Raw genomic sequence first — 57,671 nt, 5'->3', positions numbered from 1 at the left:
GATGTTTAGCTTGGTCAATGATGTTGCTCGTTATCCTGAGTTTTTGCCAGGGTGTTCTGGTTCTCGTGTGATCGAATCTTCAGATTCCGCTATGGTGGCTTCGGTTGATGTTTCTAAAGCCGGTATCAGCAAAACATTTACAACGTCTAACCGCTTAGCGGATGGCGCTGAGATCTTGATGGAGCTGGTGGACGGCCCGTTCAAGAAACTGCAAGGCGGTTGGTATTTTACCCCGTTGGATGATCAGGCCTGTAAGGTCGAGCTTAAGTTAGAGTTTGAATTCTCTAGCCGAATGATTGAAATGGCATTTGGTAAGATTTTCAATGAGCTAACGACCAACATGGTGAGCGCATTTACTCAACGAGCGAAACAGGTTTACTAAACCATGACTATTGAATCAGATATGATCCACGTAGAAGTTGTGTTTGCACTTCCGCATGAACAGCGTGTGTTTACTTTGGTTGTGAACAAGAACGCGACCGTTGAAGAGATTATTGCGCAGTCTGGTGTTTTGGAACTGTACCCAGAGATCGACTTAGCGAAAAACAAGGTTGGCGTGTTCAGTCGCAACGTTAAGCTAGATGCAACGGTTCGTGATAAAGACCGAATTGAAATTTATCGAGCACTGCTGGCTGATCCAAAAGAGATTCGCCGTAAACGTGCCGAACAAGCAAAAGCCGCTGCTGCTAAGTAGCATGGCAAAACGGATTAAATTCACAGAGAGCTCGCCAAATCGGCGAGCTTTTTTGTGTCCGTGAGTGAGATTCGGCAGGTTAATTTGTAAGCAAATATTAAAAAGCCTGCTCACTGAGCAGGCTTTTGAGATTCTTGCTTTGTCTACGGGTAGCTTTATCAGCTGAGAGCTTGTCTATTGAAAGCTAGCGAAGGCTTTCGAAGAACTCATCACTGGCTTCAAAATCACCGTTGATCGTAACTAGGGTGCCAGTAGCATCAAAGTTCACGACGAGGTTTTTCTGAATCGGGTCTTCATGACCTTTTTGGTGGTGGTAAATGTAGTACCACGTATCTGGGTAGCCATTTTCGATAAGCATAGGTGAGCCCATAACGTAACGAACTTGTGTTTTTGTCATGCCAAACTTAAGCTGGTCGACAGCTTCTTGTTCAACATAGTTACCCTGATTGATGTCAATTCGATAAACCAACTTCTCTAGTAGAGAGCAACCGGTCAACATTGTTAGTGCAAGTGGAACTGCAACTAACCACTTTTTAATTCGCATAGTTTGAGATCTTTCTTCGCTAAAATACTGCCTGATAATAAACAAGCTCCAGCAAGAAGTAAAAAGCTCCTTGCGCTTTGAGCTTGTTATGACTGGCAATTTTGAATTTAGTTGCAAAATTGCCAATATTTTTCGTTAAATTATCAGAAAGTTGCTGAATATTTAATCTAAGCGGCGACTAATAACTCTTTTGCGTTGGCAAGGGTCGACTCGGTGATTTGGCTGCCACCAAGCAGTCGAGCCAGCTCTGAAACGCGTTGTTGCTCATCAAGTGTGTGCATTTGAGTTTCGGTTTTACCTGATTTCGTGTTCTTTGCCACAAACAGCTGTTGGTGACCGCAACCGGCAACTTGAGGTAGGTGAGTCACACACATTACCTGTGTAGATTCGCCCAGCTTACGCAGCATCTTGCCGACTACAGCAGCGGTTGGGCCACTGATACCCACATCCACTTCATCGAAAATCAGGCTTGGTGTATCGACTTTTTGCGCGGTGATCACCTGAATCGCTAATGAAATACGTGATAGCTCACCACCAGACGCCACTTTAGCGATTGGTTGCATCGGCTGGCCTGGGTTGGTAGACACAATAAAGGTCACGTTATCCATACCCAATGGTGATGGGTGAGTGTTGGTGTTGTTTACTTCAATCGCAAACTGCGCTTTTTCCATGCTCAGTTCATGCATGCTTTGCGTGATCAGCTTGTTTAGCTCTTTCGCGTAACGAACGCGAGATTTATGCAGCTTCTCAGATTTTGCTACGAATGATTGGTATTGGTTTTCAACGTCATTCGCTAGCTCTTCAAGCTTTTCATCAGAGCAATCCAGCGCTTCAACTTGTTGTAGCAAGTCTTGGTGGTGTTTGTACAGCTCTTCAGGCAATACGTGGTGTTTACGCGCCATCGACATCACTTTAGAGAAACGCTCTTCAACGTAAGCCATGCGAGCAGGGTCTACGTCGATGCTATCAAGGTAGTATCTTAGCTCGCTGTTGGTCTCTTCAATCTGAATAATGGCTTCAGAAAGTAGGTTTGGTAATTCAGCAAGTCGCTCATCTAATTCTGCTAGTTGAATTAGGGAGTGATTGGCCGATTGCAGAATACCAAGCGCATTAACTTCTTCACCTTCGTAAATAAGCTCGATAGCTTGCTGGCAGGTTGAGGCCAATTCTCCGCTATTGGCGAGGCGCTTATGCTCTTGTTCGAGCTCTTCATATTCTTCCTCCCCAATAGATAACTCGTTTAACTCTTTGATTTGGTATTCAAGAAGCTGTTTTTGAGCTTGGTTTTGTTGGCTGTTTTCACGTAACTCTTTTAGGTGGTTGTCTGCTTGGCGCCAAGTTTGATAAGCGTTACGTGTCGATTTCAATAGGTTTAAATGGCCCGCGTATTGGTCAAGCATTGCCATTTGGTAGTCGCTTTTCATCAGCTGGTGATGCGCGTGCTGGCCATGAATGTTGATCAGCAGTTGTCCTAGTGATTTCAATTGTGAAAGAGGAACTGGACTACCGTTAATGAATGCACGAGAGCGACCTTCTTTAGAGATGGTTCTGCGCAGGATGCATTCCGTGCCGTCTAGAAGTTCGTTATCTTCTAACCAGCGAGTTGCGTGCAGATTGTTCTCAAGTAAAAAAGCAGCACTGACTTCGGTTTTTTCTTCACCTTGTCTAACCATTCCTGCATCGGATCTCCCTCCAAGACACAAACCCAAAGCATCGATTGCAATAGATTTACCCGCACCAGTTTCCCCGGTGATTGTTGTCATGCCTTTAGAAAGTTCTAGCTGTAAAGACTTAACAATAGCGAAATTATTAACACTTAAATGAGCCAGCATTTTTATTTACCTGTATAACTGAACAATACTGTATATAAGCTCAGTATATACTGTTTCTTTATACAGTAAAGTCGACAGGTGAAAATTTTTTGTGAGTTCGATCAAATCAAACTTCGTTTGTAGGTGCCTGATATTGATGTCTATTTGCGAAAAGAGATTCCAGACACCTCGTCCCTCGGTTCTGGAATGACGGTTGGGGTGAGGTTTACTGTTCGTAGTTGTCATTCCCTATCGCGATGGAGGAGTGTAGTAGGGAATCTGTTTTTTTATTTTTTCGGTAGATGAGATTCCAGACATCTCGTCCCTCGATTCTGGAATGACGGTTCGGGTGAGGCTTATTGTTCGTAGTCGTCATTCCCTAGAGCGACGAAGGAGCGTGGTAGGGAATCTGTTTTTTTGATTTTTCTGTCGATGAGATTCCAGACACCTCGTTCCTCGGTTCTGGAATGACAGTTAGGTTGAGGTTTATTGTTCGTAGTTGTCATTCTCTAAAGCGACGAAGGAGCGTGGTAGGGAATCTGTTTTTTTATTTGTTTCGATAGATGAGGTTCCTGGCATCTCGTTCCTCGGTTCTGGAATGATGGTTCGGGTGAGGCTTATTGTTCGTAGTCGTCATTCCCTAGAGCGACGAAGGAGCGTGGTAGGGAATCTGTTTTTTTATTTGTTTCGATAGATGAGGTTCCTGGTATCTCGTTCCTCGGTTCTGGAATGACAGTTAGGTTGAGGTTTATTGTTCGTAGTCGTCATTCCCTAGAGCGACGAAGGAGCGTGGTAGGGAATCTGTTTAAGGTTGCTTAATACTTATCTCGCACTCTTGAGAATCAAATGTTTGCTAGCTTCAGGAAAAACGAACAAGAATGTCTATGAAACAACCTGCCGTTTATATCATGACTAATCGCGCTAATTCAGTTCTTTATGTCGGTGTTACTGGCAACCTCAAGCGAAGGATCTGGTTACATAAAACAGGAGAAGTTGATGGATTTACTAAGAAGTACAATGTCCATAAGTTAGTTTATTTTGAGGTTTTTGAAGACTTCAGAGCTGCAATTGAAAGAGAAAAGCAGTTAAAGAGGTGGAATCGAACTTGGAAAGATAATTTGATCAATAAGCGGAATCCAAGTCGACGTGACCTCTACGATGAACTGTCATGAGATTCCAGACACCTCGTCCCTCAGTTCTGGAATGACGGAGCAGTTGAGAGTAATTGTTCATTGCCGTCATTCCCTATAGCGACGAAGGAGCGTAGTAGGGAATCTCTTTGGTAATAAAAAAGCTGACGAATATCGTCAGCCTTTGAAATTTTCGGTTGTTACTAGTGCCGTTGAGTTAGAACAGCTTACTCGACCAGCCTAGCTTGTTACGTAGAACATGGTAGTAGTTGTAGTCTTTCGGGTGGATCAGCTTGAGCACATTTGGGCTTTGGTAAATGTGGATCTCGTCGCCAGGTGAAACAGGTAGCGAGATTTGCCCATCGCAGCTGACTTCTTGAGTGCCGCGGTTATCAGGCGATACGATCAATTTAATATGACGTTTTCCATCGACCACAAGTGGGCGGCTTGAAAGCGTGTGTGGGAACATAGGTACCAAAGAGATGGCATTCAAGCTTGATGACAAAATTGGGCCGCCGCCAGAAAGCGAGTAGGCGGTAGAACCGGTTGGTGTCGACACGATCAAACCATCAGAACGCTGCGAGAAAGCGAAGCTGTCGTCGATGTACACTTCAAACTCGATCATGTGCGCGACTTGACCAGGGTGAAGTACCGCTTCGTTGAGCGCTGCGTTATGGCTTTTGATTTGGCCATGGCGGTGGATCTCTGTTTCAAGTAGGAAGCGTTCTTCTTCCATGAACTCGCCTTTGAGAACATCGGTCAGTGCACTCTGGAAGTTTTCTGGGTTGAGATCGGTCAGGAAGCCAAGGTTTCCTCGGTTCACACCGATTACTGAAATATCGAAACGAGACAAGATTCGAGCGGCGCCGAGCATGTTTCCGTCACCACCGACTACAATGGCGAGATCGGCACGTTTACCTAAGTCGACCAGGCTAGAAAAATGTTCTTTTGGGATATCGTCTAAAATACTGGCGAGTCTGTCATCAACAAACACTTGATAACCCTCAGCACTCAACCACTGATAGAGTTCTCTATGAGTCTGAATTGCTTGCTGATCTCGAGGTTTACCAATAATGGCGATCACTTCAAATGGCTTTTTCATAAGGTTTCCAAACGAATTAGGCTTGAATCAAAATTCTTCATCCCCATAATAAAGGCAAGTTGAACGTCTATGCGAGTGTTTTATATCAATTTGAGGCGCAAACCCGCCTGTCACTTGCATTGGAAACGAATTCTGGAGATATCATGAGCAACGAAGAAAACAAAGTAACCGAAGAAGAACTAGATCAGATCATTGCTGAAGCAGAAAAAGTTGAAGAAGCTGAACTGAACGCAGACGCTGCTGATGAGCAGGAAGCAAAGATTGCTCAACTAGAAGCGGCATTGCTAGCTAGCGAAACTAAAGTGAAAGATCAGCAAGACTCTGTTCTTCGCGCTAAAGCTGAAGTTGAAAATATGCGTCGCCGTAGCGAGCAAGAAATTGATAAAGCGCGTAAATTCGCTTTGAACAAGTTTGCTGAAGGCCTACTGCCTGTTATCGACAACCTTGAGCGTGCAATGCAAGCTGCAGACGCTGAAAACGAAGTGGTTAAGCCACTATACGAAGGTGTTGAGCTAACGCACAAAACATTCGTAGACACAGTTGCTAAGTTTGGTCTTAAAGAGATCAACCCTGAAGGTGAAGTGTTCAACCCTGAATTCCACCAAGCGATGTCTATCCAAGAGAGCCCAGATCACGAATCAAACACGGTTATGTTCGTGATGCAAAAAGGCTACGAGCTAAACGGTCGTGTAGTTCGTCCTGCAATGGTAATGGTTGCTAAGTAATTGAGTGGTGCTTGCATAGTGAAAGGTTCGACTTTTTACTGATCAAGCGAGCTACAGTTACAACATAATTCACTAGTTGATGTGAAATAAGAAGAGAGGTTTATGCCTCTCTTTTTTTGTGCCTGTCATTTGAGAATCCGTGTAAATAGTCCCTCAAAGTGCATTAAGGATGTCGTTCTTTTTATTTCATACAGAACAGCGGTTTAGAGTTTTGTGTTATGAAACTGGTTGTTAATGAGAAAATGTTTTGATGTCACACTTGTGATATTTTTGTAAACAAATGCTTTTAATTGTTATCTTTGTATGTAAAATCCACTGCCATATAGCGATATTACTCGCATATACAACTATAAAAGTACAAATTTTAAACACAACAGACTGGAGAAGAACGATGGATAAATCGCTCTCAAGTAAGATTTTTGTAGGCCTGTTTGTCGGCCTGATTATTGGTACTGCTATTCAGTACCTATTCAGCGGAATCGCTATTTTTGACACTTACCTACTTGGTGCTGCAGAAGGCGCTGGTGGTATGTTCGTATCACTTATCAAGTTGCTAGTAGTGCCTCTTGTATATGTTTCTATTGTTTGCGGTATCGTTGAACTAAAAGATATCCGTTCATTTGGTCGTCTTGGTGGTAAAACCTTTGGTCTTTACATTATTAACACCATCATCGCGATCTCTGCTGCTCTAACGATTGGTCTTATCTTCCAACCTGGTGCGGGTGCAAACCTAGCAGGTACGGTTTCTGAGACGATTGCACTTACAACAACAGAAACACCAGACATCTTCTCTCTTGTTGTGAACATTGTTCCTAGCAACCCAGTACAAGCATTCGCAAGCGGCGACATGCTACAAATCATCTTCATGGCGATTCTGACTGGTCTTGCTATTCAAGCGCTTGATTCTCGTGGTGGCCCAGCTATCAAGACGTTCAAGATGGCTAACGAAATCATGATGAAGCTTATCGGCCTAGTAATGAGCCTAGCGCCATACGGTGTATTCGCTCTTATGATTCAACTAGGTGCGACACTAGATGCAAACACGCTAATGTCAGTAGCTGGCTACGTAGCGCTTGTTGTTGCAATGCTTGTGTTCTGGATCTTCTTCTTCTACCCAATGATGGTGGGTTCATTCACTGGTATTTCTCCAAAGCAGTTCCTACGTGCAACTCGTGAGCAAGTTCTATTCTCACTATCTACTGCAAGTTCGAATGCAACAATCCCAGTAACAATGCGCACTCTTACTGACAAGCTAAACGTATCTAAGTCAGTAGCGGGCTTCGGTGTACCACTAGGTGCAACAATGAACATGTCTGGTGTATCTATCTACATCGCACTAGCAACTATGTTCGTAGCAAACGCATTTGGTCAGCCAATCAACACTGCTGATATCTTTACTCTAGGTCTAACTATCCTGCTACTGTCTATCGGTGCTGGTGGTGTTCCTGGTGGCGGTGTTGTGATGGTCGGTGTTCTATTGCACCAACTAGGTTTACCGCCAGAAGGTCTAGCGATTGTTGCTGCTGTTGACCGTATCTGTGACATGTTCTGTACTTCTTCAAACGTAGTGGGTGACACAGCGGTAAACACTATCGTTGCTAAATCTGAAAACGAAATTGGCGTTGAAGCTAACGAAGAAGCTGAGCTACAAAAAGCAGAAGCTTAATTCTTAATTAAGACTTGATAAGTAGGGGCTGTTGACCTTTCGTGGTTAAGTTTTGTTCGAGATGAAATCGTTTTAGGCGCGGCGAAGAGTATGTAGCCTAGTCATTCTAAGCAAATATTCTTTAACAAAGCATAAAACGATTTTAGCCGAACCCTTCGGGCAGCCCTTGTGGTTCATTTCTACTGCGTTATCGGCTTTTCATGTAGGCCAGCTACACGTTAAAGCCTCTTCCTTGTATAAATTTCCCACAAGATGCTGCAAAACCCAGCTCGAAAGGTCAACAGTCCCTGAAGCCCCGCTCAACCAGAGCGGGGCTTTTTTATTTCTGCTGATCGGTGCTTTGGGCCATCTGATGGTGGGTCAAAAAAGGGGGCTGTGTTGGTGCGAAGTCTCATTTTTTCTTTTTACTCGCGCTGAATGGGTCATCAGTTTTCAATATTTAATATAGATCACATATAATAATACAATATTATTATATTGTTCTGGCAACCTACATTATGACGACATAAAGGAAATCAAATAATGAAGTTGTCTTACCTTAGCCTACTAACTGCTAGCCTCTTAGCGGCTCCCGCTCTTGCTTCTAATCACGATATTGGTCAGCAGTTCAATCTTGATCCAGCAAAAGCGCCAGCACAAAACTTCGATTTATCTAAATGGAAAATTAACCTACCTGAGCTAACAACAGAAGGCTCTAGAAAAGGCAAAACATTGGAGATCGGTAAGCAGGAATTGTCGAATGTAGACACGCCTTACGTTCATCCTAAATGGTTCTACACTGATGCAGAATCTGGCGCGATGGTATTTGTGGCTCCGAATACAGCACCAACGACACCAAACAGTAAGAATACGCGTAGTGAGCTAAGAGCGATGCTGGCAGACAGCTACTCGGCGCCGAGCAACAACTTCGCGATTTCAAGCCATAAGAACGCAGAAGAGTTTGGTTCTATCGGTGGCCAAATGACGGCAACACTTTCTGTTGATCAGGTGAGTACCAGCGGTAGCTACAAAAAAACAGGTGCATTCTCGGTAGTGATTGGCCAAATCCATGGTTCAGACAATGAGCCCCTGAAAATTGTTTACCGCAAATTGCCAGAGCATGAGCATGGTTCGTTAACGTGGAACTATGAACTCAATCCGCCGAAAGAGATGAAAGATGCGAAGGATGAAAACGGAAATAAACTTCGTAAAGACATTCGCCATGATGTATTTGGTCAATACAATCTGAAAAAAGGCAGCTCTGATCCTACTGATGGTATCAAGCTAGGTGAGGTGTTCTCATACGATGTGAATATCAAAGATAACATCATGCACTTAACCTTTACTAAGAATCCAAACTCAGCCGATCCTATTGTGAAGACATATGATGTTGATTTGGCAAAGGGTAAATATCAGGGGCATGATATCGACCTTGGTTATGGACAAGACTGGATGTACTTCAAGGCGGGCGCATACAATCAATGCAACACTAAGAAATCGAGTTCTGCCTGTGAATGGCGTGGTATGGAAGCGGGAGATTACACTCAAGCGAGCTTCTACCAGTTAGTGCTCAACCAATAACATGGCTGAATCAGAAATCATTTGAACAATATTTAACTGATTAATATCTATTTGAAAAAGACCTTCTACATGAAGGTCTTTTTTTATGGCATTTGGAATAGGGTTGAGGTTTCAATATGGTGGCAAATGCGAGAGTTTCTCAACACCGGAGCCTTAATTGGCAAGGGATCGGTCACTTTTTACCTTTATGTAAAAAGATACGGGAAAAAATAGATTTTTTTTACTTATTCCCTTGAAAACCAGTTTGCAGCCCTTATCTATGGTGCATACGAAAGCAAATTGTATTTGCACTTTAATTTTGTGTATTAGGGTTGAATCTCTAATTACCACCCCCACATCAGTGGGTATAGCAAAAACTTAATAGAATATATTTCGGAGATAGCCTGATGGGTAAAATCATTGGTATTGATTTAGGTACTACTAACTCTTGTGTTGCTGTTCTTGACGGCGACAAACCACGCGTAATCGAAAATGCTGAAGGCGAACGCACAACAGCATCAGTAATCGCATACACTGAAGGCGAAACGCTAGTTGGTCAACCTGCAAAACGTCAAGCTGTTACTAACCCTCAAAACACACTGTTCGCTATCAAGCGTCTAATCGGTCGTCGTTTTGAAGATGAAGAAGTTCAACGCGATATCGAAATCATGCCTTTCAACATTGTTAAGGCTGACAACGGTGATGCATGGGTAGAAGCGCAAGGCCAAAAAATGGCTGCTCCTCAAGTATCTGCTGAAGTTCTTAAGAAAATGAAGAAAACAGCTGAAGACTTCCTAGGCGAAGAAGTAACTGGCGCAGTTGTAACTGTTCCTGCTTACTTCAACGATGCTCAACGTCAAGCAACTAAAGATGCTGGCCGTATCGCTGGTCTAGATGTTAAACGTATCATCAACGAACCAACTGCTGCTGCTCTAGCTTACGGTCTAGACAAGCAAGGTGGTGATCGCACTATCGCTGTATACGACCTTGGTGGTGGTACATTCGATATCTCTATCATCGAAATCGATGAAGTAGAAGGCGAGAAGACTTTCGAAGTTCTTTCAACTAACGGTGACACTCACCTTGGTGGTGAAGATTTCGATAACCGCATGATCAACTACCTAGTAGATGAGTTCAAGAAAGAGCAAGGTATCGACCTTAAAGCTGACCCACTAGCAATGCAGCGTGTTAAAGAAGCAGCAGAAAAAGCGAAAATCGAGCTTTCTTCTACTACTCAAACTGACGTAAACCTACCTTACGTTACTGCTGATGCGACTGGTCCTAAGCACATGAACATCAAAGTGACTCGTGCGAAGCTTGAGTCTCTAGTTGAAGACCTAGTACAACGTTCTCTTGAGCCTCTAAAAGTTGCTCTAGCGGATGCTGACCTATCTGTAGGCGAAATCACTGACGTTATCCTAGTTGGTGGTCAAACTCGTATGCCTATGGTTCAAGCTAAAGTATCTGAGTTCTTCGGTAAAGAGCCACGTAAAGACGTGAACCCTGACGAAGCAGTAGCAATGGGTGCTGCAGTTCAAGGTGGTGTACTAGCTGGTGACGTTAAAGACGTACTACTTCTAGACGTTACTCCTCTATCTTTCGGTATCGAAACGATGGGCGGCGTAATGACTAAGCTAATCGAGAAAAACACAACTATCCCAACAAAAGCGGATCAAGTGTTCTCTACAGCTGAAGACAACCAAAGCGCGGTAACTATCCACGTACTACAAGGTGAGCGTAAGCAAGCGACTTACAACAAGTCTCTTGGTCAGTTCAACCTAGAAGGTATCCAACCAGCACCACGTGGCATGCCACAAATCGAAGTAACTTTCGACCTAGATGCTGACGGTATCCTAAACGTATCTGCGAAAGATAAAGCGACGGGTAAAGAGCAGAAGATCACTATCCAAGCATCAGGCGGTCTGTCTGAGGAAGAGATCGAAGCAATGGTACAAGAAGCAGAAGCTAACAAAGAAGCGGACAAGAAGTTCGAAGAGCTAGTAACTGCACGTAACCAAGCTGACCAAATGATTCACGGTACTAAGAAGCAAGTAGAAGAAGCTGGTGAAGCTCTACCTGCAGACGAGAAAGAGAAGATCGAAGCAGCTATCGCGGCACTAGAAGAAGTTAAGTCTGGTAACGACAAAGAAGCTATCGACGCTAAAGTTCAAGAACTTATGCAAGCAGCTCAGAAGCTAATGGAAATCGCTCAACAACAAGCTCAAGCACAGCAAGCTGGCGCTGAAGCGGGTGAGCAACCTAAGCAAGACGACGACGTGGTAGACGCTGAGTTCGAAGAAGTTAAAGACGACAAAAAATAATTTCGTCGCAGATAGCCTGATTTCGTTGTCGGAAGTGCTCACCTACTAGCGTAGGCTGCGCGCTTCCTTCTAGAACTCAAGCTATCTGCTTAGAAATTTGTCTCGAAGACTTATTAATACGGGCGTCAGAGGTAACTCTCACGCCCGTAAATTTGTATTTAGACTTGTCGATCTAGATAATAGCTTTATTCGGTGATTCAGCCGGCAGAACTTTTATCTAGATTGATACACAGACTACTGAAGTTACTTTTCGGTAGTAGCAATTATTTTGGTGACCTAGAACATGTCAAAACGTGATTTTTACGAAGTATTAGGCGTAAGCCGCGATGCATCAGAGCGCGATATTAAAAAAGCGTACAAGCGCTTAGCTATGAAATTCCACCCGGACCGTAACCAGGGTGATGAGAGCGCAGCGGACAAATTTAAAGAAGTAAAAGTAGCGTACGAGATCCTAACCGATCCTCAAAAGAAAGCAGCTTATGACCAATATGGTCACGCAGCTTTTGAACAAGGCGGCATGGGTGGCGGCGGCGGTTTCGGCGGCGGTCAAGGTGACTTCGGTGATATCTTCGGTGACGTATTTGGCGACATCTTCGGCGGTGGTCGTCGTGGTGGTGGTCAACAACGTGCACAACGTGGTTCAGACCTACGTTACAACATGGAACTGACTCTTGAAGAAGCGGTTCGTGGTGTATCAAAAGAGATTGAAGTACCAACACTGGTTGAATGTGACACTTGTGATGGTAGCGGCGCGAAGAAAGGCTCTTCTGCGCAAACTTGTGGCACTTGTCATGGCCACGGCCAAGTACAAATGCGTCAAGGTTTCTTCGCGGTTCAACAGACTTGTCCTACTTGTAACGGTAAAGGCAAGATCATCAAAGACCCATGTAACTCTTGTCACGGTCAAGGCCGTAAGCAGAAGACGAAAACACTTAATGTTAAGATCCCTGCTGGTGTTGATACTGGCGACCGTATTCGTTTATCTGGCGAAGGTGAAGCGGGAGAGCAAGGTGCTCCAGCTGGCGACTTATACGTACAAGTTCACGTAAAAGAGCACAACATCTTCGAACGTGACGGTAACAACCTTTACTGCGAAGTACCAGTAAGCTTCTCTATGGCTGCTCTAGGCGGTGAAGTTGAAGTTCCAACACTGGATGGTCGTGTAAACCTTAAGGTGCCAGAAGAGACACAAACGGGCCGTATGTTCCGTATGCGTGGCAAAGGCGTGAAAGGCGTTCGTGGCGGCGGTGTGGGTGACCTAATCGTTAAGCTAGTGGTTGAGACTCCAGTTAAGCTAAGCTCTCGTCAGAAAGAACTTCTACGTGAGTTTGAAGAGACATGTGGCGGCGAAGCGGCAAGCAAGCACAAGCCTAAGTCTGAAGGTTTCTTCAGCGGCGTTAAAAACTTCTTCGATGACCTAACTAAGTAATTAGGTTATTGAACTCTTAAGTTATTGATACTTTAACTTAAGGACGAAAATAGAAAGCCTGCTCATGTAGCAGGCTTTTTTGTGTCTGTAGAAAACAGAAAAAAATAACAGGTAATGCATGAGATTAATTGGCTTATCTCATTACTTCCAACATGCTTCTGGTTCCGAGATCCCAGAGTGGTGTAACTCTAAAATATCAGTCGTTGAGTCTAAGCAGTCATCGTTTGTCTGTGGTGCGTGCGGCTCAGCTTGAATGATATAGGTCGCGCTGCTTGCTGAGATAGCGAGTGTGTATCGGCTTGTATCGGTATCGCAAAAGCTGCATGTCCCGGCGGAGATAATCCCCTGCGCTGCGGATGTATAGTCACCTGTATATAGGGTTTCCAGCTCTAATTGTATTTTGGTCATGTCGGCCAACGCTTTGACACGATGCGCCTTCATGACATGGTTGGTATAACTCGGGTAAGCGATTGCCCCAAGTATTCCCACGATGACGACAGCCAGCAATAACTCGATCAATGTCATCCCTCTCATGCTTATGTTGTTGCTGTTGCATATATTTTTTCGAATCATCGCGAGTAGTTTCCTTTCATAACCCAGTACATTCTTCTCCGGTGGTAGCATCGCTGCAAGATTAAATACGGTTACGCACTGAATTACATAGGAATTTGGGAAATGACTCGCGGGTTTACTTTATTAGAGCTGTTAATAACGGTATCGGTACTGTCGATACTGATAGCGACGGCTGCCCCGAGTTTTAGTTATCTATTAGCGTCCTCCAAAATTCAAAGACTCGCCCCTGAGGTTCATGGTTTCTTGGTTACTGCGCGATCCGAAGCCATTGCCCGAAATCAAGAACTACACCTTCTATTTTTGGTTTCGAATACGTTAGGTGCGATTGAGGATACAGAAGGTGAGTGGGATTTGGTTCTCAGCACTACCGCTTCTTATGTGCCAGGTAATGTGGTGATGCATCTTGATGGTTCAGCCTATCAAGATATCACAGTCTCGTTCAGCTTTTTAAATCAGAACTCAATCTCTATTGATGGAGTAAGAGGTCGCTTTATTAATGGTAACGTCACCATAGCTTCAGTGAGTACCCCGTCTGAAGAACTTTCTATTAAGGCATCAAATACAACAGGGCGTATTCGGATTTGCAGCAGCGACCCTAATAGCGATGGGCGCAACAGCATTGGTCATTATGGTTATGAGATCTGCAACTAAGCTTGCTCAAGGCAGTACCTTGGTAGAAATGATGGTGGCCTCTGCTATAGGCGTGATTGTTATAGGGACGATTGGTAGTGTGTTCATCACTAACCAACGTCTAAGCTCAGAGAAAAGCCTGGAGGTGCTCCTTTCACAAAACTTGTTCTCCACTGCACAAATGATGAAAGAAGAGATTTTGCGTGCCGGATATAACGCCAATGCCGGACAGTCGGTAAAGTTATCAGGTGCACCAAATACGATTTATGCCCAGCAAATCAGTGCTGATGAAGCTTATCTTGGTTTTGTTTATCTGCAAAATAGTACTTCATCTGCTTATCGAAATATTGTTTATCAGTTCAAAGACAATAAGCTCAACTACTGCCTTGGAGAATCGACCGATCTTTTGGCTATCGATGAAAAGCCATTTAGCAATGCAAGCGGTGATGTGACGATGACGTGTCAAAGTTTGTTCTTCGAACGACAAATTCAGATAGATGCGTTCTCTGTTTCTGTGGAAGACATATCGAGCAGTCAGGCGAGTTCTCAAAGGATCAACATGACGCTTGAGGCGTCGTTAGTGAATGCGGATTTGAGCCAAAAAGTGATGACATCCGTTGTGCAAAGGAACTGGCAATGAAGAGTGATAAGCAACAAGGAGCGATAACGCTGATGTTAGTCAGTATTCTCTTGATTGGTGTACTGATCGTTTCTCTTGGTTCATTTAAGGTCACGTTCTATCAAATCAAGCGGGCGCAAAATGAGGTCCAAGCGCGCAAAGAACACTGGCAAGCGGAAGGTGGTTTAGAGTGTACTTACGCTTATCTACTTGAATTAGATAAAAGTGTTGCCGACATTCAAGATGCCAGTACTCGTCCAGCAGACTTTGAAGATTGGTGTTCTCCTTATCAAAATCAGCCTCAAATCGATGTATCGAGCAGTGCTAGTTCTAGTGCTTATTTGGTGACGTCTTCTTCGAACACCAACTCCCTTTATAAGACGATAAGAGAACAGTCTCAGTTAGGAACGGGAGCAATTCAGTCGACAGGGCCAATAGAGATAATTGGGACACTAAGTCTCAAGCCAACAGCGAAAGAAGAGCCAATCACTGGTAATGAATATGAGTGTGTCAGTGTCTCCTTTGCTGATCTGTTTACTTATCAATATGATGCTACTCATGGTGATTCAACGCAGGTTTTGGGGTTAGAAGTGCATAATCCTACTGCTGATGGGCCCTTTTCTGGTTTCGACGGCGTTTGTCATAGCGACTACAAAACGGAGATCCCGAAAGGCACTTCCGGTAGTACCTATTCGATCTATGCCCCTGACTATTATCAAGGAACCAACCCACCTCCGTTCAAGAAAGACTTTAATCCAGATCCTAATATGAATCCGTTTTATACCTTCTTTGGTATGGCTAGAACGGAACAAAACATTCTCGATCTGTCGCAAGATACGGACTTGTTTAAGCATGTTCAGCTATTGAACGCGACGGAGTGTGGCCCTGAAATCATGGACCACTTTACGATAGGCCAAACCAAAGGGCTATGGATTGAAGGTAATTGTCACATCAATGCAGCGGTAGCAGCTGCAAATAACCCATCTCAACTTCTCGTGATTCAAGATGGTGTGCTCGCGCTGAATGGAGCCATGACTTACAACGGGGTGATTTATCACTTGGTTGATTATCAAAAGAGCCATGTGAAAACGAGAGTCGATAATTTCTGGAACTCGCTTGTAGCTAACAACGTGTTTGCGCCTTTTATCAAAGACATCGATGAGGCTAGCGTGATTAAAAAGAGTGTCGGGATTCAATTTGCTTCTGGTTTGCCTTCTGGTGGTCTTATCTTTGATTCTCCCTCGGGAGTGACGACCATAGTGGGGGATATGGACATGGATTTTCGTGCGGATTCGAACCCAAGTGACCCGCCTTCAACGTATCAATGGCAGCGAGGTTCATGGAATGATTTCTAAGAGTTCTGGGTTCAGTTTACTCGAGGTACTTATCTCTTTTCTGCTGATTGGCGTTGCGTCGTTAGGGCTGGTTAAATTGCAGGTGTATGCGGAACAAAAATCGGATCATGCGCTCCAGAGTATCGAAGCTTTGCATTTTGCAGAAAGGCAGATGGAGTTTTATCGAACTCGCGCGCTCAATGTTAGTGGGGCGGTAGGGCTTATTCCTTTTGAGGAACTAAATCAATCGAGCTACTGTCTCAACATTGCGAGTTCAGATCCCTTATCCGGTTTATCGGGTTCTGCATATTCGATGACATGTGAAGTCACCAATGCGAGCGGAGCCTTATCTGGCGCGCTCAAAAACATTACTGTCACAATTGCATGGCAAGATCGTATGAACCGTACGCAAAGTATTTACCTCGAAACTATGCTCTCCAAATACAGTGAGTTTGACTGAGCCCTAAGCAAACGTTTACTGCATGCCAAGGCTTACGCCACTCCTTTTACGGACAATTTTCACTCCTCGGACATTGTTTAATTACTGGTTAAATTCATGTATATGGAATGGTGTTTTTTGTGTTTTTATATTGTTGTAGTTGTATGGTATTTTTGCAAAATATGTCTCCATTTATGGAATTTAAGGTGGAATCTTGTGCTTTTTATGGGGGCTTTTAATAGAATATGTGTTGTACCAATAGGCCGTGGTAAAAACTTATATTAGGCCTAAACAAACAACATCACATATGGAGTTACAATGAGTAACCAAGCCGTAAAAAAAGCACCATCGACTGACAAGATCAGTGGAATGGATCGCTTTCTAAACTTCATTGAACGCGCCGGCAACAAAATTCCAGATCCAGCAATCCTGTTCTTCTGGGCTCTAGTTATCGTATGGGTAGCATCTGCACTTTTGTCGAATCTTTCATTCGATCTAATCAACCCTCAAACGGGTGCTGCTCTAGAAGTAAATAACCTACTGACTGGTGAAGCGCTTGCTAGCTTCCTAGCGAATATGGTTACCACGTTCACAGGCTTCGCACCTCTAGGCATCGTACTTGTTGCTATGCTAGGTGTTGGCGTTGCTGACTCTTCAGGCTTCATTACTACTGGCCTTAAGAAGATGCTGAACTTCACGCCAGCGAAGCTACTTACGCCAATGCTAATCTTGGTTGCTATCGTGTCTCACACAGCAGCTGATGCAGGTTACGTTCTAGTAATCCCTCTTGGCGGTATCATCTTCCACGCTGCGGGTCGTCACCCTCTAGCGGGTATTGCAGCAGCATTTGCTGGTGTATCTGGTGGTTTCTCTGCGAACTTCATCCCTTCAGGTATCGACCCGCTACTAGCTGGCTTCACGCAAACAGCGGCAAACGTTCTTGACCCTGAATACGTGATTAACCCTCTAGCGAACATCTTCTTTACTGGCCTATCTTCAGTTCTTATTGTTGCTATCGGTTGGTACGTAACTGAGAAGATCATCGAACCTCGCCTAGCGAACACGCCAGTTGATGAAGATGCTGAAGAAGCACCTGATCTAGGTACGTTCACTGCAATCGAATCAAAAGCATTCAAATACGCAGGTTGGGCAATGGTTGCTGGTATTGGTCTGCTTGTTGCGGCTCTAATCCCTGAGAACTCGGCACTGCGTTCTCCTGAAGGTGAGCTAACAGCATTCTCTGCACCAGTTATGAAGTCTATCGTTCCTCTGATCTTCATCCTGTTCATCATCCCAGGTATCGTTTACGGCCGTGTAGCGGGTACTTTCAAGAACAGCAATGACGTAATCAAGGCGATGTCTGAGACAATGGCTACGATGGGCGCGTACATTGTAATGTCGTTCTTCTGTGCACAGTTCCTATCGGCATTCGGTCAATCAAACATTGGTACTATGCTGGCACTTTACGGTGCTGAAGGCCTGAAAGCGATGGACCTTCCTGGTGAAGCGACAATCGTTGGTATGATTCTACTAACGGCTTCAGTTAACCTTCTTGTTGGTTCAGCATCGGCTAAGTGGGCACTTATCGGTCCAATCTTAGTTCCAATGCTAATGGTTGTAGGTATCTCTCCTGAGCTATCTCAAGCGGCTTACCGTGTTGGTGACTCAGTGTCTAACATCATCTCTCCACTAATGGTGTTCTTCCCACTGGTTGTTGTTTACTGCCAACGCTACGTTAAGTCTACAGGTATCGGTACTCTAGCTTCTCTAATGATGCCATTCTCGATTGCAATGCTAATCGGTTGGTCTATCTTCCTGCTAGCTTACTGGGCTCTTGGTATTCCACTAGGTATCCAAGCACCTTACACTTACACAATGTAAGATTTAACTAAGCAAAATTAAGCTTTATTCATTGCTAAGCCCGCACCGAAATGTGCGGGCTTTTGTGTGCTATTTTTTCGCTCTATTTTTATATCCAAAAATTTTTATATCAAAAAGAAAGGTACTCAGCTTATACTCCGGATTACGGCTAATTGTTGGCCGGTAAAATTAGGAAATCCAAAACATCATGAAAATTCTGCTTCTGGTAGGGTTAATTGTTTTAAATGGTCTGTTTGCCATGTCTGAGATTGCATTGGTAGCAGCAAAAAATAGTCGGCTGAAACGCTTGGCCGAAAAGCACCGTTCTGCTCAGATCGCACTTGAGCTCAAAGAAAATCCAACTCGCTTCCTCTCAACCATTCAAATCGGTATTACCGTCATAGGCCTGCTCAGCGGCATCGTGGGTGAGGCGACGTTATCTGCACCACTAGCCGTTCAACTAGAACTGTGGGGTATGGATGCAACGCAAGCGAATGTTCTGTCTACCGCGGTCGTCGTTGTCGGTATTACTTACTTTGCGATTGTAGTTGGTGAACTCGTACCAAAACGCTTTGCTCAATCTCAAGCGGAAACCATCGCTGTGTTGGTCGCTATGCCAATCTATTGGTTGTCTAAAATCGCAACGCCGTTTGTTTTTGCTTTGTCTGCTTCAACGGAAGGTATTCTTAAGTTGATGGGCCGAGGTGGCGAAGAAGACAGTGTGACGGAAGACGATATTCATGCGCTTGTTAAAGAGGGCTCAGACTCAGGTGTGATTGAACGTGGTGAGCAAGAGATGATTCGCAATATCTTGCAGCTTGATGATCGCTTAGTGAGCTCATTGATGACGCCGCGTCGAGACATCGATTTTCTGGATGTCGACCAACCTGTTGAGAACATCTTGAAGCAGCTCCGCTCATCAAAGCACAGCGTATTCCCTCTATGCCAAGACCATCTAAATAAGGTGGTAGGCACAGTGTCTGCCAAGGCTTTATTGAATCAGGCGGGTAATCTAAGTATTCAAGTGATCATGGGGCTGTCTAAATCTCCAATCTATGTACCGGAATCGATGAAGGCGCTACGCCTCCTTGGTTATTTTAAAGAGTCGGGCACTGAGATGGCATTCATTGTTGATGAGTATGGCGATGTTCAAGGCCTCGTGACTCATTACGACATTCTAGAGGCGATTGCGGGAGAGTTATCAAACAACCCGAACGACCTTTGGACTGAGTCTCTGCCAGATGGCTTGCTGGTGGATGGATTAATCCCGATCAGCGAACTGAAAAACCGCTTGGAGCTTTCAGAGTTAGAGGGTGAAAGCGAGGGCTTCCAAACTCTAAACGGACTCATCACATGGCTGCTAGGTCGCTTGCCTGAGACGGGAGAGATCGTTGAGTGTCAGCAGTGGCAGTTTGAGATTATCTCGGTTGAGAATAATCGTATTGTGAGCGTCAAAGCGACGCAAATCGTTAATGATTTGCTTGAAGCCGAAAGCTAGACTGACAGTTAATCATCCAGTCCATGGCTATTGGTGGGCATCTCTTTGTTGTCCATCATCACTAACATTAGGTATGCTTCACCGCATACCTTTTTTGTTTCTATTGTTTGTTTTTGGAGTCCCCTTTGTCAGACCATCAATTCACCCCTCAAGATGAAATCTTTATGCGACGTGCCATCGAAGTGGCAAAAAAAGCGGAGAGTGAGGGAGAGGTACCTGTTGGTGCCGTACTGGTAAAAGATGGTGAGATTATCTCTGAAGGGTGGAACCGTTCGATTGGCAGCCATGACGCAACAGCGCACGCTGAAGTAGAAACCTTGCGTAAAGCGGGGCAGGTTCTGGAAAATTATCGACTGCTTGATACCACATTGTATGTCACGCTTGAGCCATGCCCTATGTGTGCGGGTGCCTTGTTACACAGCCGAGTGAAGCGCATTGTTTTTGGCGCGCCAGACCTAAAAGCGGGTGCGGCAGGGACTGTGCTGAACTTGTTTGAAAGCCAAGCCTCTTACCACTATGCCGATGTTGAGCACGGGCTATTAGAGGATGAGTGTCGCGAGCAACTACAAGCGTTTTTCAAGCGTCGTCGAAAAGAGATAAAAGAGAAGCGAAAGCAAGAGCGTTTGCTAGAAGAGCAGCAGTTAGAAGCAGACAAGGCGCTTAAAAAGAAATAGCAGCAAGTTTAAGGCACTCTCATAGTAAGAGTGCCAAACCAGCTTACTTGGTTATAGAGTTTACTCGGCAATCATCTGCATGAAAGCACGGTTGCGCCAAATGATCTTCTTCTTATTATTTGAAAGCATACGCTTACGACGGTTTGCTGCAACTGTCTTATCCAAGCGCTTCGATTTCAGTTTCTTCATCATTTCAATGATTTCCTATTGGTCGTCTGACTGTGTCGTTTGGACTAACGACTTAATTATAGTGTGATTCGTCTGTTTATCCTGTCGCGCAGAGGCAGACATAGAAGAGCAATCCTAGTCTCAAGCCTTTAACTTCGGCCAATGGCCAATAGCCAATAACCAAGTGCAACAGAACGATAATCTTGATTGTGGTGTGTCGTTATAAGGTGCGATTGTTACTGTAATATGACACTGCCTTTATCACGGTCTTTTATCCGCATCTCTCCTTTGTGTAAGCGATAGAAAGCGCAATAAAAAAGAGCAATGCTGGAAGGCATTGCTCTTTTGGTTTTATTTCGAAGGCTCAGAACCACTTACTGTTGATTCTGCAGCGCTGATGCTGGATTCAGCCCCAGAAGTCTCTAAAGGTGGAATAACGATCAACCCTTCAAGACTCTCTTCTTGTTCTTTATTACGTTTATTAACATGGCCGATGATGCTCTGGTAATAACGGCGAATGTTTTCTACGTAGTTTCTAGCTTCATCACCACGGGCATAACCATAGCGAGTTTGGCTGTAGTATTTCTTCTGCCTTAGTAGAGGAAGTCTGTCTTTTACATCACCCCAAGCATCAGGATCTCCGCCTTGCGCCTTAGTGAGGCGACGTGCGTCCATCATGTGTCCGTAACCGACATTGTATGAAGCAAGCGCAAACCAGATCTTTTCATGTTGTGTGATTGAATCTGGTACACGGTTCACGATACGACGTAGGTATTCAACACCACCTTGTACTGACTGTTTAGGGTCAAGACGGTTGGTCACCCCAACACTCTTCGCGGTCGGTAGTGTCAGCATCATCATGCCACGAACACCCGTTGGTGAACGCGCGACCGGGTTCCAGTGAGATTCTTGATAAGCAAGTGCTGCAATCAAGCGCCAGTCAAACTCTTGCGAGTACTTTTGAAACAGTGGCGACCATTTTGGTAGCTTGCTGTCGAGCGCGCGGATAAAGGCACGAGTATCAACGTAATCAAAAGTGCCGATATGACCGATGTACTTTTCTTCTAGCGAAGCAAGTTCACCGGATTGTTTTAGATTACCGAAGAACTCAATTAACAAAGCGTACAGGCTCTCGTCTTCAGACTTCTCTAAGTACCAAGAGATAGGTTGGTCTTCCGTTAGTTCAAACGCCAATGCTACGTCAGGGTATAAACGTTGTGCTAGTGATAGTTCGATAGAATCGGCCACCGTAAATAGGCGCTCGCCCGTTGATACTTCTTTTAGCAGATCATTGATGTCGGCATTGCCTATCGCATCGTAGATGAAGTCATCGTGCGTGTTCTGTAATTGCTTAAGTGTGGGCTCGAAGTGTGAGTCTTTCACCACTACTAAAGAGGGCGTCAGCGTCTCGTTAGGTGACGCGTCTTCTGATTCAGCTTGCGCTTTGATGAATTCAGCCTGGCGTTCGTTCTCAAATTTGATCAGTTGATCTAGGTTTCTTGGACGCCATTGGCCTTTTTTGTACACCACTTGTTGGCTTACGTAGTAATAAGCAGGCGCTGCACGATAAGCTCGCGTCAGTTTGTTGTTTTGCGTTAACCCTGTAGCAATTAGGTCGATCTCGCCTTTCTTTAGGGCGGGGAATAGGCCGGATAGACGGTAAGCCGGTTTAACCTCAAGCTTCACCCCCAGCTCTTGTGCAAACTCACGAGCTAATTCGTAATCGAGACCAGCTGGGCCATCAGGACCAATGTAATAAGAGAGTTGGTTATTTAGAGTTCCGACACGAAGCACACCGCGCTCTCGTATCTGCTCAAGAACACTTTTAGGTTCAGATTCAATCTGGCATGCCGTTAGCCCAAACAGAGCGATAACGAGCAGAAGGAACTTCGACGAAAAGATGAGAGAAAATTTAGGCATCAAAATGAAATCTCGAAAAGTGGAAGCCCCTTTATACCAAACCCCGCAAGGCTGGCAAAGCAGGTTTGATTAAACAGAGGTAAAAGTGGTGATAAATGCAGCAAAACTGGCATTTACGCAGAAACATGAAAAAAATCACGCAAACGGTTGCTTTTGGTGTTACGTCACAAAAAAAAATGCTTTATAATGCGCTCGCATTGAAGAGGTGGGATCGGCATAGGTTTTTAAACCTTCGGGAATAGCTTCGAAGAAAACAGTTAGGTTTTTCCTTTAACCCACTGAATTTATTCCAATATCACCTTAATCAACTGCATAAGAGACCTAAGCACATGAGAATTTTGCGTGGCTCCCCAGCTCTATCTGAGTTTCGTGTTAACAAGCTTTTAGAGCTTTGTCGTGAATTAAGCTTACCTGTAACAGGTATTTACGCTGAGTTTGCCCACTTCGCTGATTTAACAGCAGACCTAGACGCGTCTGAAGTTGAGAAGCTAGAAAAGCTACTGACTTACGGTCCAACGATTGAAGAGCATGAACCTGAAGGTTTACTGCTGCTTGCTACACCTCGTCCAGGTACTATTTCTCCTTGGTCTTCAAAATCTACAGATATCGCACATAACTGTGGCCTAGCGAAAGTATCTCGCCTAGAGCGCGGTACGGCTTTCTACATTGAAACGTCTTCTGAACTTTCTGAGCTTCAACTTGTTGAGCTGAAAGCGATTCTTCACGATCGTATGATGGAAGTGGTTTTCACTGACTTCGAATCAGCAGCAGCATTGTTCACCGTTGCTGAACCAGCACCTTATGCGGAAGTTGATCTTCTTACAGGCAGCCGTAAAGCGCTTGAAGAAGCAAACGTTACCCTAGGTCTTGCTCTTGCAGAAGATGAGATTGATTACCTACTTGAAAGCTTTGTCACTAAGCTTGAACGTAACCCGACTGACATCGAGCTAATGATGTTTGCACAAGCGAACTCAGAGCATTGTCGTCATAAGATCTTCAACGCTGATTGGACTATCGACGGCGTTAAGCAAGAAAAATCATTGTTCAAGATGATTAAGAATACGTTTGAAGTAACTCCTGATAACGTTCTGTCTGCTTATAAAGATAACGCGGCAGTAATGACTGGCTCTGAAGTGGGTCGTTTCTTCCCAGATCCAGAAACTCGTCAGTACAACTACCACCAAGAGAAAACACACATCTTGATGAAAGTTGAAACGCACAACCACCCAACGGCTATTTCTCCATGGCCGGGCGCATCTACAGGTTCAGGCGGTGAAATCCGTGATGAAGGCGCGACAGGTATTGGTGGTAAGCCAAAAGCAGGTCTAGTGGCGTTCTCTGTATCTAACCTTAAGATCCCGAACTTTGTTCAACCTTGGGAAACAGATTTTGGTAAGCCAAGCCGTATCGTTACTGCATTGGATATCATGCTTGAAGGTCCTCTTGGTGGCGCGGCATTCAACAACGAATTTGGTCGTCCAAACCTACTAGGTTACTTCCGTACTTACGAAGAGAAAGTAAATTCTCACGCAGGTGAAGAAGTACGTGGTTACCACAAGCCAATCATGCTGGCTGGTGGTCTTGGTAACATCCGTGACGAGCACGTTCAGAAGAAAGAGATCCCAGTAGGTGCAAGCCTGATCGTTCTAGGTGGTCCTGCGATGAACATCGGCCTTGGTGGCGGTGCAGCATCTTCAATGGATTCTGGTTCTTCTTCAGAGGATCTAGATTTCGCTTCTGTACAACGTGAAAATCCAGAAATGGAGCGTCGTTGTCAGGAAGTTATCGACCGTTGTTGGCAGCTAGGTGATGCGAACCCTATCGCATTCATTCATGATGTGGGCGCGGGCGGTATCTCAAATGCACTTCCTGAGCTAGTAGACGATGGTGAACGTGGCGGTATCTTCAACCTACGTGACGTGCCAAACGATGAGCCGGGCATGAGCCCACTTGAGATCTGGTGTAACGAATCTCAAGAGCGTTACGTAATGGCGGTTGCAGACAAAGACATGGCAACGTTCGACGCTATTTGTAAGCGTGAACGTGCACCATACGCTGTGGTTGGTAAAGCTACTGAAGAGCGTGAACTTAAACTTGAAGATTCACACTTCGACAACACGCCAATCGACATGCCGATGGACATCCTATTAGGTAAAACACCTAAGATGCACCGTGACGCGAAAACGCTAAAAGCGAACAACCCTGCGATTGACCGTTCTGGTATCGAGATGAACGAAGCGGTTGACCGTGTTCTTCGCTTGCCAACAGTCGCTGAGAAAACATTCCTAATCACTATCGGTGACCGCTCGGTAACTGGCCTTGTTGCTCGTGACCAAATGGTTGGCCCATGGCAGGTTCCTGTTGCTAACTGTGCGGTAACAGCTGTTAGTTACGACTCTTACCACGGTGAAGCGATGTCTCTTGGTGAGCGCACACCAGTGGCATTACTAGACTTCGGTGCATCGGCTCGCCTAGCGGTTGGTGAAGCAATCACAAACATCGCAGCGACTAACATCGGCGATATCAAACACATTAAACTGTCGGCTAACTGGATGTCTCCAGCGGGTCACCCAGGTGAAGATGCAGGTCTTTACGAAGCGGTGAAAGCGGTTGGTGAAGAGCTGTGTCCAGCACTGGGTCTAACTATCCCAGTGGGTAAAGACTCAATGTCGATGAAGACTAAGTGGGAAGAGAACGGCGAGCAGAAAGAAGTAACGTCTCCGCTATCTCTTGTTATCACTGCATTTGCTCGTGTTGAAGATGTTCGTAAGACAATTACGCCTCAACTTCGTACTGACAAAGGTGACACTTCACTGGTTCTTATCGACCTAGGTAACGGCAAAAACCGTCTAGGTGCAACGGCACTGGCGCAAGTTTACAAGCAGCTTGGTGACAAGCCAGCAGACGTAGACAACGCAGCACAGCTAAAAGGTTTCTACGAAGGCGTTCAAGCACTGGTTGCTAACGACCAAGTTGTGGCTTACCACGATAAAGGCGATGGTGGTCTGTTCGTAACACTGGCTGAGATGGCGTTCGCTGGTCACTGTGGTGTTAATGCAAACATTGAAGCTCTAGGTGAAGACACGCTAGCAGCACTATTCAACGAAGAGCTAGGTGCGGTAATCCAAGTTCGCAACGATGACCTAGACGCGGTTCTTTCAACTCTTGCGGCAAGCGGCCTAGAAGCGTGCTCACACGTAATTGGTTCTGTTGAAGCATCTGATGAGCTAGTGATTAAGTCTGGCGAGTCTGTTGTGGTTGAACGTAACCGTACTGAACTACGTACTATCTGGGCTGAGACAACGCACAAGATGCAAGGTCTACGTGACAACCCAGCATGTGCAGACCAAGAGCATGAAGCGAAGAAAGACAACTCAGATCCAGGTCTAAACGTGAAACTGAGCTTCGATGTTAACGAAGATATCGCTGCACCGTTCATTAACACGGGCGCTAAGCCTAAGATGGCGATTCTACGTGAGCAGGGTGTTAACTCTCACGTTGAAATGGCAGCAGCATTCGACCGTGCAGGCTTCGAAGCAACTGATATTCACATGAGCGACATCCTAACGGGTCAAGCGGTTCTAGAAGAGTACAACGGCCTTGTAGCTTGTGGTGGCTTCTCTTACGGTGACGTACTAGGCGCTGGTGAAGGTTGGGCTAAGTCGGTTCTGTTTAACGACTCTACTCGTGAGCAATTTGAAAACTTCTTCAAGCGTGAAGATACCTTCTCTCTAGGTGTGTGTAACGGTTGTCAGATGTTGTCTAACCTACGTGAACTTATCCCTGGAGCAGAGTACTGGCCACGTTTCGTTCGCAACGAATCTGAACGTTTTGAAGCGCGTTTCAGCCTAGTAGAAGTTCAGAAATCTGATTCTGTATTCTTCAATGGCATGGAAGGTTCTCGTATGCCAATCGCTGTTTCTCACGGTGAAGGCCGCGTAGAAGTACGTGACAACGACCACCTAAACGCGATTGAAAACTCAGGTACAGTTGCTCTACGTTACGTTGATAACCACGGTAATCCAACGCAGCAATACCCTAATAACCCGAACGGTTCGCCAAACGCTATTACAGGTTTAACAACGACGGATGGCCGCGTGACAATCATGATGCCTCACCCAGAGCGTGTATTCCGCACGGTGGCTAACTCTTGGTCTCCTGAAGGCTGGGGCGAGAATGGCGCTTGGATGCGTATGTTCCAAAACGCACGTAAGAATGTGGGTTAATCACTGTCTTACTCGCTGCATTAATCTAGGCTAGGTTATGCAAAAATGAAAAGCGCAGATCGAAAGGTCTGCGCTTTTTTATTTCTCGAAATTTAGGAACCAGAGCGAAGAAATTAACGTTTGCAGTTTGCTGTTCTAAAAATCTCCACTACGCTAAATGTTATGGAATCAATTTGTTAGGCCATGAATTTCTGTATGTGTGCAGGTTTGGCTATGCAAAAACTGAATCAATCATCGTGGCATAAGAGGGAACTATGAAAACAACAATCACAAAAGCAGTTGCAGTGGCAGCGATTGTCATGTCGTTAGCTGGGTGTGTCGGTAGTAACGCCGTTACTGGTAAATTAATGAAGTTCAACGTTGAGGTTGTAGATAACCGTTACGCTCGTGCAGGGGTTAACTTCTTGCTTGCTCCGGTTTATGCACTAACAACCGCAGCCGATTACATCGTATTTAACTCGATCGAATTCTGGGCGGGTAAAAACCCACTGACTGGTGCGCCTCACATCTTCGATAGTAAAGTCGATACCATGATCGATGTGAACGACAGCCTTGATGATTCACTAAAAGAAGCACCACTTGGCTTCAATAATCGCCAGATTGAATGGGGTGAAATGCAGCAAATCGATGAAAACACGATTCGTATGGATATCACTTACAACGATGGTCAGAAAGCAGTACTACTGGGTGTTCGTGATGGCGACAAGGTCAGCTACTACATGGATGGCACACTGGTATCTGAAACCTCTATCCAGGCTCTAGAGCAATTAGCCGCAGAGAAGGTGTAACGACTTTCATTATCTATAGATAAAAGAAAAGCCGCTGGATTTAACCCCCAGCGGCTTCGTATTTTCTAGCATCTAGCATCTAGCATCTAGCATCTAGCATCTAGCGCTTAGATTAGTTGTTGCTGTGTAGCTCGCTGTTCAGCTCAACAGCAGACTTGTTCGCTAGACACTCAATTTGACCAGTGATCGAGTTGCGACGGAACAGCAGATCAGAAACGCCAGCTAGGTCGCGAGCTTTAATGATTTCTACTTCGTTGCCTTCTTTATCTAGCATGCGAACTTTCGTACCAGCTGTTACATATAGACCAGACTCAACAGTACAGCGGTCGCCCATTGGGAAGCCAAGACCTGCGTTTGCGCCTAGTAGGCAGTTTTCGCCGATAGAGATAACCATAGTACCGCCACCAGACAGAGTACCCATGATAGAAGCGCCGCCACCGATGTCTGAACCGTTACCTACAACAACACCTGCAGAGATACGACCTTCAACCATGCTTACGCCTGTTGTACCCGCGTTGAAGTTGATGAAACCTTCGTGCATTACCGTTGTACCTTCACCCACATGTGCGCCAAGACGAACACGAGAAGTATCAGCAATACGAATACCTGTTGGTACCACGTAATCCACCATTTTAGGGAACTTGTCTACGCAATCTACAGATAGAGCGCGACCAGCAAGGCGAGCTTCGATTTGACGCTCAGCCAGCTCAGGTAGGTCGATTGGGCCTTCGTTTGTCCATGCGATGTTGTGCAGTAGACCGAAGATGCCGTCTAGTACCGTACCGTGTGGTTGAACTAGGCGGTTAGAGATAAGTTGTAGCTTTAGGAAGCCTTCAGCAACAGATGCTGGCTTCTCGTCAGTCGCAAGAACAACAAGAACCAATGGTTGCTCAGATGCTGCTGCTTTTTCTGCGAAAGATGCGTTTGCTGCATCGTCGTTTGCTGCGAATGCTTTCGCTAGTTCTGCGCTTTGTGCAGCAGAGATTTCGATAGCTTGGTTGCCTTCAGTGTAACCTGCTACTTCACCAACAGCCGCTACTAGAGCGTCGCTTGGGTTTAGAAGTGGGCTAGGGAAGAACGCTTCAATGATTTTATTGTCGCGGTTTTTGGTTGCCGTACCGAAGGCTAGTGAAAAGAAAGCCATGTTGAATCTCCATGTGTTGAGTCTTGATTTTGCTATTTCATAACAGCGGCTCGAATAACCAGCGCCGTCGTTAGCAAAGTTAATTTAATTGCGTTCATCATAAAGAGAGCGCCCTCGTTATGAAAGGGCGCATCGGGATAAAGTCTGTAAAATGATATTGCTTGTCTTTTTAGCGATAGTTTTCATTATCCGGATATCACACCACGTTCTCAATGTTGCAGTGTTTAATTAAACTATGCAGCATAATTTGATTTCCATATTCGCTACTCGTATCTAACCCACCTTGTTGTTAGCTGTATCAATAGGATGAGTCACACTTTCTTTATAAATCTATGTTTATTATCAGAATTATTCGACTTCTGTTGATTAATCGCTTGTGCCTACAGTCCGAGTAAATACTCAAGTTTTCAGCTGCGTAATTAAGATGAAGATCACTATAACCCTATATTAATTAAGTATATTTCCAGCCATAACGACATTAAAACGATTAATAAAGGATCTTCTATGAATTTTACTAAGTCTTTACTGGTGCTCTCTATCGGCGTAGCGATGGTTGGCTGTGGCTCGGACAGTGATGATATCGCAGTGACATGTGACACAGCTGCTTCTTGTACTAAGTTTACTGTTTTACATACTAATGATAACCACGGTCGTTTTTGGGAGAACAGTAAGGGTGAGTACGGAATGGCTGCTCGCAAGACTTTGATCGATAGCATTCGTGTTGAAGTCACCCAAAACGGTGGTGAAACCATTCTATTGTCTGGTGGTGATATTAATACAGGTGTGCCTGAGTCTGACATGCAGGACGCAGTACCGGATTTTGTTGGTATGAACCTTCTTGGTTACGACGCAATGGCATTAGGTAATCATGAGTTCGACAATAGCTTAGATGTGCTAGAGATGCAGGCTGAACTGGCTGATTTCCCAATGCTAGCGGCGAATATTTATATCAAAGATGGAGACACAGTTACTGATGAACGCCTTTTCTCTCCATACAAAGTATTCACTATTAATGGGTTAAAAATAGCTGTTATTGGCCTGACAACCAAAGATACAGCGAAATTGGTTAACCCTGATAATGTCGCGACGATTCATTTTGCGGACCCGCAAGTAGAAATCAAAAAAGCCATAAAAGAAATCGAGGCCAATGAAACGGTTGACCTGATTTTTGCTACCACGCATATGGGGCACTACGCCGATGGTCAACATGGCAGTGAAGCTCCTGGTGATGTATTACTTGCTCGTTCACTGGAGGAAGGGCAATTGGATGCCATTATTGGCGGGCACTCCCAAAACCCAGTTTGTATGGAAGGTAATGAATACGCAGACTTTAATCCGGGAGATGATTGTAAGCCAGATCAGCAGAATGGGACTTACATCATGCAAGCACATGAATGGGGCAAGTATGTAGGTCGAGCTGACTTTGAGTTTTATGAAGGCAAACTGCATTTAGCGAAGTACGATCTGGTTCCTGTGAACTTGAAAGAGAAAGACGAAAATGGTGATTATCAGTTTATCCAAACTGAGATTGAACCAGACTCAACAGTGATTGCGACGCTTTCTGCGTATCAGCAACAAGGCCAAGAGTTGCTTGATGAAGTGATCTCAAATACAGATGCGAAGCTTGAAGGTGATCGTAATGTGGTTCGCTCTGAGCAGACTAACCTTGGTCACTTATTAGGCCACGCTTACCGAACTTACGACTTAGTGAATGCTGATTTCGGCGTGATGAATTCTGGTGGTGTACGTGATTCGATTCAAGTGGGGGATGTGACGTATCGTGATGTGTTGACGGTTCAACCTTTTGGTAATTTCGTAACCAAAGCTACGATGACAGGAGCTGAAGTAAAAGAGTATTTAGGCGTTGTTGCTACGATGACGGCAGGTTCTGGCGCTTATGCTCAACTGGATAATATTAGCTTGACTGTAAATTGCGACTCGAGTGATGTGACCATACGTGACATTAACAATAAAGGTTTCAGCTTAACTGATACTTATACCTTCTCTGTGATCAGCTTTAGTGCAGCTGGTGGTGATGATTATCCGGTAATCGATGTTGAATCGACGCAGCTGGCGGATGCCTTTGTACTTCGTGAATTCTTTGTGAAGCATCCTAATATAACAGCTGCAGATTATGCGCCAGAAGCTGGTAAGTTAATCTATATGAGTAATGGCTTGGAAGTGAAAGGTTGTCCTGCTAGCTAATTTATAACTCATAAACAAAAACGACAAAGAAAATAGCCAGCGAATCGCTGGCTATTTTTGTATCAGAAATTCGTTGTTCTGAGCTTAAACAAACAGCGCTTTATGAGCTTGCTCGATCCCTTCAATCAACATCTGCATACCGATAACAGCCAGTATCAAACCCATCATTCGAGTAATCACGTTCAGTGCGCTTGGCCCTACCGCTTTCACGAAGCGTTCGCCAAACACAAACAATACGTAAGTTAAGGTACACAACAGACCAAACGCGATGATGGTGATGACGGTTTCATAGATGCCTTCGGTGCTGGCAAAGTTCATCGCGGTGGCAATTGTCCCTGGGCCAGCCAGTATAGGCATTGCGAGTGGTGATACCGCAATACTTAGCGCTGCATCTTGCTGGGCGTCTGAATTGACCTTCTCTTTCGCCTTCGAGTGTGTTGATTCACCTTGAAGCATGTGAAAGCCAATCAAGAAGACCAAAATACCGCCTGTGATGCGCAGGGCATAAAGCGTGATACCAAAAAGGTCAAAAATCAGTTTACCTGAAATGGCAAACGTACTGACGATAATGAATGCGATAAACACTGAGCGGAACGCGATTGACTTAACTGTCTCCCTGTCGTTGTCGCCTGTTAAACCAAGAAAGATCGGTGTGTTAGCGATAGGGTTCATGATGGCGAAAAAGCCCATGAACACGGTGATGGTATGAATGATGAGCTCTTTCATATTATTCCTTTAAAAAGATGCAGTTAAATACACATGTTGAATAAGAATAGATACTAGAGCAAGTATGAATAAAAAACAGCCAGCATAGGGCTGGCTGTGTAGTTTTAGTGATGGGAGTAGAGTTTTGGTTGTGTGTTAGTGTCGATTTTTCAATTAACGCTTCGGCTTGGGCCGTGCGATGCTGACAATCACTGCTATCGTTATGCGCTTTGAGACTCGCTTACTGCGACAGCCAGTGCAACCGTAGCCCCTACCATTGGGTTGTTACCCATGCCGATGAAACCCATCATCGCAACGTGAGCAGGAACTGAAGAGCTACCTGCAAACTGAGCGTCTGCGTGCATTCTGCCCATGGTGTCTGTCATGCCGTAAGATGCAGGGCCAGCAGCAACGTTGTCTGGGTGTAAAGTTCGACCTGTACCACCGCCTGAAGCGACAGAGAAATAAGGTAGACCTTGGCGAGTTCGCTCTGCTTTGTAGATACCCGCAACAGGATGTTGGAAGCGTGTTGGGTTGGTTGAGTTACCCGTAATGCTCACATCTACCTCTTCTCTGTGCATGATTGCCACACCTTCACGAACATCATCGGCGCCGTAGCATAAGATCTCGCCACGAGGGCCATTTGAGAAACGGCGACGTTCTGTTTCAACGAGTTCACCGGTTTGGTAGTCGTACTGAGTGCGCACGTAAGTGAAGCCATTGATGCGTGAGATTAAGTACGCCGCATCTTTACCTAAGCCATTTAGGATAACTTTCAATGGATTTTTACGTGATTTATTGACGTTCAGTGCGATTTTGATTGCACCTTCAGCTGCCGCAAATGACTCGTGACCTGCAAGAAAAGCAAAGCAGTGGCTCTCTTCATTCAGAAGACGAGCAGCAAGCGCACCATGACCAATACCCACTTGACGTTGCTCAGCGACACTACCGGGTTTTGTGAATGCTTGGAGGCCTTCACCAATGATATTCGCTGCTTGTTCAGCGTTGCTTGCTTTACGGAATAGAGCCATAGCTGTGCCTAAGGTGTATGCATCGGCTGCGCTTTCAAAAGCAATTGGTTGAGTGTCCATCACCAATGTTTTTGGGTCTACATTGTGTGCTTTACAGTATTGCTCTGCTTGCGCCAAAGAGTCGAAGTTCATTTCTGCCAATGCGCGAGTTACTGATTCATTAAATTGAGTGTTCATAATATCTTTCCTCTAAATTGGCAAAAATTATTGTTGGCGTGGGTTAATCGTGGTCACAGCTTCATCGAAGCGACCATAAGTCCCTGTAGCAAGGTCGGCCGCTTCATTGGCTGGCACACCTTGATTAATCGCCTTCATCATTTTGCCGAGGTTGAGATACTCGTAACCAATCACTTCGCTGTGGTCATCAAGTGCAAGCTTGGTTACGTAACCTTCTGCGAGTTCTAGGTAACGGACGCCTTTTGCTGCGGTTGAGTAACTGGTACCAACTTGGCTGCGCTGGGTTTGACCTAAGTCTTCCAATGCGGCGCCGATTTCAAGGCCACCTTCAGAGAAAGCAGATTGAGTTCGACCGTAAACAAACTGCAGGAAGATTTCGCGCATCGCGACGTTGATCGCGTCACATACCAAGTCAGTATTAAGTGCTTCTAGAATAGTTTTTCCGGTGAGGATTTCAGCGGCCATCGCGGCAGATTGTGTCATGCCGGAGCAGCCGATAGTTTCAATGAGTGCTTCTTCAATGATGCCGTTTTTCACGTTAAGAGTCAGTTTTGCCGCACCTTGTTGTGGTGCACAAGTCCCAACACCGTGGCTCAAACCTGAGATAGCGATAACATCTTTTGGACTAACCATGGCACCTTCAACTGGGATTGGAGCCGAGTTATGAAGATCACCCCTTTGAATAGGGCACATGGATTGAATTTCTGAAGAATAATGCATAATGTTTTCTCACTAATAAAGTCGTATTGACCTAGGGCGTTGAGAAAACAGGACGTGTTGGAAGAGGTGCGGCTGATTCACTACAGATCTTGAGTATCGATAATCCAAAGGAGTAATGGGATTTGGTCCTAATAGACGCAGCCCATTTCAAAATGGAGGAGTAGCGATACACCCAACAGTATTACCTGTTTTCGATTCTGTAGGAGTCATTAGCACGGTTCAAAAGAACGGGCGGTTGAAGCAAAAGCTTAGGTGGAACCCCATCACCTGATGGCTATAGATTAGATCTTTATCACACTTTTGTGCAAGCGAATGTTTAGAGCGATTTCGACTATAAACAAGCATCATTATATTTCGATAAGTATAAAAAAACGCCAATGACTGACTCTGATTAGAGCTGTCATTGGCGTTTTTTAGAAAGCTTCAGCTAATTAAGCTGCATCTTCTTCTGCGTCTTCAACAGCTTCAAGCTTCTTCGCTTTTTTCGGAGCTGGCTTACGCTTCGCACCTAATGCGTAAAGAACTTCTTCTTTGTTCTTCGCTAGGTACATTGCAAGTTCTTCTTGCTTGCCTTCATCTTCAACTAAATCGCTTTTGCCTAACAGTTCAAAAAGCTCATCAGCCATATCCAGCATTTTGTCGTATGCGTCAGCTTCGGCTTTAGAGGTAAAAGTCATTTTCTCTTCTCCGTTGCGTTCCACCACGTACTTGACGATAACAGCCATGGTTAATCCTCTAAGTTTGATAAATTTTACTGGCTTTTTATACAGTTTCTGATGTTAAAAGTCCAGTTGGAGCCCGAACTATGCGGCCTCAATCTTGATGTGTCGCCCAGTCTTCACAATAACTCATGAAAGATTTCAGCAACGGGCTTTGGTACTTGTCTTTGTGGACCAGCATCCAGAACCGACGTTTCATATCAAGTGGTACATTAAGCGCTTTTACTCGGCCTGAATCTATCGCTCGCTGAGCAGCTAAACGAGACAAACAGGCAAAGCCAAGACCGGCAGAAACAGAGTTGATGATTGCTTCTGTGGTGTTGAGCTCAAAAGACTCATACCAATGCTCGATGCGTGGTGCGACGGCTCGTAGGAAAAACTCACGCGTTCCTGAACCGGATTCGCGCAATATCCAATGGCTGTCTTCTAAATCTCGCAACGCAATTTTGTCTTTTGCCACTAAAGGATGTTGATTACTAACGATAATACACATTTCATCGCTACTAAACTGGCTAGAGATCAACTCCGGATGGAGTGTTTTTCCTTCAATTAACGCGATATCCAGTTCATAATCAACCAACTTTTGACAGATCAGGGCACTGTTTGAGATGAACAAACTCTGGTCTTGGTGCTGAGTTTTTTCTCGAAAGCCAGACAAAATAAAAGGCGCAACCTGATTACCGATCGTGTCACTCGCACCAACCTTGAGATTGCCACTTAAGGGCTGGTCGTCACGGAACAGAACATCGATGCCTGCTGCCCGGTGAAGAATCTCATCAGCCAAGGGAAGCAGTTTATGTCCTTCTTGATTGAGAATTAATCGGTTGTTGACCCGGTCAAATAGAGAGTGCCCTAGCTGTTTTTCCATTTCACCGAGTGCCATGCTAACCGCGGCTTTAGAGAGAAACAGAGCTTCCGATGCGGCGGTAAGTGTCGAATGCTGGGTAATGGTGACAAACACTTTGAGCTGTTTGATTGAGATATTAGCCATCAGGTTCCTACTTTTACGCTGCTGGTGGAATTGGTTGTTCAGTATTGATGAACGCCTGTTATATATAATTGGATATAACTTAACGAAGTGCAAGCGTATTATGGCTTCAACAAGCTGATGAGTTCACAAGTTTTGTGAATTAAGTTCAAGAGAGGCTCACATGATTCAACGTATTAAATATAGATTAACAGGAGCTCCAACACCCATGGCAGGGTTAGCACTAGCAATCGCAAGTTTAGGCTGGTGCTGGGATGGCGTTTTAGTCGCACAAGGTATTTTACACACTCCTGGTTTAGTGCAGTGGACCAGTGCGGGTATCGCGGCGGTATTACTTCTTGTTTTAGCTGTAAAATTTTTGATTCATGGCCATTTATTGCGTGAAGATCTTGCTCACCCTGTAGTGGGTAGTGTAGTACCAACATTTGCGATGGGCAGCATGGTGGTGTCAGCATCTTTAGCGCCGATTTCTCAATTTTTACAAGAAGCGATGTGGCTTGCAGCGGTTGCTCTACACGTTGTGTTCTTAGTGAGCTTTTTGTACCACAGAGCTAAAAACTTTGAGATTCACCATATGGTGCCAAGCTGGTTCGTACCGCCAATCGGTATCATTGTGGCAGATGTATCTTTCTCGGGTAATCCAGTTTTAGAGCCTGTAGCGAACGCGACTTTGGTATTCGGCTTATTGGTTTACGCTGTGATGCTACCACTGATGGTTTATCGTTTGATCTTCTCTCACGAAGTGCCAGATGCAGCAAAACCAACGATTGCGATCATGGCAGCACCAGCAAGCCTATCTTTGGCGGGTTACTTAACCGTTACTGCTAGCCCTTCACCAGTGATCATTGGGTTGTTATTTGGTATTGCAGTGTTGATGACGTTCATTATCTACATGGCGTTTTTCAAACTACTTCGTCTGCCATTCAGCCCTGGCTATGCAGCGTTTACCTTCCCAATTGTGATTGGTGCAACAGCCTTGTTTAAATTGGCTGCGTGGATGCAAGCACAAGGTATTGAAGCGCATTACATTAACCAAGTGTTTAACCTAGCTTATTTAGAGCTGATTGTTGCGACGTTGGTGGTAGGTTATGTCGCTGTTCGTTACTACATGAACTACAAACCTCACCGTGTTTTAAGTGCGGTAGCGGGCAGATTGTAAAGGGCAATAGTTCAAAAGATAAACGGACCTTAAGCTTTCGGTATTTCATAAGCTTATATTCCTCATCCAAACTCAGCACTTATGCTAATCTGGCAGTATATTGTGGCAAGATTAGCGTGAGTGCACTTTGTTTACTGTTTACCATTCCAATAAAGTTGATACTTTAAAAATTCTTCTCGTTCACTTAATCAAAAGTGACCCTTTAGCCAATCCTTTCGAAAAAGAGCAGATCTTGGTTCAGAGCCCGGGTATGTCTCAATGGCTTAAGATGGAACTCGCCAAAGAGTTTGGGGTAGCAGCAAATATCGATTTTCCTCTTCCAGCGACCTTCATTTGGGATATGTTTACCCAAGTGCTTCCTGACGTACCGAAACGCAGTGCTTTTAACAAAGAAGCGATGACGTGGAAGCTAATGAGTTTGCTACCTGCGAAGCTTGACCACCCTGATTTCTTACCCCTACAGCGCTATCTTGAAAACGACGAAGACGGCTCTAAGTTGTATCAATTAGCCGAGAAAATTGCCGATATCTTCGATGGTTACTTGGTATATCGCCCTGAGTGGATGGCGATGTGGGAAGCGGGAGAACCCGTTGCAGAACTGATTGATAGTGAAGGGCAACAAGAGCACCCTTGGCAGCCGATTTTGTGGAAGGCACTCTACGAGCAAACGCTCTCTCAAGGCCAATCGAAATATCACCGTGGTAACTTGTATCACGACTTCATTGAAGCGTTAGCTAATCAACAAGGCCAGTTACAACACCTGCCGAAACGTCTGTTTGTGTTTGGTATTTCGTCACTGCCTCCTCGCTACATGGATGCCTTGAAAGCGCTTGGCGAGCAGATTGATGTCCACCTGATGTTTACCAACCCTTGCCAACATTACTGGGGCGATATTCGTGACCGTAAATACTTGGCGAGAGTGGAAGCGCAGCGTCGTAAGCAGTTTGCTTTGGTTGATGGTTTACCTCAGCTAGAAGGCGAAGTCTCACCATTAAAAGATGGCATTGAAGCCAATATTGAAGACGAACTGCATACCAGCCAAGCGGTCGGTAATAGCTTACTTGCGTCTATGGGTAAACTGGGCAGAGATAACCTGTTCTTGCTGTCTCAATCAGACAGCGAAGAGCATGAGTTCTTTATTGATGTCGAGAGAGACAGCCTGCTGCATCAACTGCAAGCCGATATTCTTGAGTTAGAAGAGCACCAAGACGATCACATCTTAGACTCCAGCAACCATAAACAAGTGGTTGAGCTGGGCGATCGTTCATTGACGGTACACGCTTGTCACAGCCCAATGCGCGAGGTTGAAGTTCTTCATGATCAGTTGTTAGCAATGTTTGACGCTGACCAGACATTAAAGCCACGCGACATCATCGTGATGGTGGCAGACATCAATGCTTACAGCCCTGCTATTCAGGCGGTATTTGGTAATGCTCCGGGTGAGCGTTATATCCCTTACTCGATCTCGGATAGAACGGCAGACCAAGAGAGCCCAATTCTGACCGCGTTCATGCAGTTGGTCGCGCTACCGAACACGCGTTGTCTAGCTTCTGAACTTCTAGAGCTATTAGAAATCCCAGCGATGATGGCACGCTTCGGTATTGATGAATTTCAATTTGAACAAGCTAAGCAGTGGGTTGAAGAAGCGGGTATCCGCTGGGGCGTCGATTCTTCTACGGCAACAGAGTTTGATTTGCCTGCCACCGAGCAAAATACTTGGCTATTTGGTATCCAGCGTATGTTACTGGGTTATGCGATGTCGGATTCCGCAGGTTTGTTTGAAACTGAACACTCTCCAATTGCTGCTTATAACGAAGTTCAGGGTATTAACGCCGAACTTGCTGGTAAGTTAGCGCACTTTATTGATCGTATTGCCCATTACCGTCAACACCTTGCTGAGACGCAATCCATCGATATGTGGCGTGAAACCTTGCTGCAAATGATTGATGACTTCTTTGCCGTTGAACTAGAAGGCGAGGTGGTGCTTAAGTCGATTCGCGACGCGCTTTCTCAACTGAATGAACAGCTTGATGATGCCTTGTATGAGCAAGAGTTGTCGCCAAGCATTATCTACCAGTACCTCAATAATAAGTTATCTGGTGCGCGTATTAGCCAGCGTTTCTTAGCGGGACAAGTTAACTTTTGTACCCTGATGCCGATGCGTTCTATTCCGTTCAAAACCGTTTGTCTATTAGGTATGAATGACGGGGTTTACCCTCGCTCAATGCCACCAGAAGGTTTTGATTTAATGAACGGGCGCACTCGTCCAGGCGATCGTTCTCGTCGTGATGATGACCGTTATCTATTCCTAGAAGCAATGCTGTCAGCACAAGAGTGTTTATACATCAGCTATGTCGGCCGTTCGATTCAAGATAATACCGAGCGAGTGCCGTCGGTGTTGGTTTCTGAATTGATAGAGTACTGCCAACAGAACTACTGCCTAAGTGCAGATCAAGCGCTACCAAGTGATGATTCTGGTATCAAGCTGACTCAAGCGATGAGCTTTGAGCACACCATGACCCCGTTCAGCCCGGCAGCCTTTACACAAGGTGATGCAAGTCATGTATTGAGCTACGCCAAAGAATGGCTTCCTGCAGCTAACCGTTCCGGTGAGCGTAGTGGTGAATTCAATCGTGCCTTGGATGACTATTTGCTTGGTGCGACTTATCCGTTAGAACTCGATTTGGTTGAGCTACAGCGTTTCTGGCGCTTGCCAGTGCAATACTTCTTTAATCGTCGCCTAAAGGTCGTGTTTGAGCCACCGCTTCCGGTAATGGAAGACGACGAGCCGTTCGTGCTTAATGGCTTAGAAAGCTTCCAGCTTAAAGATGCGCTGCTGCAAGTGCTTCTGGATCACTCAGAAGGAGCAGATGAAGCGGTTCGCTTGTTTGTTTCTGAGCAAAAAGCCCAAGGTCGATTACCGGTTGGTGCTTTTGGTGATATCGAGTTTGAAACCAACCGTGTTCAAGCAGAAGACTTAGCCAAAGAGATTCGATTTGTAAGTGGGCAGCCACAGCAAGATCTTGAGGTAAATATTGAATTTGACGTGCTAGGCGAAGGCAAACCGGTTCGTTTGATGGGCTGGCTTACTCAAAACTATCAATCGGGTTTAGTGCGTTTTCGTAGTGGCAAAATACGCTCTCAAGATTACTTGGCCGCGTGGATCGATCACTTGTGTTGTGCAGTGATGGGCCACGGCAAAACGACTCATATTATTGGCTATGACAGAAAAGAAGGCGTGGTTCACCAAACGCTACAGCCTATTGGCGATGCGCAGCAGGCGAAGAGTTTGTTGGCGGAGTTAGTACGACTGTTCTATCAAGGTATGACAGCACCACTGCCTTACTTCCCGAAAACCGCATTGGCTGGCGTTGAAGCGGGTTTTAGCCGTGGTAAATGGGTCGATGATGAAGAGAAGTCACTTAAGAAAATGGCCGATACTTTTAATGACAGCTTCGCTTTCACTGGCGAGGGGCGAGATACCTACATCTCGCGTATTTGGCCTAAATGGGACGATGAGCTGGCTGCTGAGTCGCGTATGTATTCAACGCTTGTGTTACAGGCGGCAAGGTTGGCGGCGGCTGATCTGGAAGATCAGGAGTAAGTGGCAGTGATCGACAAGATCAATCGCGGGTTCGCTGAATTAATGAATGACAGAAGAGAGTCGCTGGTAAGCGTTTGGAGTGTCTGCTTTCCTGGAGAAAGGAAGCAAGGCGAAGAGAAGCAAGGTACAGGAAATAAAGTGGCCGCCAGTAAATCATTATTAGTGTAGGGCGTTCGCTGTACGGCCACAGGTCAGAGGGACCATTATTCTGTGGTTCAAAGTAACGCCATAAAGTACAAAACTCGTACGCGCTCCTGAACTCGTGGGCGCATAGTAGCGAGGCGATCCGAATTGATCCGTGAGAGAGATCGCACTAACTATTAACAAATCAGCGTAGGACGTAAATTGAATGACGTTTTCCACGCTAGGTCACATTTGTAACAACATATCTATCAGAAGGCAGTAAGGCATGACGACCACAAGCAGTGTTCAGGTAATTGCTCCACAGACACTCAATACCATGACGTTTCCACTTCATGGTGCGCGTTTAATTGAAGCATCGGCGGGTACAGGTAAAACATTTACCATCGCTGGCTTGTACTTACGCCTACTGCTCGGACACGGCACGGCAGTACCACAAGGTGAGCTTACAGAAGCTACCCGGCATCACGAGCCGCTCACTGTCGATCAAATTCTGGTGGTGACTTTTACCGAAGCAGCAACCGCAGAGCTGCGTGACCGTATCCGTGCTCGAATCCATGATGCGCGAATTGCGTTTTCTCGCGGGCAAAGTGACGACCCAGTGATTGCTCCTTTGCTACAAGAAATCGAAGACCACGCTGGCGCTGCAAAAACACTGCTTAATGCCGAAAGACAAATGGACGAAGCCGCGGTCTACACCATTCACGGCTTCTGTCAGCGTATGTTGACTCAAAATGCCTTCGAGTCTGGCAGCCGCTTTGATAATGAGTTTGTGACTGATGAAAGCCATCTTAAAGCGCAAGTGGTAGCCGACTACTGGCGTAAGCAGTTTTACCCGTTACCTATTCAACTGGCTGGTGAGGTTCGTAATATCTGGAGTTCACCGGCTGCATTATTAGCAGACGTAAATCGTTATCTGACAGGATCTCCGCTGAAATTGACGGTAGATGCGATGTCGGGGGATTTGCAAACTCTGCACAACCAGAACCTAGACAAAGTGAAGCAACTTAAAGCGCTATGGTGTGAATCCGAAGCGGACTTTTTGGCTTTGATCTCTGGCTCGGATGTGAACAAGCGCAGCTACACCAAGAAGTCTCTGCCGACATGGTTAGAAGCGGTGACAGCATGGGCGCAGAGCGACACTCATGATTATCAATATCCAGACAAGTTAGAAAAGTTCTCTCAAGCTACGTTAATCGAAAAAACACCGAAAGGTACCGCACCTCAGCATGCAGTTTTCGAAGCGATTGAGGATTTCTTAAATCACCCGGCTGACTTGAAAGCTCCGTTATTAGCGCATGCGATTACTCATTGTCGAACTATGCTAGCCAAGGCAAAACAGCAGAAGCAGTGGTTATCATTTGATGATCTACTGACTCAGTTATCTGCGTCGATCGATGTCGATGAGCAGTCATTGCTGGTGGAGAGAATCCGTACCTTATACCCGGTGGCGATGATCGATGAATTCCAAGATACCGATCCGCTGCAATACAGTATTTTTAGCCGAATCTACCTCGATAACCCGCAGTGTGGTCTGTTTATGATCGGTGACCCGAAACAGGCTATCTACGGTTTCCGTGGCGCGGATATCTTTACCTACATTAAGGCAAGAAACCAAGTTAGTGCTCACTATACGCTAGGGACTAACTGGCGTTCGAGTGCTGATATGGTCAGCGCAGTAAACCAAGTGTTTATGAATTCGGATAGCCCGTTTATCTACGATCAAGACATTCCATTTTTGCCCGTTGCTGCCAGTCCATCTGCTGACAAGCGCCAATGGGTGATGAATGGCCAGACTCAACATGCACTGACCTTTTGGCTGCAAGAGGCTGAAGACAAGCCATTGCCGAAAGGTGAATATCATAAGGCAATGGCTGAGGCGACAGCGAGTCAAATTCAAACTATTCTGACCGCTTCTCAAAATCAACAAGCCTATTTTGATAATGGCAAAAAACAGCATGCCGTGAATGCGGGTGATATTGCTGTCTTGGTTCGAACTGGCAGTGAAGGTCGTCTGATCAAGAACGCGCTGTCTGAGCAAGGCATTGCAAGTGTGTATTTGTCTAACAGAGATAGTGTATTCACCAGCTTGGTTGCGCAAGATATTCAACGCCTGCTGCAAGCGGTGCTGACACCAGAAAACGACCGAGCATTGCGCGCGAGTCTAGCCTCCGAGTTATTTGCTCTAGATGCGGCTTCATTGGATGAACTCAACAACGATGAAGTGGTGTGGGAAAACGTGGTTAACGAATTTCGAGAATATCGTAAGTTGTGGCTGCAGCGTGGCGTGCTACCAATGCTTCGTAGCGTGATCAGCAAGCGACATCTCGCGGAACGTTTACTGGAAGAAGAAAATGGTGAGCGCTCACTTACCGATTTAATGCACATTGGCGAATTGCTGCAACAAGCAAGGCAGGAACTCGATAGTGATTATGGTTTGTTGCGTTGGTTAGCAGAAGCGATTTCCGATGCTCAAAATGGTTTAGGCGGCAGTGAGGATGACATTCAGCGTCTTGAGTCAGAGAGAAACTTGGTTCAAATCGTTACTATTCACAAATCGAAAGGTTTGGAATATGACTTAGTATTCCTCCCATTTGTCGCGAGTTACCGAGAAGCGAGCGAAGGTAAATTCTACGACCATGATTCAGACACCACAGTACTGGATATTACCGGTAGTGACAGTGCCTTAGCCCAAGCCGATAAAGAGCGACTCGCGGAAGACTTGCGTTTGATTTATGTAGCGCTGACTCGTGCGGTTTATGGCTGTTTCATTGGTATGGCGCCACTGCGTAAAGGGCGTTCAACCAAAGAGCCTACCGGCGTGCATTTGAGTGCGATGGGCTATTTGGTTCAAAACGGTCAAGAGCAAGGTATTGCCGAATTGCATCAGGCTCTTGCAGCCATTGAGGGCAAGAACTCAAGTGTGCTGCTAGCCGAAACACCAACCGCCCACGATCAAGTGTTTGTACAAACCGAGCAAGTGAGTGAAGACTTACATGCGAACGAGCTAAAGGCCTCAATCGACAGGGCTTGGCGTATCACCAGTTACTCAGGGCTTGTAAAGCAAGGCAGTCACGGTGCGAGTCATGACGCGACCATTGAGGTGTCTGGCTTTGATATTGATTCGGCTGATGAGCAGGATGAGTCTGAGTTGATTGAGCCTGAACGCTCTATCTTTACGTTCCCTCGTGGTGCTCGCCCAGGTACTTTCTTGCACACCTTGTTTGAGGAGGTTGAATTTACCGAGCCAGCAACCAGTGAACATAACACGCAAGTAATCACTCACTTATTAGAATCAGAGCAATATGAATTAGAGTGGCTACCTGTGCTTCAGCAACTGGTCGATACCGTTCTTAACACCGCGTTGGATGGAAAAAACTTAAAACTAAGTGAGAAGGACTCAACACAACGATTAGTTGAGATGGAGTTCCTACTGCCGATCGAAGTGTTGGCTGCATCTGAACTGAATCAAACCATTCAATATCATGATCCGTTATCGGCTAAAGCGGGCGACCTAGGTTTTCAAACCGTGCAAGGTATGCTGAAAGGTTTCATCGACTTGGTGTTCGAGCATCAAGGTAAATACTATGTACTCGACTGGAAATCGAATCATTTAGGTGATGATGTTGCCGTCTACCATGGCGAGGCATTGAAATCGGCGATGGCTGACCACCGTTATGATCTGCAATATCAGATCTATGCATTGGCGCTGCACCGTTTTTTGCGTAGTCGTGTTGACAATTACAGCTACGAACAACATTTTGGCGGCGTGTACTACTTGTTCTTACGAGGAATGGACGGTCAATCTCAGCAAGGTATTTTCTCGGCGAAACCAACACTGACGTTACTTGATGAAATGGATCAATTGATTGACGGTAAAGTGATAGACAGACGTTCAGCACAATTGAATGACAATGAAACTGGACAGATGGGGCTTTTATAATGACAACAACGACCACTAATACCAGCATAGAAACAGCGAACACAACGAAGCCAGTTTCACTTATTCCTGAGCAACTTATGGATGTACTCAAGTTTCTTGCAGATAAGGGTTCGATTCGTCAGTTGGATTATCAGTTTGCCCGTTTTATTGCTCAGCAAGCCACGAGCTACTCTCAAGAGATCGGCTTTCTCGCTGGGGTAGTGAGCCATGAATTAGGCAAAGGACACATTTGTACTCAGCTTATACAGCAGCATACGATAGGCCCTGCACAAACGGCAGATATAGCCCAGTTACTTGGGTTGTACGGTGAAACGGCGCTGCAATTGAATCAAAAGCTATTAGGTATTGATTGGGTGACTGTTTTGCAATCATCTAACCTCGTTGGCGCAACTAATGACTGTGTTAAGCCTCTGATGTTTGATGGACAGCGCGTCTACTTACAGCGTTACTGGAACTATGAGGTTGTGCTGGCTGACACCTTAAATCGTTTAAGTAAGCCGGTAGAGTTCAATATTGAACAGAAAAAGGCGCTGACGGAAACACTCAACCAGCTTTTCACACGTAGTTATCACTTTCTGTTTAACGCCTTAGCCAAGGCTGAAACAAATCAGCAGACGTCTCAGGTACTGCGCCAACAGTTGGTGTGTGATCATCTTGATATTGTCGATGAGCAATCTTTGAATTGGGGCGCAATCGACCAAGCGATTGTGCAAGCTAAGCAAGTGACAGACTTAGATGTGTTGGACGGTCTGGTGCCGTTATCGGTATGTTTGAACTGGCAAAAAGTGGCAGCCGCGGTGGCGCTGAGTCGTCGTTTTGCGGTGATTTCTGGTGGTCCGGGTACCGGTAAAACGACCACGGTAACCAAGTTATTGTCGGCTATGGTCGAGCAATCGCTCAGCCAAGGTAAAATGCCAACAATTAAACTGGTGGCACCTACAGGTAAAGCGGCGGCGCGTTTAACCGAGTCGATCGGTAAAGCAATTGAACAGCTGCCATTAGCGCCTGAAGTGAAAGCCAACATACCAACGGAATCCAGTACGTTACACAGATTACTCGGCGCGATTCCTAACCGTGCTGAGTTTAGACATAACCGACGCAATCCACTCCACCTAGATATCTTGGTAGTGGATGAAGCTTCGATGGTTGATCTGTCGATGATGTATAAGCTGGTGGATGCACTTCCGGAGCACGCAAGGCTTATCTTGTTGGGTGATAAAGACCAACTCGCTTCAGTAGAGGCAGGTGCTGTGCTCGGTGATATCTGTTCATTCAACTCTGAAGGGTACAGCAGTGCGCAAGGCAATTTGATTGCAGAGATGACAGGCTTTGATGCGATAGCTAAGACACCACAAGCAAAAGCGGGAGCCGTTAATCCTCCGGCGATTGCGGATAGTCTGTGTATGCTGCAGAAGAGTTATCGTTTCGATGCTCGTTCAGGTATCGGGCAGTTGGCAAAAGCAATTAACAACGGGTCTGCGAATCAAGTCGACCAAGTGTTTGCTAAAGGATTTGGCGATATTGAGAACCATCCTCTGTCGAGTGACAGCTATAACTTGATGCTGCGTACTTTGGTTAACGAGTATGGTGCGTACCTCAATAGAATGAATGTGCCGTTGGAAGAGTTAGAAACTCAAGAAGCGAGAGCGAAATCGGTACTCGATTTGTTCAGCCAATGCCGACTGTTGTGTTCTATTCGTGAAGGGGACTTTGGTGTTAAAGGTCTCAACCATAGAATTGAAAGAGCACTGGCCGCAAGACGTTTGGTGAGCCCTCATAATGATGAGCTGTGGTATCACGGGCGACCTGTCATGGTGACTCGAAATGATCATGGCTTGGGTTTGTATAATGGTGATATTGGTATCTGTATGCTTGAGGCGGATTCTAGTCAACCTGACTTAACCCCTCGTTTGAAGGTCTATTTTGAGTTGCCTGATGGTAGTGTAAAAGCGGTGCTACCAAGTCGAGTGCCCGATCATGAAACGGCTTATGCAATGACGATACATAAATCTCAAGGTAGTGAGTTTGATCTGACCTTAATGATCTTGCCGCCAGATTTCAGCCCTATTTTAACGCGGGAGCTTATCTATACCGGTATTACACGTGCGAAGAAACGACTGATGATGTTCAGCGATACAAATGTGTTGAAGCGTGGGATTAAGGTGAAAACAGAGCGAGTGAGTGGTTTAGGCAGTCGCTTAACGAATTAATTGTTATGGACGCTAGAGAAGGGCTTGCACTTAGAGCTAGATAAACACAAAGCAACCATCCCTGGTTGCTTTGAACGTTATTAAGGCTCTTTGCTTAAAAACGCTCGAGTAAACGATATGTGGTTTATCTTGTATTTTGCTTGGTAATTCAAAATAAACTCTTTTAGATTCTCGCTAACAGGGAACACGCAGTGTACGTCTAGCCCTTCTAAGAATTGGTTATCAGCCATATCCCAAAAACTTTGCAGCGAGTTACAAACAATGGTTCTCATATCAATGTTGCTCTTTTTGCTGTTTATATCAACGACCAGACATCAATCGCCTACTGATCATTAACGGGTATAGCAATCCGTGCAGTAACCACTTTGATGCGCTCAAATGATTTGTGTCATAGGGCGGTCGATGTGGTCATTCCAATAAAAACATTTGTTATTTTGTTAAAGCGACCAAATTCTAAACAATTTTGTTTGTGAGTTAAAGTGCATACCTAATAAATCTCATATAGAAAACGATTACATTTGCAATTATTTTTCCTTTGAAGTGAGATTTTGGTCCAAAACTTTATTTACACATTTAACGCTAAGATTTTTGAGTTACGTTGATAGTTGTACAGCCCCTGTTTTTCCATCGGTAGCTCATCAACTCCGATCTCGTAAAACCCTTGTTCACGGAACCAATGCAGGCTATGTGTGGTTAAAACGAAAATTTGGTCGATCTCACGAGACTTCGATTGATGACGCATGTAGTCCAGTAATATTTGCCCGCGGTTGCCATCACGGTAATCAGGATGAATAGCCACACAAGCCATCTCCGCCATATGATCTTCCAGGTATGCGTAAAGCGCTGCGCAACCGATAATCAACCCATCTTTTTCAATAATGGTAAATCGGTGGATCTCTTGCTCTAGCTGTTCTCTAGAGCGGCGCACTAAGATGCCTTGTTCTTCAAGAGGGCGAATAAGGTCAAAGATGCCGCCAATGTCGTCGATCTGAGCTTGTCTTACTTGCTCGGCGCTCGCCATCACTACTTGGGTTCCAATACCATCGAAAGAGAACAGCTCTTGGATCAGGGCGCCATCCACTTTGTAGCTGATTAAGTGGCAACGAGGTACGCCTGCACGACAAGCGGAAATTGCCCCTTTTAGGAAGCGCATGGTTCCGGTGCTCATGTCTTCAACTGGATTCTGATCTTCGGTTAAGCGTGCAAGAATCTGTTTAGCATCTTTAGGAAAGAGCTCGGCGAGCACATTGCCGTTTTGATCTGTCACCCCTTGTTCAGAGCAAAAGCCAATAAGCTTGTCGGCTTTTAAACGAATTGCTACTTGGGTTGCGACCTCTTCAGAGAGTAGGTTAAAGCTTTCGCCAGTAACGGAGCTCGCAATAGGGCCAAGCAACACGATAGAACCTTGGTCGAGCGTGCGATTAATTCCTTCTATATCGATTCGACGAATACGTCCGCTATGGCAATAGTCGGTGCCATCATCAACCCCTAGCGGCTGTGCCGTAATGAAGTTGCCACTCATCACGTTGAGTTGAGTGCCAGCCATTGGCGTGTTGTTTAAGCTCATTGAAAGGCGTGCGGTGATGGCTAGTTGAAGCTGTCCAGCAGCCTGCATAGCGACGCCCAAAGAATATTCATCAGTGACCCTAATATTCTTGTGATAAGGCGTATGGCAATCTTGCTTGGCGAGCAATTGGTTGATCTGTGGTCTTGCCCCGTGAACGAGAACGATCTTTACTCCAAGGCTGTGGAGTAGGGCGATATCACTAATTATGTTACCAAAGTTCTTATCGGCAACGGCTTCGCCTCCTAACATAATGACCATGGTTTTGCCACGGTGAGCATTTACGTAAGGGGTTGATTGTCTGAAACCTTTTACTAGTGCTGTACTTCTTAATTTCACAGAACAAGTCCATTTGTTTATTTATTCGATAATTTAGCATTTAAATTCAAGTTTAAACAACACCTTTTTGGAATAAAGCGCAAACTATTCTCATCTAAGCTTCATTATATAAAGTGTCTCAGTGTAGAATGCGCACAGCATCTTCATGAGTAGTAACCGAATGCCACAAGCTTCAGCACAAAAGAATAAAATCGATGAGATAACCAAAGGCCTTTACAGTGAGGCTGAGCAGCGTAACCAATCTCCATTGAAGCGTAAGATCATAGAGCGTTGCCTGATGGTATTGGCTCTGGTTGGTTCGTTTGCTGTCGTATCGCTATTTGGTGATGTCATCACACGGCTACAAGATGCAGCAACGTCAAATCATTTGTTGTATGGCACTTGGATTGAGCAAGATGTGGCTCATTATGCGACGGATGAGTTTGTGTTGAATGCCAATGGAGTGTCTGTTGCCGGATCGATTATCGCGACCAGTTTTGAATTCGATGGCAACTACTTTGAGTACAAAGCGGGAGAGCAGACGTACCGCTTCCGTATGACCAATTCTGACAACACAGAAATGACGCTGGATTCAGAGAGCCATTACAACCCAGTATTTCGCCTTAAAGGTCATATCGATCACTCAGTTCGATAGGTTATCTTCTTGTAAACTCTTACAAACTAAGATTGTGTTATCGGACCGTTTTTGTCATCCTCGATGCATAGAATTTTTAGGATGACTCTTGTGATTAAAAAATGGCTTCCCCTTGTCGCTGCCTCTGTCTTATTTGGCTGTGCTCAACCCACCGATCTAGCTCAACAACACCTTGATGATGAATTTCCTCGCACCTTAAACAAGGTCGATCAGGTTGAATCCAATAAACCAAGAGACTACACCGCATTTGCTGAGCAAGCTGAAATGGTGGTGTCTAAATCTCCTTCGATGGCTAAAATCTACGAGCCGCTATACAAGCAACTTAATGAGTGGGCGATGCTCAGTGGTGACCCAAGTGAACTCGCAAACTTTGGTGTTCAAACAGCTCAACTTGGTGGCGGAGATAAGCAGGGCAATGTGCTTTTCACCGGTTATTTCTCTCCAGTAATGGAACTGCGCCATGAAGCGAATGAAGAGTACCGTTACCCGGTGTATGGTCTGCCAGAGTGCGATAAAGAGTGTCCAACTCGTGAAGAGATCTACAATGGCGCATTAGAAGGTCAAGGTCTTGAACTTGGCTACGCTGCCAACCGTATCGACCCGTTCATGATGGAAGTACAAGGCAGCGGCTTCGTGCATTTTGGTGATGATGATACCTTGCAGTATTTTGCTTACGCAGGCAAAAACAACAAAGCTTACGTGAGCATTGGTCGTGTGTTGATCGAGCGAGACTTGGTTCCCCGCGAGAAGATGTCATTGAAAGCGATCAAAGAGTGGGTATTGGCGAATGACCCTGAAGTCGTTAAAGAGCTGTTAGAACAAAACCCATCTTTCGTTTTCTTTGAAGCAAGAGATGATCTATCGGTAATGGGCAGCGCAGGAATTCCTCTATTACCAATGGCTGCAGTCGCAGGTGATCGCTCTATCTTACCAATGGGAACGCCGATTCTTGCAGAAGTACCACTGTTAAATGCCGACGGTACTTGGAGCGGAGCACACCAATTAAGACTGTTACTGGTTTTAGATACGGGCGGTGCGGTTAAGCAAAACCACTTGGATCTTTACCACGGTATGGGACCACGCGCCGGTACTGAAGCGGGTCACTACAAACATTTTGGTCGAGTGTGGAAATTGGGCTTAGATGGCAGTGCGACTGAAGCGCCGTGGGCTTTACCACCTGAGAAGGTCGAGTAAACGACAATAAAATAGGGCATTGAAAGCGAATCGCTAATCCCCTAGACTTTTTATTCAAGAGTGCGTATAAAACGCACTCTTTTCTTTTTCTCAGAAATAAATTGGCGGCAACAATGCGTGAATTGACCACTCCAGCTTCAGAAAACTATGACCAACGATTCGGTGGCACTCGTCGCCTGTATGGTAATAGTGAAGTCGACATACTTAGAGCGGCACATGTGTGTGTGATCGGTATTGGTGGCGTTGGTTCATGGGCGGTTGAAGCGCTTGCGCGTACTGGCGTGGGTGAGCTGACATTGATCGATATGGATGATGTGTGTGTGACGAACATCAACCGTCAGATTCACGCAATGTCGGGCACGGTAGGTAAGAGCAAAATCGAAGTGATGGCCGAGCGTGTTAAGCTGATTAACCCTGAGTGTAAAGTTAATCTGATTGACGACTTTATTGGTCCTGATAACCAGGCTGAATACCTGTCGAAAGAGTTCGATTTTGTGCTGGATGCGATAGATAGCATGAAGGCTAAAGCTTCGTTATTGGCGTATTGCCGCAGTAATAAAATCAAAGTGATCACCACTGGTGGCGCGGGTGGTCAAATCGACCCAACGCAAATTAAAGTGGCCGATTTGACTAAAACGATTCAAGATCCATTGGCGAAGAAACTGAAAGATACGCTGCGTCGTCATCATAACTTCCCTAAGAATCCTGCGCGTAAGTTTGGCATCGATTGTGTATTCTCGACTGAGCAGCTTAAATATCCTCAAGCGGATGGCAGTGTATGTGCTGCGAAAGCAACAGCCGAAGGTCCAAAACGAATGGATTGCGCGACAGGTTTTGGCGCTGCAACGGTAGTAACTGCGACGTTTGGCTTTGTTGCTGTTTCGCGCATAGTAGAAAAGCTCATTCAAAAGCACAGTAAGTAACTCGTTACTGTTCGCTGACTAAGAATTTACTGGATATAAAAATGATGTCATTCCCGATCTCTCCATTTGGCAAAGAAATTACTAGTGATGATATTGTCGCAAAAATGCAGACTTTCAGCGGTTGGGAAGACCGTTATCGTCAAGTGATTCAATGGGGTAAGAAACTGCCAGTAATGCCTGATGAACTGAAAAGTGATCAGGTTGTGGTATCTGGTTGTGAGAGTCAAGTGTGGTTAGTTTCGCAGAATATCGACGGTGTGTGGTATTTTTGTGCAGATTCAGACGCACGTATTGTGCGCGGACTTATTGCGTTAGTAATGGCGGCATATGATGGTAAAACATCAGAGCAAGTTCAAGCGTTCGACATTGATGGCTATTTCGACGAGATTGGCTTGATTACGCATTTGAGCCCTTCCAGAGGAAACGGACTTAAAGCGATTGTTGAGCAGATCAAGAATCTCTCCGCTTAAGCGTCTATTTGTTTGAGAACTCCTTTCTGTTTGAGAGCTTGTTCGTTTAACAACTTCTTAGTACAGATAAGCAAGCGACAGTATTGAAAAGAAACGGTGCCCAATGGCACCGTTTTTTGTTTTAACGGATAACTGAATACGTCGAGAGAAGAATTAGAAGTGGAATTCAGCGCTAATTGCGTAACCGTTCTCGATAAGTTTTGCTTCGTACATTGTGTATTCAAGAGCAACACGAGCAGGACCAATCTTCACACCCGCACCCACACCGTAGTAAACATCGTTGCTGTCACCTAGGTTACTTTCAAAGTGACCGATACCAGCACGGCCATAAATATCAAAGATTGTGATTGGCAAAGAAACTTTTGCACTTGTTAACCATGCATTTGAGTATAGGTGCTCGAAGTCTTTGTTCGTATCAACAAAATCTGCGTAACCAGCTTCGATAGAAAGCAGGTCATTAAATGCGTAACCCAAGTATAAGTTGTAACCGCTATTTTGATCGGTCATGTCCACGTTTTCACTCTCTACTTGATACTCTGAGTATAAGTAGCTTGCACCAATGTATGGGTCAGCTGAAGCTTGTTGAGCGGCAGTTAGCATTACTAGAGGAAGAACGATTGTTTTAAGTTTCATTGTGTTGTCTCTATCTAAAAATTAATGTGTAAAGTGCTATTCCGTCAGCTTCAGGTCACCCTTGATAAATGGTGATTCTCGCTATTCAGTCACGATCTTTAACGTGGTATCGGTGATTAAACGAGAACGGGGTGCATTGTCGTTTTTTTCAGAAATGACGCATCAATGAAGTCTTAGAAATCAATAAAAACAGATAAGTGACATATAAAGAAAATATAAAGTTACTACTTATCAATAGGTTATTTGTTATTAAATTAATGCTAAAAAAGGAACTATTTTTGAGGAGGGGGAGTCTGGTTCGAGGTCATTGAACCAGACATTAAGATCTTTGGTGGGGTTTTAGAGCATATCGACAGCTTTTTCTATTGCCGCGATCAGTTTGTCTACATCATCTAAGTTGTTGTATATGCCAAATGAAATTCGCACAGTTCCTTTTACTTTGAGTGCATCCATTAATGGGTGTGCACAGTGATGACCAGCACGAACGGCAATACCTTGTTGGTCGAGTAAGGTCGCAATATCTTGATGGTGAACGCCATCCATCACAAAAGTAATTACGCTCGAATTGGGCTTATAACCGAGTATTTGGATGTCGTCCAATTGACTGAGTGCTTGGTAAGTTTTGTGTTGTAGCTGGTGGATATGATCTTCCACGCCTTGTTGTTCGAACTGATGTAACCACTCGATTGCTGAACTTAAAGCGATGGCACCTGCTACGTTTGGTGTGCCTGCTTCGAACTTACCAGGCAGTTCAGAAAACGTGGTGCCAGAAAAAGAGACCCGTTCAACCATTTTGCCACCGCCATGCCACGGCGGCATTGCTTCGAGCAATTCAAGTTTGCCGTAAAGCACACCAATCCCTGCAGGGGCGTAGAGTTTGTGTCCTGAGAATACGTAGAAATCTGCGCCCAAAGTGGCAACATCCACAGGTTCATGGACAATGCCTTGTGCGCCATCGACGACAACCACAGCATTCATCTCATGTGCCTTTTCGATAACTTGCTCAATCGGTTGGCGAGAACCCGTCACATTGGTTATCTGAGCCAGAGCTACGATCTTGGTTCGTTCAGTCAACAGTGCATCAAAAGCAGCAAGGTCGAATTCACAGTCAGATGTCATTGGGATTTTGATGACCTTAGCACCGGTTTGTTCTGCCACAATTTGCCAAGGGACAATGTTGGCGTGGTGCTCCATTTCGCTTACCAGGATTTCATCGCCTGGTTGGAGGGTACTTCTAGCGTAGGTTTGAGCGATAAGGTTGAGTGCTTCGGTGGCACCGCGAGTCCAGATAATCTCTTTCGATGAGGTTGCGCCAATAAACTGAGCGACCTTGTCTCTAGCGGCTTCAAATTGGCTGGTGGCGTGCGCGGTTAAACTATGGCTACCACGGTGAACATTGGCATTTTGTTTGGAGTAATATTGGCTAATGGCATCAATAACTACCTGAGGTTTTTGTGTGGTTGCCGCGCTGTCTAAGTAAATCAATGGTTGTTGATTGATGGTTTGGGATAGCGCAGGAAACTGCTCTCGGATGTGATTGATATCAAGCATCTATTCTTACCTAAATCTTGGAAATTGGTGCCAGCGTAATGCTAAGCGGTATCATTATTTTATCGCGACTTATTGATTGGCGCAGGATAATCTTGTTTCTTCCAGCTACTTTCTTGTTCTTTGACCTGATCGAACAGCTTTTGGTTAACGGGAACTTCTATCTGATGCTTATTTGCTGTTTTTATCAGGTGTCCAGTGATGAAGTCGATCTCAGTCTTTCTTTGATAAAGCATATCTTGCTTCATTGAAGAGTTGTTCTGTGCTGTGGCGTGAATAACCTTGTTGACGCTCGCTTCTAACTCTTCGATCGAACAATCAATACCTTCTGCCTGCATAACTTTTGTGAGCTCTTCAACGATAGCGATTAAAGTATTTCCAAACTTTTGGTCTGCAAGTTCGCCATTCTTGACTTGCTCTAACCCAGTCAGTGGGTTGATAGCACAGTTGATGGCGAGTTTAGTCCAAAGCGCGATTTTTATTTGTGGGTTCCAACTCACAGCCGGGAGAGCATTATCCAATACATCAACTAAAAAAGTGCACTGTTGTCCATTGAGGTTAAAAGCACCCAGTTGAGTTTGGCCAAGTCCAGTGTGAGATACACTATTACGATCAGGTTTGAATGCTGCTTGGGTGGTGGTTGCCAATATTATCGGGTGAGCATCAATCTGAGTGGCTATCTCATCTACTGCTCCCATTCCGTTGTGCATGAACATAAGAATGGTATCAGGGTCGAGATGTTGAAGTAACGGAGTGGTGGCTTCTTTTACTTGCCAAGCCTTGATCGTGAAAATCACTAAGTCACTCGCTGATAGCTTTTTGATATTGTTGTTACTGAAGTGAAGTGAAGTTTGCTCATCAAGTGATAGGTCAATTGAGGTTTCAGGGGAGCGGCTCCACAAAGAGACATTGTGACCAGCTTGAAGTAGTTTTATTGCCCATAAAGAGCCAATTGCTCCAGGTCCAACAATAGTGATGTTCACAGCAATACCGAGATAAGAAAATGATGCTGCAAGGATAGCGAGGCATTAAATGAAAGCAATAAAAAATGGCACCCGAGGGTGCCATTTTGGAAACTTTCTTAGAAGTTCGATTAGAACTTGTAAGTTACTGCAACGTAGTGACCGAAGCCAGTAGTTTTACCAGCTAGACCGTCGTCTTTAAGACCGTAAACATCTTTGTAGCCTTTTAGACCGTAACCAACAGCGAAACGATCTGAGTGCCAGTAAAGACCATTGAACATAGCACCGCCATTCGAAGTGTTTAGTGCTTTGTTATCATCATCCATACCAAATTGGTAGTCGATGTAACCTTGGTAAGAGATGAATGAGCCGTTCTCAAAGAAGTAGAATGGTTTAAACCAGTTAGCCGAAACTTGGTAACCGTTCCAGTCTTTCTTGTTTGAATCGTATGTTCCGTAAAGGTTTAGACCCATTTTACCGAACCAAGGAACCATTACATCAGAACCAAGACCAACTTTCTGAGTGTTTACACCACCGTTTGATCCGTCCCACTCCATAAGAGTAGCAACGTAAAGCTCTTGAACTGGACCGAAAGAAAGATCTTTACCAGTTAGGCCATCTAGAGACATACGTGGAGCAAACTTCATAAAGATTTTTGAGTCTGCGTCAGCTTTGTCACTACCTTTGTCTGATGTTAGGTTGAATACGTCAACGTAACCGTACAGATCGAAGATTCCAGAGCGGCCGCCGAATTCCATTTCTAGGTAATCATGAGTTGACTCACCTGGAAGCTCATCAATAGCACCCATAAGGTTGAATTGAAGCCATTTGTAATCGTTCTTGTGGATGTCGCCGTCAGAATAATCTGCTGCCATTACTGGAGCAGAAGTTGCTGCAAGTAGGCCAAGAGTTAAAAGTGATTTACGCATAATGGAACTCTCTATGTTTGAAATAAGTAACCCGCTAATCCGTGCGTGTTTATGATGTCCGAATGCCGAGCATAATAGCGATTTTGTTCTCAAATAAAAGTGAGACAGAGTGAAAACTGCAATTATTAAAGTGAGATCGATCACACTAACGATCTAAATGATGGAACTTTAACGTGGCAATGCATCTTGATGCACCTCTTATTCTATTGGTTTTGTGAAATTAGATTGTTTTGTAGATAAATTGGTGAATAACCGCTCTAAGCAAACGATTATACTAAATAGAGTGATATGCATATCAAAATCAACAGTATTCCTTTCTATGTAATTTTACCTCCTAAAACGACTAAATCTCTCCACGGTTGGCTCGTCCCTTTGATCTATTTTTAATCAACTTCGTAATGGTGGTGGAATCAATTGATGAACAATCGGTGTGACGAGCAGCAGTCTTCAAAATTTTTGGTTTTGCTCAGAGCATCGAGAATAATAAAACGGTTCCCTGCACGAAACACAGAGAGAGTGTGTTTTAAGATTTTTACTGAGCGTATCTTTTGTGTGACGAACCGGTCTAAATTTTGGAGAGAGACCGATGAAATATTCACCACTACTCGCTGTAGCGATTTCAGCACTGTTCATTGTTGGGTGTGACGATGATGACGAACCCACAACGCAACTTCAAGCTGTCCATGCATCTCCTGATGCTCCACTAGCGAACGTATTAATTGACAACCAAGCTCGTTGGAGCGGTGTGGATTATGCGCAAGCCTCTGGTTATGCGGCGGTCAATCAAGGTCAAACATCTGTCCAAGTCGATGTACAACTCCCCGGTGATGCAGTGGCTACTGTTATCCCACAAAGCCAATTCGACTTGAGCGGTGATTTGGATTATACGGTTATGGTCGTTGGTGACGCTGATGGTTCGAACAACCCCGTGGAGGCCTTAGTAGTGACTCGTCCTGCTGAAGGGACCGCAACGAGTTCGACCCTAGACGTACAAGTAGTTCACGCTGCGACGGGTGTTGGCGATGTAAATCTGTATGTGACAGGACCGACTGATCCACTAGGTGCACCACTGGGGACCTTAGCGTACAAAGATTTCACCGATGTTCTAAATATCCCTGCAGGGCAATACCGTGTGAGACTGGAAACGGTCAGTGGTAATGCTATCGCATTCGACTCAGGGGAGATTACTTTACCCGCAGGTAGCGAATTGACGATTGCCGCTGTGCCAAGAGCTGATTCGAATAGCGCCTCACCTGTGAAGTTAATGGTTATGGACGGTAGTGGATCTTCGTTAATCTATGACATGGCTGAAACCGCAGAAGTAAGAGTAGGGCATTTAGTTGATGGAGCGCCTGATGTCGATGTTTACGTTAACGCGGCTAAGTTTGCACCTCTTGATGGCTTAATGTTTAAAGAGATTCGTGGCTTCTTAGATTTAGCTGCAGATAGTTATGACATTGATATTTACGAAACGGGAACAACGTCTCCAACATTTATCGATGTCGATGGTCTAGCTGTATTTGCGGGTATGGATTACAGCATTTATGCGGTAGGGACCGTAACACCGCTGAATCTAGAGCCTTTGGTAGTTCCTGAAAACCGTCGTCCGGTGGCGACCAGTGCAGTGTTAAATATTACTCACGCTGCTGCTAACCCAATTGCTGCATCTGTGGACATCTACTTAACAGAAAATGTAGGCATCGCTGGAAGTACGCCAGCACTGAGTAATGTGAAGTTTAAAGACTATGCTAATGGTATCTATGTGGCAGCAGGCTCTTACTTTGTGACGATTACCGTTGCGGGCCAACCTTCGGTGGTGGCTATTGATTCTACGCCTGCTACTTTAGCTGATGGTGTTGTATATCAAGTCGTGGCGATAGATGACTCGACTGGCTCAGGCTTCAATCTTATTGTGAGTGACACAACTGACTAGCGCGTACGAAATCAATTGCTACAAAGTAAAAGAGGGTAGCTTGATGCTACCCTCTTTCTATTCTGTTTTTGACCCGTCCTAAATAAGGTTGACACTCCCCAAACAG

The 57,671-nt window shown here is 45.2% G+C and carries 46 protein-coding genes and 1 riboswitch (1 of these 47 running past the window's edge); of the genes, 28 read left to right on the top strand and 18 right to left on the bottom strand.

Going from position 1 to position 57,671, the window contains the following annotated elements:
* Both OH460_RS17285 and OH460_RS17280 read left to right on the top strand, forming a co-directional pair.
* Positions 1–382, top strand: partial view of an SRPBCC family protein gene (locus OH460_RS17285; RefSeq protein WP_008223363.1) — the 3' portion only. 47 nt of this gene lie to the left of the window's left edge; 382 of the gene's 429 nt are visible here — the last part of the coding sequence; its start codon lies off the left edge, out of view; its stop codon occupies positions 380–382.
* 3 nt (positions 383–385) lie between these two features.
* Positions 386–694, top strand: coding sequence for an RnfH family protein (locus OH460_RS17280; RefSeq protein ID WP_004737569.1), 309 nt, complete (start codon positions 386–388; stop codon positions 692–694).
* A 184-nt stretch (positions 695–878) separates the two neighbouring features.
* On the opposite strand, the gene bamE is transcribed toward OH460_RS17280, so the two are convergent.
* Both bamE and recN read right to left on the bottom strand, forming a co-directional pair.
* Positions 879–1,238, bottom strand: a complete 360-nt coding sequence (gene bamE, locus OH460_RS17275) for an outer membrane protein assembly factor BamE (RefSeq protein ID WP_004735159.1) — start codon at positions 1,236–1,238, stop codon at positions 879–881.
* Positions 1,239–1,405: 167 nt separating this feature from the next.
* Positions 1,406–3,070 (bottom strand): DNA repair protein RecN, encoded by a 1,665-nt coding sequence (gene recN, locus OH460_RS17270; protein ID WP_269998977.1) that lies wholly within the window; start codon positions 3,068–3,070, stop codon positions 1,406–1,408.
* Positions 3,071–3,927: 857 nt separating this feature from the next.
* Here recN and OH460_RS17265 point away from each other — a divergent pair.
* On the top strand, positions 3,928–4,221 hold the full coding sequence (locus OH460_RS17265) for a GIY-YIG nuclease family protein (protein ID WP_443088685.1): 294 nt from the start codon (positions 3,928–3,930) through the stop codon (positions 4,219–4,221).
* Positions 4,222–4,396: 175 nt separating this feature from the next.
* Here OH460_RS17265 and nadK read toward each other — a convergent pair whose 3' ends face one another.
* Positions 4,397–5,281, bottom strand: coding sequence for an NAD(+) kinase (gene nadK, locus OH460_RS17260; RefSeq protein WP_004737572.1), 885 nt, complete (start codon positions 5,279–5,281; stop codon positions 4,397–4,399).
* Positions 5,282–5,424: 143 nt separating this feature from the next.
* Between nadK and grpE the strand changes: the two genes are divergently transcribed.
* From grpE to dnaJ, 5 genes are all read left to right on the top strand, one after another.
* Positions 5,425–6,006 carry a nucleotide exchange factor GrpE gene (grpE, locus tag OH460_RS17255; protein ID WP_061033259.1) on the top strand — a complete coding sequence of 194 codons (582 nt, stop codon included), beginning with the start codon at positions 5,425–5,427 and terminating at the stop codon, positions 6,004–6,006.
* A gap of 391 nt (positions 6,007–6,397) precedes the next feature.
* Positions 6,398–7,672: a dicarboxylate/amino acid:cation symporter gene (locus OH460_RS17250; RefSeq protein WP_239937928.1), complete on the top strand. Its 1,275-nt coding sequence runs from the start codon at positions 6,398–6,400 to the stop codon at positions 7,670–7,672.
* A 522-nt stretch (positions 7,673–8,194) separates the two neighbouring features.
* On the top strand, positions 8,195–9,232 hold the full coding sequence (locus OH460_RS17245) for a polysaccharide lyase family 7 protein (RefSeq protein WP_269998975.1): 1,038 nt from the start codon (positions 8,195–8,197) through the stop codon (positions 9,230–9,232).
* A gap of 386 nt (positions 9,233–9,618) precedes the next feature.
* Entirely contained in the window at positions 9,619–11,532 is a 1,914-nt protein-coding gene (dnaK, locus tag OH460_RS17240) for a molecular chaperone DnaK (protein WP_061033258.1), read from the top strand.
* A 283-nt stretch (positions 11,533–11,815) separates the two neighbouring features.
* The gene (gene dnaJ, locus OH460_RS17235) at positions 11,816–12,961 is read left to right on the top strand and encodes a molecular chaperone DnaJ (protein WP_008224495.1); all 1,146 of its coding nucleotides are present in this window, start codon (positions 11,816–11,818) and stop codon (positions 12,959–12,961) included.
* A 141-nt stretch (positions 12,962–13,102) separates the two neighbouring features.
* On the opposite strand, the gene OH460_RS17230 is transcribed toward dnaJ, so the two are convergent.
* Positions 13,103–13,534, bottom strand: a complete 432-nt coding sequence (locus tag OH460_RS17230) for a type IV pilin protein (RefSeq protein WP_269998974.1) — start codon at positions 13,532–13,534, stop codon at positions 13,103–13,105.
* 102 nt (positions 13,535–13,636) lie between these two features.
* Between OH460_RS17230 and OH460_RS17225 the strand changes: the two genes are divergently transcribed.
* From OH460_RS17225 to tadA, 7 genes are all read left to right on the top strand, one after another.
* Complete coding sequence (locus OH460_RS17225) at positions 13,637–14,185, top strand: GspH/FimT family pseudopilin (protein WP_269998973.1); 549 nt, start codon at positions 13,637–13,639, stop codon at positions 14,183–14,185.
* Positions 14,169–14,804 (top strand): PilW family protein, encoded by a 636-nt coding sequence (locus OH460_RS17220; RefSeq protein WP_269998972.1) that lies wholly within the window; start codon positions 14,169–14,171, stop codon positions 14,802–14,804. The genes OH460_RS17225 and OH460_RS17220 overlap by 17 nt, the downstream gene beginning before the upstream one ends.
* Complete coding sequence (locus OH460_RS17215; RefSeq protein ID WP_269998971.1) at positions 14,801–16,138, top strand: hypothetical protein; 1,338 nt, start codon at positions 14,801–14,803, stop codon at positions 16,136–16,138. The genes OH460_RS17220 and OH460_RS17215 overlap by 4 nt, the downstream gene beginning before the upstream one ends.
* Positions 16,128–16,577 (top strand): prepilin-type N-terminal cleavage/methylation domain-containing protein, encoded by a 450-nt coding sequence (locus OH460_RS17210; protein ID WP_269998970.1) that lies wholly within the window; start codon positions 16,128–16,130, stop codon positions 16,575–16,577. The genes OH460_RS17215 and OH460_RS17210 overlap by 11 nt, the downstream gene beginning before the upstream one ends.
* 297 nt (positions 16,578–16,874) lie before the next feature.
* On the top strand, positions 16,875–18,437 hold the full coding sequence (locus OH460_RS17205; protein WP_061033252.1) for an AbgT family transporter: 1,563 nt from the start codon (positions 16,875–16,877) through the stop codon (positions 18,435–18,437).
* 187 nt (positions 18,438–18,624) lie between these two features.
* Positions 18,625–19,914: a hemolysin family protein gene (locus tag OH460_RS17200; RefSeq protein WP_239940682.1), complete on the top strand. Its 1,290-nt coding sequence runs from the start codon at positions 18,625–18,627 to the stop codon at positions 19,912–19,914.
* Between the two features lie 125 nt (positions 19,915–20,039).
* Positions 20,040–20,588, top strand: a complete 549-nt coding sequence (gene tadA, locus OH460_RS17195) for a tRNA adenosine(34) deaminase TadA (protein WP_102425508.1) — start codon at positions 20,040–20,042, stop codon at positions 20,586–20,588.
* 60 nt (positions 20,589–20,648) lie between these two features.
* On the opposite strand, the gene OH460_RS17190 is transcribed toward tadA, so the two are convergent.
* Both OH460_RS17190 and mltF read right to left on the bottom strand, forming a co-directional pair.
* The gene (locus OH460_RS17190; RefSeq protein ID WP_017059878.1) at positions 20,649–20,780 is read right to left on the bottom strand and encodes a hypothetical protein; all 132 of its coding nucleotides are present in this window, start codon (positions 20,778–20,780) and stop codon (positions 20,649–20,651) included.
* 327 nt (positions 20,781–21,107) lie between these two features.
* Positions 21,108–22,676: a membrane-bound lytic murein transglycosylase MltF gene (gene mltF, locus OH460_RS17185; RefSeq protein WP_269998969.1), complete on the bottom strand. Its 1,569-nt coding sequence runs from the start codon at positions 22,674–22,676 to the stop codon at positions 21,108–21,110.
* Between the two features lie 329 nt (positions 22,677–23,005).
* Here mltF and purL point away from each other — a divergent pair, with 329 nt between their 5' ends.
* Both purL and OH460_RS17175 read left to right on the top strand, forming a co-directional pair.
* Positions 23,006–26,902: a phosphoribosylformylglycinamidine synthase gene (gene purL / locus OH460_RS17180; RefSeq protein ID WP_269998968.1), complete on the top strand. Its 3,897-nt coding sequence runs from the start codon at positions 23,006–23,008 to the stop codon at positions 26,900–26,902.
* Positions 26,903–27,156: 254 nt separating this feature from the next.
* A complete protein-coding gene (locus OH460_RS17175; RefSeq protein ID WP_019823893.1) occupies positions 27,157–27,690 on the top strand; it encodes a DUF3332 domain-containing protein in 534 nt (177 codons plus the stop codon).
* 112 nt (positions 27,691–27,802) lie between these two features.
* Here the strand turns inward: OH460_RS17175 and dapD are convergent, their stop codons facing one another.
* The gene (gene dapD, locus OH460_RS17170) at positions 27,803–28,834 is read right to left on the bottom strand and encodes a 2,3,4,5-tetrahydropyridine-2,6-dicarboxylate N-succinyltransferase (protein WP_269998967.1); all 1,032 of its coding nucleotides are present in this window, start codon (positions 28,832–28,834) and stop codon (positions 27,803–27,805) included.
* Positions 28,835–29,338: 504 nt separating this feature from the next.
* On the opposite strand from dapD, the gene ushA reads away from it, so the two are divergent.
* Positions 29,339–31,039, top strand: coding sequence for a bifunctional UDP-sugar hydrolase/5'-nucleotidase UshA (ushA, locus tag OH460_RS17165; RefSeq protein ID WP_269998966.1), 1,701 nt, complete (start codon positions 29,339–29,341; stop codon positions 31,037–31,039).
* An 84-nt stretch (positions 31,040–31,123) separates the two neighbouring features.
* On the opposite strand, the gene OH460_RS17160 is transcribed toward ushA, so the two are convergent.
* The 5 genes from OH460_RS17160 to OH460_RS17140 all read right to left on the bottom strand — a co-directional run bounded on the left by OH460_RS17160 (position 31,124) and on the right by OH460_RS17140 (position 35,382).
* The gene (locus tag OH460_RS17160) at positions 31,124–31,765 is read right to left on the bottom strand and encodes a MarC family protein (protein WP_004737591.1); all 642 of its coding nucleotides are present in this window, start codon (positions 31,763–31,765) and stop codon (positions 31,124–31,126) included.
* 200 nt (positions 31,766–31,965) lie between these two features.
* Positions 31,966–32,955 (bottom strand): GGGtGRT protein, encoded by a 990-nt coding sequence (locus OH460_RS17155; protein WP_269999009.1) that lies wholly within the window; start codon positions 32,953–32,955, stop codon positions 31,966–31,968.
* Positions 32,956–32,979: 24 nt separating this feature from the next.
* A complete protein-coding gene (locus OH460_RS17150; RefSeq protein ID WP_017071044.1) occupies positions 32,980–33,672 on the bottom strand; it encodes an iron-sulfur cluster assembly scaffold protein in 693 nt (230 codons plus the stop codon).
* Positions 33,673–33,865: 193 nt separating this feature from the next.
* Positions 33,866–33,949, bottom strand: a riboswitch (Fluoride riboswitch).
* 154 nt (positions 33,950–34,103) lie between these two features.
* On the bottom strand, positions 34,104–34,397 hold the full coding sequence (locus OH460_RS17145; protein WP_008223840.1) for a YebG family protein: 294 nt from the start codon (positions 34,395–34,397) through the stop codon (positions 34,104–34,106).
* 88 nt (positions 34,398–34,485) lie between these two features.
* Entirely contained in the window at positions 34,486–35,382 is an 897-nt protein-coding gene (locus OH460_RS17140; RefSeq protein WP_019823882.1) for a LysR family transcriptional regulator, read from the bottom strand.
* A 205-nt stretch (positions 35,383–35,587) separates the two neighbouring features.
* Here OH460_RS17140 and OH460_RS17135 point away from each other — a divergent pair, with 205 nt between their 5' ends.
* The 5 genes from OH460_RS17135 to recD all read left to right on the top strand — a co-directional run bounded on the left by OH460_RS17135 (position 35,588) and on the right by recD (position 46,436).
* Positions 35,588–36,538, top strand: coding sequence for a TDT family transporter (locus OH460_RS17135; protein WP_004737597.1), 951 nt, complete (start codon positions 35,588–35,590; stop codon positions 36,536–36,538).
* A 127-nt stretch (positions 36,539–36,665) separates the two neighbouring features.
* On the top strand, positions 36,666–40,142 hold the full coding sequence (gene recC / locus OH460_RS17130) for an exodeoxyribonuclease V subunit gamma (RefSeq protein WP_269998965.1): 3,477 nt from the start codon (positions 36,666–36,668) through the stop codon (positions 40,140–40,142).
* A gap of 6 nt (positions 40,143–40,148) precedes the next feature.
* Positions 40,149–40,310: a hypothetical protein gene (locus tag OH460_RS17125; protein ID WP_269999012.1), complete on the top strand. Its 162-nt coding sequence runs from the start codon at positions 40,149–40,151 to the stop codon at positions 40,308–40,310.
* A 241-nt stretch (positions 40,311–40,551) separates the two neighbouring features.
* Positions 40,552–44,226: an exodeoxyribonuclease V subunit beta gene (recB, locus tag OH460_RS17120; protein WP_269998964.1), complete on the top strand. Its 3,675-nt coding sequence runs from the start codon at positions 40,552–40,554 to the stop codon at positions 44,224–44,226.
* Entirely contained in the window at positions 44,226–46,436 is a 2,211-nt protein-coding gene (recD, locus tag OH460_RS17115) for an exodeoxyribonuclease V subunit alpha (RefSeq protein WP_269998963.1), read from the top strand. The genes recB and recD overlap by 1 nt, the downstream gene beginning before the upstream one ends.
* A gap of 80 nt (positions 46,437–46,516) precedes the next feature.
* Here the strand turns inward: recD and OH460_RS17110 are convergent, their stop codons facing one another.
* Both OH460_RS17110 and argA read right to left on the bottom strand, forming a co-directional pair.
* Positions 46,517–46,708: a hypothetical protein gene (locus OH460_RS17110; protein ID WP_269998962.1), complete on the bottom strand. Its 192-nt coding sequence runs from the start codon at positions 46,706–46,708 to the stop codon at positions 46,517–46,519.
* A 293-nt stretch (positions 46,709–47,001) separates the two neighbouring features.
* Positions 47,002–48,339, bottom strand: coding sequence for an amino-acid N-acetyltransferase (argA, locus tag OH460_RS17105; RefSeq protein ID WP_269998961.1), 1,338 nt, complete (start codon positions 48,337–48,339; stop codon positions 47,002–47,004).
* A gap of 160 nt (positions 48,340–48,499) precedes the next feature.
* On the opposite strand from argA, the gene OH460_RS17100 reads away from it, so the two are divergent.
* The 4 genes from OH460_RS17100 to csdE all read left to right on the top strand — a co-directional run bounded on the left by OH460_RS17100 (position 48,500) and on the right by csdE (position 51,560).
* Positions 48,500–48,973: a DUF2850 domain-containing protein gene (locus OH460_RS17100; RefSeq protein WP_269999008.1), complete on the top strand. Its 474-nt coding sequence runs from the start codon at positions 48,500–48,502 to the stop codon at positions 48,971–48,973.
* Positions 48,974–49,054: 81 nt separating this feature from the next.
* Positions 49,055–50,167, top strand: a complete 1,113-nt coding sequence (mltA, locus tag OH460_RS17095; protein ID WP_061033239.1) for a murein transglycosylase A — start codon at positions 49,055–49,057, stop codon at positions 50,165–50,167.
* A 113-nt stretch (positions 50,168–50,280) separates the two neighbouring features.
* Positions 50,281–51,090, top strand: coding sequence for a tRNA cyclic N6-threonylcarbamoyladenosine(37) synthase TcdA (tcdA, locus tag OH460_RS17090; RefSeq protein WP_269998960.1), 810 nt, complete (start codon positions 50,281–50,283; stop codon positions 51,088–51,090).
* Positions 51,091–51,131: 41 nt separating this feature from the next.
* Positions 51,132–51,560 (top strand): cysteine desulfurase sulfur acceptor subunit CsdE, encoded by a 429-nt coding sequence (gene csdE, locus OH460_RS17085; protein ID WP_269998959.1) that lies wholly within the window; start codon positions 51,132–51,134, stop codon positions 51,558–51,560.
* A 153-nt stretch (positions 51,561–51,713) separates the two neighbouring features.
* Here the strand turns inward: csdE and OH460_RS17080 are convergent, their stop codons facing one another.
* The 4 genes from OH460_RS17080 to OH460_RS17065 all read right to left on the bottom strand — a co-directional run bounded on the left by OH460_RS17080 (position 51,714) and on the right by OH460_RS17065 (position 55,632).
* Positions 51,714–52,193, bottom strand: a complete 480-nt coding sequence (locus OH460_RS17080) for a porin (protein WP_008223059.1) — start codon at positions 52,191–52,193, stop codon at positions 51,714–51,716.
* A gap of 339 nt (positions 52,194–52,532) precedes the next feature.
* The gene (csdA, locus tag OH460_RS17075) at positions 52,533–53,744 is read right to left on the bottom strand and encodes a cysteine desulfurase CsdA (RefSeq protein WP_269998935.1); all 1,212 of its coding nucleotides are present in this window, start codon (positions 53,742–53,744) and stop codon (positions 52,533–52,535) included.
* 59 nt (positions 53,745–53,803) lie between these two features.
* On the bottom strand, positions 53,804–54,724 hold the full coding sequence (gene panE, locus OH460_RS17070; RefSeq protein ID WP_269998933.1) for a 2-dehydropantoate 2-reductase: 921 nt from the start codon (positions 54,722–54,724) through the stop codon (positions 53,804–53,806).
* 110 nt (positions 54,725–54,834) lie between these two features.
* Entirely contained in the window at positions 54,835–55,632 is a 798-nt protein-coding gene (locus tag OH460_RS17065; protein ID WP_269998931.1) for a nucleoside-specific channel-forming Tsx family protein, read from the bottom strand.
* A gap of 586 nt (positions 55,633–56,218) precedes the next feature.
* On the opposite strand from OH460_RS17065, the gene OH460_RS17060 reads away from it, so the two are divergent.
* Positions 56,219–57,565, top strand: coding sequence for a DUF4397 domain-containing protein (locus tag OH460_RS17060; protein ID WP_269998929.1), 1,347 nt, complete (start codon positions 56,219–56,221; stop codon positions 57,563–57,565).
* Positions 57,566–57,671: the final 106 nt, after the last annotated feature.

The organism is Vibrio sp. Makdt (assembly GCF_027587015.1).
Classification (GTDB): Bacteria; Pseudomonadota; Gammaproteobacteria; order Enterobacterales; family Vibrionaceae; genus Vibrio; species Vibrio chagasii_B.
This window is presented reverse-complemented; position numbering and strand designations above follow the sequence as displayed.

What these genes read in the sequence shown, in the direction of transcription:
- recB (WP_269998964.1), top strand. Translation starts at nt 40,552, where the DNA reads ATGACGACCACAAGCAGTGTTCAGGTAATTGCTCCACAGACACTCAAT.
- csdA (WP_269998935.1), bottom strand. Translation starts at nt 53,744, where the DNA reads ATGCTTGATATCAATCACATCCGAGAGCAGTTTCCTGCGCTATCCCAA.
- OH460_RS17065 (WP_269998931.1), bottom strand. Translation starts at nt 55,632, where the DNA reads ATGCGTAAATCACTTTTAACTCTTGGCCTACTTGCAGCAACTTCTGCT.
- OH460_RS17140 (WP_019823882.1), bottom strand. Translation starts at nt 35,382, where the DNA reads ATGGCTAATATCTCAATCAAACAGCTCAAAGTGTTTGTCACCATTACC.
- dnaK (WP_061033258.1), top strand. Translation starts at nt 9,619, where the DNA reads ATGGGTAAAATCATTGGTATTGATTTAGGTACTACTAACTCTTGTGTT.
- tcdA (WP_269998960.1), top strand. Translation starts at nt 50,281, where the DNA reads ATGCGTGAATTGACCACTCCAGCTTCAGAAAACTATGACCAACGATTC.
- OH460_RS17100 (WP_269999008.1), top strand. Translation starts at nt 48,500, where the DNA reads ATGCCACAAGCTTCAGCACAAAAGAATAAAATCGATGAGATAACCAAA.
- OH460_RS17245 (WP_269998975.1), top strand. Translation starts at nt 8,195, where the DNA reads ATGAAGTTGTCTTACCTTAGCCTACTAACTGCTAGCCTCTTAGCGGCT.
- dnaJ (WP_008224495.1), top strand. Translation starts at nt 11,816, where the DNA reads ATGTCAAAACGTGATTTTTACGAAGTATTAGGCGTAAGCCGCGATGCA.
- purL (WP_269998968.1), top strand. Translation starts at nt 23,006, where the DNA reads ATGAGAATTTTGCGTGGCTCCCCAGCTCTATCTGAGTTTCGTGTTAAC.
- OH460_RS17210 (WP_269998970.1), top strand. Translation starts at nt 16,128, where the DNA reads ATGATTTCTAAGAGTTCTGGGTTCAGTTTACTCGAGGTACTTATCTCT.
- OH460_RS17150 (WP_017071044.1), bottom strand. Translation starts at nt 33,672, where the DNA reads ATGCATTATTCTTCAGAAATTCAATCCATGTGCCCTATTCAAAGGGGT.
- OH460_RS17215 (WP_269998971.1), top strand. Translation starts at nt 14,801, where the DNA reads ATGAAGAGTGATAAGCAACAAGGAGCGATAACGCTGATGTTAGTCAGT.
- OH460_RS17190 (WP_017059878.1), bottom strand. Translation starts at nt 20,780, where the DNA reads ATGATGAAGAAACTGAAATCGAAGCGCTTGGATAAGACAGTTGCAGCA.
- OH460_RS17265 (WP_443088685.1), top strand. Translation starts at nt 3,928, where the DNA reads ATGTCTATGAAACAACCTGCCGTTTATATCATGACTAATCGCGCTAAT.
- dapD (WP_269998967.1), bottom strand. Translation starts at nt 28,834, where the DNA reads ATGGCTTTCTTTTCACTAGCCTTCGGTACGGCAACCAAAAACCGCGAC.
- OH460_RS17135 (WP_004737597.1), top strand. Translation starts at nt 35,588, where the DNA reads ATGGCAGGGTTAGCACTAGCAATCGCAAGTTTAGGCTGGTGCTGGGAT.
- OH460_RS17280 (WP_004737569.1), top strand. Translation starts at nt 386, where the DNA reads ATGACTATTGAATCAGATATGATCCACGTAGAAGTTGTGTTTGCACTT.
- OH460_RS17110 (WP_269998962.1), bottom strand. Translation starts at nt 46,708, where the DNA reads ATGAGAACCATTGTTTGTAACTCGCTGCAAAGTTTTTGGGATATGGCT.
- OH460_RS17250 (WP_239937928.1), top strand. Translation starts at nt 6,398, where the DNA reads ATGGATAAATCGCTCTCAAGTAAGATTTTTGTAGGCCTGTTTGTCGGC.
- ushA (WP_269998966.1), top strand. Translation starts at nt 29,339, where the DNA reads ATGAATTTTACTAAGTCTTTACTGGTGCTCTCTATCGGCGTAGCGATG.
- mltF (WP_269998969.1), bottom strand. Translation starts at nt 22,676, where the DNA reads ATGCCTAAATTTTCTCTCATCTTTTCGTCGAAGTTCCTTCTGCTCGTT.
- OH460_RS17175 (WP_019823893.1), top strand. Translation starts at nt 27,157, where the DNA reads ATGAAAACAACAATCACAAAAGCAGTTGCAGTGGCAGCGATTGTCATG.
- OH460_RS17225 (WP_269998973.1), top strand. Translation starts at nt 13,637, where the DNA reads ATGACTCGCGGGTTTACTTTATTAGAGCTGTTAATAACGGTATCGGTA.
- OH460_RS17145 (WP_008223840.1), bottom strand. Translation starts at nt 34,397, where the DNA reads ATGGCTGTTATCGTCAAGTACGTGGTGGAACGCAACGGAGAAGAGAAA.
- OH460_RS17205 (WP_061033252.1), top strand. Translation starts at nt 16,875, where the DNA reads ATGAGTAACCAAGCCGTAAAAAAAGCACCATCGACTGACAAGATCAGT.
- mltA (WP_061033239.1), top strand. Translation starts at nt 49,055, where the DNA reads ATGACTCTTGTGATTAAAAAATGGCTTCCCCTTGTCGCTGCCTCTGTC.
- grpE (WP_061033259.1), top strand. Translation starts at nt 5,425, where the DNA reads ATGAGCAACGAAGAAAACAAAGTAACCGAAGAAGAACTAGATCAGATC.
- nadK (WP_004737572.1), bottom strand. Translation starts at nt 5,281, where the DNA reads ATGAAAAAGCCATTTGAAGTGATCGCCATTATTGGTAAACCTCGAGAT.
- OH460_RS17160 (WP_004737591.1), bottom strand. Translation starts at nt 31,765, where the DNA reads ATGAAAGAGCTCATCATTCATACCATCACCGTGTTCATGGGCTTTTTC.
- OH460_RS17080 (WP_008223059.1), bottom strand. Translation starts at nt 52,193, where the DNA reads ATGAAACTTAAAACAATCGTTCTTCCTCTAGTAATGCTAACTGCCGCT.
- recD (WP_269998963.1), top strand. Translation starts at nt 44,226, where the DNA reads ATGACAACAACGACCACTAATACCAGCATAGAAACAGCGAACACAACG.
- recN (WP_269998977.1), bottom strand. Translation starts at nt 3,070, where the DNA reads ATGCTGGCTCATTTAAGTGTTAATAATTTCGCTATTGTTAAGTCTTTA.
- OH460_RS17200 (WP_239940682.1), top strand. Translation starts at nt 18,625, where the DNA reads ATGAAAATTCTGCTTCTGGTAGGGTTAATTGTTTTAAATGGTCTGTTT.
- OH460_RS17220 (WP_269998972.1), top strand. Translation starts at nt 14,169, where the DNA reads ATGAGATCTGCAACTAAGCTTGCTCAAGGCAGTACCTTGGTAGAAATG.
- OH460_RS17230 (WP_269998974.1), bottom strand. Translation starts at nt 13,534, where the DNA reads ATGATTCGAAAAAATATATGCAACAGCAACAACATAAGCATGAGAGGG.
- OH460_RS17060 (WP_269998929.1), top strand. Translation starts at nt 56,219, where the DNA reads ATGAAATATTCACCACTACTCGCTGTAGCGATTTCAGCACTGTTCATT.
- bamE (WP_004735159.1), bottom strand. Translation starts at nt 1,238, where the DNA reads ATGCGAATTAAAAAGTGGTTAGTTGCAGTTCCACTTGCACTAACAATG.
- csdE (WP_269998959.1), top strand. Translation starts at nt 51,132, where the DNA reads ATGATGTCATTCCCGATCTCTCCATTTGGCAAAGAAATTACTAGTGAT.